General features: G+C 73.8%; 55 protein-coding genes (1 of these 55 running past the window's edge). 22 read left to right on the top strand and 33 right to left on the bottom strand.

From position 1 onward, the window contains the following. Together PSU4_RS01505 and mobA are read right to left on the bottom strand one after the other, a co-directional pair. Positions 1 to 69, bottom strand: partial view of a molybdopterin oxidoreductase family protein gene (locus tag PSU4_RS01505; RefSeq protein WP_147101959.1) — the 5' end (the start) only. 1,857 nt of this gene lie to the left of the window's left edge; the window shows 69 of its 1,926 coding nt (coding positions 1-69); its start codon is at positions 67 to 69; its stop codon lies beyond the left edge, outside the window. A gap of 61 nt (positions 70 to 130) precedes the next feature. Further along, complete coding sequence (gene mobA, locus PSU4_RS01500; RefSeq protein ID WP_147101956.1) at positions 131 to 991, bottom strand: molybdenum cofactor guanylyltransferase; 861 nt, start codon at positions 989 to 991, stop codon at positions 131 to 133. Positions 992 to 1,334: 343 nt separating this feature from the next. On the opposite strand from mobA, the gene fdhD reads away from it, so the two are divergent. Together fdhD and PSU4_RS01490 are read left to right on the top strand one after the other, a co-directional pair. Further along, positions 1,335 to 2,162, top strand: coding sequence for a formate dehydrogenase accessory sulfurtransferase FdhD (gene fdhD / locus PSU4_RS01495; RefSeq protein WP_147101953.1), 828 nt, complete (start codon positions 1,335 to 1,337; stop codon positions 2,160 to 2,162). Next, positions 2,159 to 2,521: a VOC family protein gene (locus PSU4_RS01490; RefSeq protein WP_147101951.1), complete on the top strand. Its 363-nt coding sequence runs from the start codon at positions 2,159 to 2,161 to the stop codon at positions 2,519 to 2,521. The genes fdhD and PSU4_RS01490 overlap by 4 nt, the downstream gene beginning before the upstream one ends. 107 nt (positions 2,522 to 2,628) lie before the next feature. On the opposite strand, the gene PSU4_RS01485 is transcribed toward PSU4_RS01490, so the two are convergent. From PSU4_RS01485 to PSU4_RS01455, 7 genes are all read right to left on the bottom strand, one after another. Further along, positions 2,629 to 2,991, bottom strand: coding sequence for a VOC family protein (locus tag PSU4_RS01485; protein ID WP_147101948.1), 363 nt, complete (start codon positions 2,989 to 2,991; stop codon positions 2,629 to 2,631). Between the two features lie 62 nt (positions 2,992 to 3,053). Further along, positions 3,054 to 3,845, bottom strand: a complete 792-nt coding sequence (gene prcA, locus PSU4_RS01480; RefSeq protein WP_147101944.1) for a proteasome subunit alpha — start codon at positions 3,843 to 3,845, stop codon at positions 3,054 to 3,056. A 58-nt stretch (positions 3,846 to 3,903) separates the two neighbouring features. Next, positions 3,904 to 4,767: a proteasome subunit beta gene (gene prcB, locus PSU4_RS01475; protein WP_147101943.1), complete on the bottom strand. Its 864-nt coding sequence runs from the start codon at positions 4,765 to 4,767 to the stop codon at positions 3,904 to 3,906. 197 nt (positions 4,768 to 4,964) lie between these two features. Then, positions 4,965 to 5,162 carry a ubiquitin-like protein Pup gene (locus PSU4_RS01470; RefSeq protein ID WP_098959323.1) on the bottom strand — a complete coding sequence of 66 codons (198 nt, stop codon included), beginning with the start codon at positions 5,160 to 5,162 and terminating at the stop codon, positions 4,965 to 4,967. Positions 5,163 to 5,351: 189 nt separating this feature from the next. After that, positions 5,352 to 6,851, bottom strand: a complete 1,500-nt coding sequence (dop, locus tag PSU4_RS01465; protein ID WP_147102181.1) for a depupylase/deamidase Dop — start codon at positions 6,849 to 6,851, stop codon at positions 5,352 to 5,354. A 147-nt stretch (positions 6,852 to 6,998) separates the two neighbouring features. Next, positions 6,999 to 8,408 (bottom strand): dihydrolipoyl dehydrogenase, encoded by a 1,410-nt coding sequence (gene lpdA / locus PSU4_RS01460; RefSeq protein ID WP_147101941.1) that lies wholly within the window; start codon positions 8,406 to 8,408, stop codon positions 6,999 to 7,001. Between the two features lie 61 nt (positions 8,409 to 8,469). Next, positions 8,470 to 8,979, bottom strand: a complete 510-nt coding sequence (locus PSU4_RS01455; protein WP_147101939.1) for a MarR family winged helix-turn-helix transcriptional regulator — start codon at positions 8,977 to 8,979, stop codon at positions 8,470 to 8,472. A gap of 89 nt (positions 8,980 to 9,068) precedes the next feature. On the opposite strand from PSU4_RS01455, the gene PSU4_RS01450 reads away from it, so the two are divergent. The 3 genes from PSU4_RS01450 (at position 9,069) to PSU4_RS01440 (ending at position 11,243) form a co-directional block, all read left to right on the top strand. Continuing rightward, positions 9,069 to 9,629: a YceI family protein gene (locus tag PSU4_RS01450; protein ID WP_147101937.1), complete on the top strand. Its 561-nt coding sequence runs from the start codon at positions 9,069 to 9,071 to the stop codon at positions 9,627 to 9,629. A gap of 72 nt (positions 9,630 to 9,701) precedes the next feature. Beyond that, on the top strand, positions 9,702 to 10,475 hold the full coding sequence (locus tag PSU4_RS01445; RefSeq protein ID WP_222596138.1) for a helix-turn-helix domain-containing protein: 774 nt from the start codon (positions 9,702 to 9,704) through the stop codon (positions 10,473 to 10,475). A gap of 36 nt (positions 10,476 to 10,511) precedes the next feature. Then, positions 10,512 to 11,243, top strand: coding sequence for a TRIC cation channel family protein (locus PSU4_RS01440; protein ID WP_246114892.1), 732 nt, complete (start codon positions 10,512 to 10,514; stop codon positions 11,241 to 11,243). An 18-nt stretch (positions 11,244 to 11,261) separates the two neighbouring features. On the opposite strand, the gene PSU4_RS01435 is transcribed toward PSU4_RS01440, so the two are convergent. Then, complete coding sequence (locus PSU4_RS01435) at positions 11,262 to 11,678, bottom strand: VOC family protein (protein WP_222596137.1); 417 nt, start codon at positions 11,676 to 11,678, stop codon at positions 11,262 to 11,264. A 70-nt stretch (positions 11,679 to 11,748) separates the two neighbouring features. Between PSU4_RS01435 and PSU4_RS01430 the strand changes: the two genes are divergently transcribed. The 3 genes from PSU4_RS01430 to PSU4_RS01425 all read left to right on the top strand — a co-directional run bounded on the left by PSU4_RS01430 (position 11,749) and on the right by PSU4_RS01425 (position 15,756). Beyond that, positions 11,749 to 14,589 carry a helix-turn-helix transcriptional regulator gene (locus tag PSU4_RS01430; RefSeq protein ID WP_186816688.1) on the top strand — a complete coding sequence of 947 codons (2,841 nt, stop codon included), beginning with the start codon at positions 11,749 to 11,751 and terminating at the stop codon, positions 14,587 to 14,589. 100 nt (positions 14,590 to 14,689) lie between these two features. Then, positions 14,690 to 15,181, top strand: a complete 492-nt coding sequence (locus PSU4_RS31090; RefSeq protein ID WP_186816687.1) for a hypothetical protein — start codon at positions 14,690 to 14,692, stop codon at positions 15,179 to 15,181. Continuing rightward, positions 15,178 to 15,756 carry a YceI family protein gene (locus PSU4_RS01425; RefSeq protein WP_186816686.1) on the top strand — a complete coding sequence of 193 codons (579 nt, stop codon included), beginning with the start codon at positions 15,178 to 15,180 and terminating at the stop codon, positions 15,754 to 15,756. Before PSU4_RS31090 ends, PSU4_RS01425 begins: the two co-directional genes overlap by 4 nt. A gap of 60 nt (positions 15,757 to 15,816) precedes the next feature. Here the strand turns inward: PSU4_RS01425 and arc are convergent, their stop codons facing one another. After that, complete coding sequence (gene arc / locus PSU4_RS01420; protein WP_147101928.1) at positions 15,817 to 17,631, bottom strand: proteasome ATPase; 1,815 nt, start codon at positions 17,629 to 17,631, stop codon at positions 15,817 to 15,819. 163 nt (positions 17,632 to 17,794) lie between these two features. Beyond that, positions 17,795 to 18,766, bottom strand: a complete 972-nt coding sequence (locus PSU4_RS01415; RefSeq protein ID WP_281290653.1) for a tRNA (adenine-N1)-methyltransferase — start codon at positions 18,764 to 18,766, stop codon at positions 17,795 to 17,797. A 484-nt stretch (positions 18,767 to 19,250) separates the two neighbouring features. On the opposite strand from PSU4_RS01415, the gene PSU4_RS01410 reads away from it, so the two are divergent. Then, entirely contained in the window at positions 19,251 to 20,156 is a 906-nt protein-coding gene (locus tag PSU4_RS01410; RefSeq protein ID WP_147102173.1) for a RecB family exonuclease, read from the top strand. A gap of 7 nt (positions 20,157 to 20,163) precedes the next feature. Beyond that, positions 20,164 to 20,964, top strand: a complete 801-nt coding sequence (locus PSU4_RS01405; RefSeq protein WP_147101926.1) for a thioesterase family protein — start codon at positions 20,164 to 20,166, stop codon at positions 20,962 to 20,964. A 70-nt stretch (positions 20,965 to 21,034) separates the two neighbouring features. On the opposite strand, the gene hisG is transcribed toward PSU4_RS01405, so the two are convergent. The 4 genes from hisG to metH all read right to left on the bottom strand — a co-directional run bounded on the left by hisG (position 21,035) and on the right by metH (position 26,690). Beyond that, complete coding sequence (gene hisG / locus PSU4_RS01400) at positions 21,035 to 21,919, bottom strand: ATP phosphoribosyltransferase (RefSeq protein WP_147101924.1); 885 nt, start codon at positions 21,917 to 21,919, stop codon at positions 21,035 to 21,037. Positions 21,920 to 21,956: 37 nt separating this feature from the next. Continuing rightward, positions 21,957 to 22,220: a phosphoribosyl-ATP diphosphatase gene (locus PSU4_RS01395; RefSeq protein WP_147101922.1), complete on the bottom strand. Its 264-nt coding sequence runs from the start codon at positions 22,218 to 22,220 to the stop codon at positions 21,957 to 21,959. A gap of 170 nt (positions 22,221 to 22,390) precedes the next feature. Further along, positions 22,391 to 23,092, bottom strand: a complete 702-nt coding sequence (locus PSU4_RS01390; RefSeq protein WP_281290652.1) for an HAD family hydrolase — start codon at positions 23,090 to 23,092, stop codon at positions 22,391 to 22,393. Positions 23,093 to 23,105: 13 nt separating this feature from the next. Further along, on the bottom strand, positions 23,106 to 26,690 hold the full coding sequence (metH, locus tag PSU4_RS01385) for a methionine synthase (RefSeq protein WP_373866024.1): 3,585 nt from the start codon (positions 26,688 to 26,690) through the stop codon (positions 23,106 to 23,108). A gap of 55 nt (positions 26,691 to 26,745) precedes the next feature. Between metH and PSU4_RS01380 the strand changes: the two genes are divergently transcribed. Continuing rightward, positions 26,746 to 27,642, top strand: coding sequence for a PAC2 family protein (locus tag PSU4_RS01380; RefSeq protein ID WP_147101920.1), 897 nt, complete (start codon positions 26,746 to 26,748; stop codon positions 27,640 to 27,642). Positions 27,643 to 27,704: 62 nt separating this feature from the next. Continuing rightward, entirely contained in the window at positions 27,705 to 28,853 is a 1,149-nt protein-coding gene (locus PSU4_RS01375; protein ID WP_147101917.1) for an MFS transporter, read from the top strand. A gap of 76 nt (positions 28,854 to 28,929) precedes the next feature. Here PSU4_RS01375 and mshC read toward each other — a convergent pair whose 3' ends face one another. The 5 genes from mshC to PSU4_RS01345 all read right to left on the bottom strand — a co-directional run bounded on the left by mshC (position 28,930) and on the right by PSU4_RS01345 (position 34,998). Beyond that, complete coding sequence (gene mshC, locus PSU4_RS01365) at positions 28,930 to 30,168, bottom strand: cysteine--1-D-myo-inosityl 2-amino-2-deoxy-alpha-D-glucopyranoside ligase (RefSeq protein ID WP_147101915.1); 1,239 nt, start codon at positions 30,166 to 30,168, stop codon at positions 28,930 to 28,932. 45 nt (positions 30,169 to 30,213) lie between these two features. Then, on the bottom strand, positions 30,214 to 30,396 hold the full coding sequence (locus PSU4_RS01360; RefSeq protein ID WP_147101914.1) for a hypothetical protein: 183 nt from the start codon (positions 30,394 to 30,396) through the stop codon (positions 30,214 to 30,216). A 4-nt stretch (positions 30,397 to 30,400) separates the two neighbouring features. Next, the gene (locus tag PSU4_RS01355; RefSeq protein ID WP_147101911.1) at positions 30,401 to 31,576 is read right to left on the bottom strand and encodes an MFS transporter; all 1,176 of its coding nucleotides are present in this window, start codon (positions 31,574 to 31,576) and stop codon (positions 30,401 to 30,403) included. 70 nt (positions 31,577 to 31,646) lie between these two features. Beyond that, positions 31,647 to 33,605, bottom strand: a complete 1,959-nt coding sequence (locus PSU4_RS01350; RefSeq protein WP_147101900.1) for a vWA domain-containing protein — start codon at positions 33,603 to 33,605, stop codon at positions 31,647 to 31,649. Continuing rightward, positions 33,598 to 34,998: an ATP-binding protein gene (locus PSU4_RS01345; RefSeq protein WP_147101898.1), complete on the bottom strand. Its 1,401-nt coding sequence runs from the start codon at positions 34,996 to 34,998 to the stop codon at positions 33,598 to 33,600. The genes PSU4_RS01350 and PSU4_RS01345 overlap by 8 nt, the downstream gene beginning before the upstream one ends. Before the next feature lie 126 nt (positions 34,999 to 35,124). On the opposite strand from PSU4_RS01345, the gene PSU4_RS01340 reads away from it, so the two are divergent. Beyond that, positions 35,125 to 35,649 (top strand): DinB family protein, encoded by a 525-nt coding sequence (locus PSU4_RS01340; RefSeq protein WP_147101895.1) that lies wholly within the window; start codon positions 35,125 to 35,127, stop codon positions 35,647 to 35,649. 66 nt (positions 35,650 to 35,715) lie between these two features. Here PSU4_RS01340 and PSU4_RS01335 read toward each other — a convergent pair whose 3' ends face one another. From PSU4_RS01335 to PSU4_RS31765, 3 genes are all read right to left on the bottom strand, one after another. After that, the gene (locus tag PSU4_RS01335) at positions 35,716 to 36,621 is read right to left on the bottom strand and encodes a M56 family metallopeptidase (RefSeq protein WP_147101891.1); all 906 of its coding nucleotides are present in this window, start codon (positions 36,619 to 36,621) and stop codon (positions 35,716 to 35,718) included. Positions 36,622 to 36,654: 33 nt separating this feature from the next. After that, positions 36,655 to 36,996, bottom strand: a complete 342-nt coding sequence (locus tag PSU4_RS01330; protein ID WP_147101889.1) for a BlaI/MecI/CopY family transcriptional regulator — start codon at positions 36,994 to 36,996, stop codon at positions 36,655 to 36,657. An 89-nt stretch (positions 36,997 to 37,085) separates the two neighbouring features. Further along, the gene (locus PSU4_RS31765; RefSeq protein ID WP_246114891.1) at positions 37,086 to 37,814 is read right to left on the bottom strand and encodes a L,D-transpeptidase; all 729 of its coding nucleotides are present in this window, start codon (positions 37,812 to 37,814) and stop codon (positions 37,086 to 37,088) included. Between the two features lie 294 nt (positions 37,815 to 38,108). On the opposite strand from PSU4_RS31765, the gene PSU4_RS01320 reads away from it, so the two are divergent. Then, positions 38,109 to 39,626, top strand: coding sequence for an MFS transporter (locus PSU4_RS01320; RefSeq protein WP_147101887.1), 1,518 nt, complete (start codon positions 38,109 to 38,111; stop codon positions 39,624 to 39,626). On the opposite strand, the gene PSU4_RS01315 is transcribed toward PSU4_RS01320, so the two are convergent. Continuing rightward, complete coding sequence (locus PSU4_RS01315; protein ID WP_147101885.1) at positions 39,615 to 40,448, bottom strand: TIGR03620 family F420-dependent LLM class oxidoreductase; 834 nt, start codon at positions 40,446 to 40,448, stop codon at positions 39,615 to 39,617. The genes PSU4_RS01320 and PSU4_RS01315 overlap by 12 nt on opposite strands. Before the next feature lie 74 nt (positions 40,449 to 40,522). Here PSU4_RS01315 and PSU4_RS01310 point away from each other — a divergent pair, with 74 nt between their 5' ends. Together PSU4_RS01310 and PSU4_RS01305 are read left to right on the top strand one after the other, a co-directional pair. After that, positions 40,523 to 42,085, top strand: a complete 1,563-nt coding sequence (locus PSU4_RS01310) for an FAD-dependent oxidoreductase (RefSeq protein ID WP_147101883.1) — start codon at positions 40,523 to 40,525, stop codon at positions 42,083 to 42,085. A gap of 100 nt (positions 42,086 to 42,185) precedes the next feature. After that, positions 42,186 to 43,787, top strand: a complete 1,602-nt coding sequence (locus PSU4_RS01305; protein WP_147101881.1) for a bifunctional 3'-5' exonuclease/DNA polymerase — start codon at positions 42,186 to 42,188, stop codon at positions 43,785 to 43,787. A 4-nt stretch (positions 43,788 to 43,791) separates the two neighbouring features. Here PSU4_RS01305 and PSU4_RS01300 read toward each other — a convergent pair whose 3' ends face one another. From PSU4_RS01300 to PSU4_RS01290, 3 genes are all read right to left on the bottom strand, one after another. Further along, positions 43,792 to 44,715, bottom strand: a complete 924-nt coding sequence (locus PSU4_RS01300) for an SGNH/GDSL hydrolase family protein (protein ID WP_246114890.1) — start codon at positions 44,713 to 44,715, stop codon at positions 43,792 to 43,794. A 102-nt stretch (positions 44,716 to 44,817) separates the two neighbouring features. Further along, positions 44,818 to 46,002, bottom strand: coding sequence for an adenosylmethionine decarboxylase (gene speD / locus PSU4_RS01295; protein WP_147101879.1), 1,185 nt, complete (start codon positions 46,000 to 46,002; stop codon positions 44,818 to 44,820). A gap of 121 nt (positions 46,003 to 46,123) precedes the next feature. Then, the gene (locus PSU4_RS01290) at positions 46,124 to 47,245 is read right to left on the bottom strand and encodes a type III PLP-dependent enzyme (RefSeq protein ID WP_147101877.1); all 1,122 of its coding nucleotides are present in this window, start codon (positions 47,243 to 47,245) and stop codon (positions 46,124 to 46,126) included. A gap of 30 nt (positions 47,246 to 47,275) precedes the next feature. Between PSU4_RS01290 and PSU4_RS01285 the strand changes: the two genes are divergently transcribed. Continuing rightward, complete coding sequence (locus tag PSU4_RS01285) at positions 47,276 to 47,743, top strand: pyridoxamine 5'-phosphate oxidase family protein (RefSeq protein WP_147101875.1); 468 nt, start codon at positions 47,276 to 47,278, stop codon at positions 47,741 to 47,743. A gap of 54 nt (positions 47,744 to 47,797) precedes the next feature. Here PSU4_RS01285 and PSU4_RS01280 read toward each other — a convergent pair whose 3' ends face one another. Both PSU4_RS01280 and PSU4_RS01275 read right to left on the bottom strand, forming a co-directional pair. After that, entirely contained in the window at positions 47,798 to 48,796 is a 999-nt protein-coding gene (locus PSU4_RS01280; protein WP_147101873.1) for an acyl-CoA dehydrogenase family protein, read from the bottom strand. After that, a complete protein-coding gene (locus PSU4_RS01275; RefSeq protein ID WP_246114889.1) occupies positions 48,793 to 49,971 on the bottom strand; it encodes an acyl-CoA dehydrogenase family protein in 1,179 nt (392 codons plus the stop codon). The genes PSU4_RS01280 and PSU4_RS01275 overlap by 4 nt, the downstream gene beginning before the upstream one ends. A 258-nt stretch (positions 49,972 to 50,229) precedes the next feature. Here PSU4_RS01275 and PSU4_RS01270 point away from each other — a divergent pair, with 258 nt between their 5' ends. From PSU4_RS01270 to PSU4_RS01255, 4 genes are read left to right on the top strand one after another with little or no spacing between them, the layout of a single operon-like run. After that, entirely contained in the window at positions 50,230 to 50,946 is a 717-nt protein-coding gene (locus PSU4_RS01270) for an energy-coupling factor ABC transporter permease (RefSeq protein ID WP_246114888.1), read from the top strand. Next, complete coding sequence (locus PSU4_RS01265; RefSeq protein WP_147101870.1) at positions 50,943 to 51,317, top strand: PDGLE domain-containing protein; 375 nt, start codon at positions 50,943 to 50,945, stop codon at positions 51,315 to 51,317. The genes PSU4_RS01270 and PSU4_RS01265 overlap by 4 nt, the downstream gene beginning before the upstream one ends. Beyond that, the gene (gene cbiQ, locus PSU4_RS01260; protein ID WP_147101869.1) at positions 51,317 to 52,081 is read left to right on the top strand and encodes a cobalt ECF transporter T component CbiQ; all 765 of its coding nucleotides are present in this window, start codon (positions 51,317 to 51,319) and stop codon (positions 52,079 to 52,081) included. The genes PSU4_RS01265 and cbiQ overlap by 1 nt, the downstream gene beginning before the upstream one ends. Continuing rightward, on the top strand, positions 52,078 to 52,857 hold the full coding sequence (locus PSU4_RS01255; protein WP_147101867.1) for an energy-coupling factor ABC transporter ATP-binding protein: 780 nt from the start codon (positions 52,078 to 52,080) through the stop codon (positions 52,855 to 52,857). The genes cbiQ and PSU4_RS01255 overlap by 4 nt, the downstream gene beginning before the upstream one ends. Positions 52,858 to 52,886: 29 nt before the next feature. On the opposite strand, the gene PSU4_RS01250 is transcribed toward PSU4_RS01255, so the two are convergent. From PSU4_RS01250 to PSU4_RS01240, 3 genes are all read right to left on the bottom strand, one after another. After that, positions 52,887 to 54,281: an SPFH domain-containing protein gene (locus tag PSU4_RS01250; protein ID WP_246114887.1), complete on the bottom strand. Its 1,395-nt coding sequence runs from the start codon at positions 54,279 to 54,281 to the stop codon at positions 52,887 to 52,889. Between the two features lie 61 nt (positions 54,282 to 54,342). Then, positions 54,343 to 54,780, bottom strand: a complete 438-nt coding sequence (locus tag PSU4_RS01245) for an NfeD family protein (protein ID WP_147101866.1) — start codon at positions 54,778 to 54,780, stop codon at positions 54,343 to 54,345. Positions 54,781 to 54,799: 19 nt separating this feature from the next. Beyond that, positions 54,800 to 55,615 carry a DUF3097 domain-containing protein gene (locus PSU4_RS01240; RefSeq protein WP_246114901.1) on the bottom strand — a complete coding sequence of 272 codons (816 nt, stop codon included), beginning with the start codon at positions 55,613 to 55,615 and terminating at the stop codon, positions 54,800 to 54,802. A gap of 182 nt (positions 55,616 to 55,797) precedes the next feature. On the opposite strand from PSU4_RS01240, the gene PSU4_RS01235 reads away from it, so the two are divergent. Beyond that, the gene (locus PSU4_RS01235) at positions 55,798 to 56,595 is read left to right on the top strand and encodes an Rv1486c family protein (protein WP_147101864.1); all 798 of its coding nucleotides are present in this window, start codon (positions 55,798 to 55,800) and stop codon (positions 56,593 to 56,595) included. Positions 56,596 to 56,633 lie beyond the last annotated feature (38 nt).

The raw sequence follows: 56,633 nt of genomic DNA, 5'->3' as shown, positions 1-56,633 counted from the left end.
GGGCCGCAGCACACCGTTCTCACGGACGAGCGGCTCGGTGATCCTCACGTGCCGCGGGCGGCGGGGCATGTCTCCTCCACGGGTCGGTCGACGTCGACACGCCAACGATATGCCCGCTGCGCGTCGTGCGTCAGGTCCGGCGGGACGCCGCGTGTCCCGCGACCACCCCGGTGGGGCCCGGGCTCACCCGCACGGCGAGGACGTCACCGGGCACGAGCGGCGTGGCGGGATCGTCGACCTCGACGGCCCCGGCCAGCACGATCCGTGCCGCCGGGCCGTGCCGGAAGGCCAGCTGCGCGGCGGCCTCACCGAGGGTGCGCGCGGCCACCGGCGGGCCCTCGGCGACGGTGACACGCGGCGCCGGCCGGGCCAGTACCGTCGCGAGCTCCTCGGGGGTGTTGATGTTGAGCAGCGAGTCGATCGCCGGGTCCACCCGGGCCAGCGCCGAGCCCGCCAGCAGCGCCTGCTCGTCGGGACGCACCACCCGGCACCGCGTGAACAGGTCCGGCGGGCGGCGCACCCCGTCGCCCACCAGGCTCGTGACCAGCGGGGCGAGCGACACCCGGTAGGCGGCCGCGAGCGGCTGCGGGAAGCCGTGGACCTGCGGGACGACGACGTCGTGCTCGTCGTCCAGCAACGCCAGCACCCGGCGCACGTAAGCGGGGTGCAGCAGCGGCAGGTCCGTCGCGGTGACGAACGCCGCCCCGGCCCGGCCCGCGACGGCGTCGAGCCCGACCGCGATGCCCTGCAACGGACCTCGCCCTTCGACGGGGTCGTCGACCACCTCGACCCGCGCCGGCAGCGGCGGCAGGCTCTGCCCGGGGGCGCGCACGACCACGACCGGCCCGTCGACGGCCCGCCCGACCAGCCCGGCGACCCGGGCCAGCAACGGCACCCCGAACCAGTCCAGGGCGGCCTTCGCCGTTCCCATCCGCGACGACCGGCCGCCGGCCAGCACGATCCCGGCGGCCTGCGCCGGCCCGTTCCTCATGGCCGGCGATGCTACGACCGCCCACCGACGACCGCCCGCCCAGATGCACCTGCGCGCGGTCCTCCGGCGTCCCGGCGACCCTGAGGTGCATCTGGTCGAAGGGGCCCGAGCTGCAGACCCGCGCGCAACCCCACGGTCGTTCTGGCGCCCCGGGAGGACCGTGAGGTTGCGCGCGAATGGTCGGGCGCAACCTCACGGTCGTCGGCGGGCGGTGTCGCAGCGCTGAGGTTGCGCGCGGGGTGTGGCGGCCGGGCGACAACCCCGGGTGGCGGCTCCTACTCTGGAGCTCGGGCGCGACCGACAGCGATCACACCGACAGCGATCACGCCGGACAGGAGTGGACATGGGCCGGGTCACGGTGCGACGACCGGTGCTGCGGCTCGGGCCCGACGGGCAGGAACTCCGGCGCCCCGACGCGCTCGCGGCCGAGGAGCCGCTGGAGATCCGCGTCGGCGGCACGCCCCTGTCGGTCACGATGCGCACCCCGGGCCACGACGTCGAGCTCGCCCACGGCTTCCTGCTCACCGAGGGCGTCATCGGCGCCCCCGAGGACCTGCTGTCGGCGCGCTACTGCGACTCCCTCGACGACGAGGGCCGCAACACCTACAACGTCCTCGACATCACGTTGGCCCCCGGTGTCGAGCCGCCCGACACGTCGCTGGAGCGCAACTTCTACACGACGTCGTCGTGCGGGGTGTGCGGCAAGGCGTCGCTGGACGCGGTGAAGCTCAAGTCCCGCTTCTCCCCCGCCGCCGACCCGGTCCAGGTGCACTACCGCACGATCGTCGGGCTGCCCGACGCGCTGCGCGAGGCGCAGAAGGTGTTCTCCGCCACCGGGGGGCTGCACGGGGCCGCCCTGTTCACCGCCGACGGCGAGCTGATCGTCGCCCGCGAGGACGTGGGCCGGCACAACGCCGTCGACAAGGTGCTGGGGCACTGCCTGCTCGGCGGACGCGTCCCCGCCGCGGGCACCGTACTGATGGTGTCGGGGCGGGCGTCGTTCGAGCTGGTGCAGAAGGCCGTCATGGCCGGGGTGCCGGTGCTGACAGCGGTGTCGGCACCGTCGTCGCTCGCGGTGGAGCTGGCCGCCGAGGCCGGGATGACGCTGGTCGGGTTCCTGCGCGGGGACACCATGAACGTGTACGCGCACCCGGAACGGGTCGACCGGTGAAGGTGACCGCGCTCGACCACGTCGTCCTGGTCTCCGCCGACCCGGAACGGCTCATCGCCTGGTACGGCCAGGTACTCGGGCTGGAGGTGCTGCGGCTGGAACAGTGGCGCCGCGGGGAGGTGCCGTTCGCGTCCCTGCGGGTCAGCGCCGACACGATCGTCGACGTCCAGCGCGGCGTGCGCGACGGGGAGAACATGGGCCACATGGCGCTCGTCGTCGAGGGCGCCGACCTGGCGGCGCTCGCCGCCGAGCACGGCGTCGCCGCGCCGCGGTCGCTGTTCGGTGCCCGCGGCCAGGGTCGGGGCATCTACCTGCGCGACCCCGACGGCAACGGTGTGGAGCTGCGCAGCTACCCGTGATCGGGTGCGGGCCTGGCGTTCGGCGGCGCCGTCCCCGACCTCGTGAGTGGCGATCGTCGCTATAGCGACTATCGCCACTCACAGGGTTCAATCGCCACACACAGGGTTCACGCGTACGGGGTCGTCAGGACCTCGAGGTTGTGGCCGCTCGGGGAGTCGAAGTACATGCCGCGACCGCCGTTGTGGGCGTTCTGCCCCGGGGTGCGGTGGCCAGGGTCGGCCCAGGTGTCACGGCCTGCGAGCCGGGCGGCGACGCCGTCGAACTCCGCCTCGCTGATCAGGAAGGCGTAGTGCTGCGAGGCCGGCGAGGCGGCGGTCATGAAGTCGAGGCTCACGCCGTTGGCGACCTCGACCACCGTGAACGGGCCGAACCGTGTGGGTTCGGGGAGCCCGAGGACATCCGCGACGAACCGCGCCTCGGCGTCCGCGTCGGTGGAGTTGACGATCGTGTGGTTCAGCTCGACGGCCATGACACCACCGTGCTCCCTCGACCCGGGTTCAGGTCAAGGGAGCACGGTGGGACGTCGATGGATCAGGCCTCGGGCTCGGCGCCGCTCGCGGCCGGGGCGTCGTCCCCGCCGACCTCGGGCTCGGCGTCGTCGGCACCGCGGTTCGCGGCGGGCAGCAGCTCACGCAGCGCGGCACCGGTGATGCGGCGGAACGACCGGCGCGGCCGGCCGCGTTCGAGGACGGCGACCTCCAGGGCGCTCACCCCGAGGATCCGTTCCTCGGTCGCGGCGCCGTTGCCGGGGGCGCCACCGGCCTGCAGCCCGCCGACGGCGACGGCGATCACGTCGGCGAGCTCCTGGCCGGGCTCGAACGTCTCACCGAGCTTCGCGCTGATGGGCTCGGTCTGCCCGCCCATCACGACGAACTTCGGCTCGTCGGTGATGGAGCCGTCGTAGGTGATGCGGTAGAGCTGGTCGGCCTCGGCGGTCTCCCCGACCTCGGCGACGCACACCTCGACCTCGAACGGCTTCTGCTGGTCGATGAAGATGGAGCCGAGGGTCTGGGCGTAGACGTTGGCCAGCCAGCGGCCGGTGACGTCGCGACGGTCGTAGGAGTAGCCGCGGACGTCGGCGGCGCGGATGCCGCCGGTGCGCAGGTTCTCGAACTCGTTGTAGCGGCCGACGGCGGCGAAGCCGATGCGGTCGTAGATCTCGGAGACCTTGTGCAGGGCCGTCGAGTGGTTCTCCGCGACGAACAGGACGCCGCCTGCGTAGGTGAGCACCACGACGCTGCGCCCGCGGGCGATCCCCTTGCGCGCCAGCTCCGAGCGGTCGCGCAGCAGCTGGTCGACTGAGGAGTAGAACGGCATCGTCACGGGGAGCGCTCCAGGGTCGTGAGGTCGTGCGGGGCGGCGGTCGGCGAAAGGCGCACGGTCAGCCGCCCGGCTTCTCCGTGCGCCCGGCGATCACCTGGTCGACGACGGCCGCGATCTCCTCCTCGGAACGCCGCACGGCGCCCTCGGCGGTGATGCTGACGACGATCGGGTAGATGCGGCGCACGGTGTCGGGCCCACCGGTGGCGGTGTCGTCGTCGGCGGCGTCGTAGAGCGCCTCGACGGCGGTGCGGATCGTGCGCGCCAGGTCGTTCGTGGGGTCGTGCAGCTTCTTCATCGACGACTTCGCGAACACCGAGCCGGAGCCGACCGAGTGGTAGCCGAGCCACTCGTCGTAACGGCCACCGGTGGGGTCGTAGGTGACGATGCGGCCGGCCTTCGAGGCGTCGGCCGCGTCGGTGTCGTAGCCGACGAACAGCGGGACGACGACGAAGCCCTGCATGGCGGCGCCGAGGTTCTGCCGGACCATCCCGGCGAGCTTGTTGGCCTTGCCGTCCAGGGAGAGGGGGACGCCCTCGATCTTCTCGTAGTGCTCGAGGTCGACGGTGAACAGCCGCACCATCTCCAGGGCGATGCCCGCGGAGCCGGCGATGCCGACCGCGGAGTAGGAGTCGGTCACGAAGACCTTCTCGATGTCGCGCTGGGCGATGACGTTGCCCGAGGTGGCGCGCCGGTCGCCCGCGATGATCACGCCGTCGGCGCAGACGAGCGCGACGATCGTGGTGCCGTGGGGCACGTCGAGGCCCGCGGCGGAGTGCGCAGCCGCCTGGGCCGCGGTGGCGCGGCCGGGCAGCAGGTGGGGGGCGGTGGCGGCGACGTAGTCGGTGAACGACGCGGTCGCCGGAGCGGTGAACGGGTCGAGCGGGCCGGGGTGTCGTGCGTCGAGCGGCGACCGGTGGTCCATGGTCGGGTGCGTACCTCTCCCTCGTTCGGCCGGCTCGCCCCGGGGGGGCGGGCCGGTCCCTGTCGTGACGTCTCGTGGGACACCCGGTGTCGGCGTCACACCGCCCGGCGGGGCCGGTCTCGTGGACCGGACCCACCGGGCGGCACGGTACTGCGGACGACCGGGCCGGCGCACGCCGGCCACGGTCGGTCGGGTGGCTACTCGCCGCCCTTCTGGACGTAGGCGCGGACGAACTCCTCCGCGTTCTCCTCGAGGACGTCGTCGATCTCGTCGAGGATCGTGTCCACGTCCTCGCCGAGCTTCTCCCGACGCTCCTGACCCGCGGCCTCGGCGCCGGAGCCGTCCTCGTCGTCCCCGCCGCCACCGCCCTGACGTTTGGTCTGCTCCTGCGACATGGCCGTCTCCTCCTCGCTCACCCCGAGTTCGGGGCTGGGTCCCGGCCGACACCCCCGCACAGGGGCGCCGGGCCGAGGTCCGGTCCCGTCAGGATACCGACCGGAAAGCCGACACGCCCGTGATCGACGTCGGTGTCGTCGGCGCGTCCGTACCGGATCCCGCCCCCGGGAGGGGCGGGGGTGCGCAGGTCAGCCCCGGGTGAGGGCCTCGACGAGCTCCTCGGCGGTCCGTGAACCGTCGATCAGCTCGCCGACGTGGCGGCGGGTCCCGCGCAGCGGCTCCAGCGTCGGGATCCGCACCAGCGACTCGCGGCCGAGGTCGAAGATGACCGAGTCCCACGACGCGGCGGCCACCTCGGCGGGGTAGCGCTCCAGGCAGCGGCCGCGGAAGTAGGCACGGGTGTCGTCGGGCGGGGACTGCACCGCGGTGGCGACCTCGTCCTCGCTGATCAGCCGCTTGATCGAGCCGCGGGTGGCGAGCCGGTTGTAGAGGCCCTTGCCCATCCGGACGTCGGAGTACTGCAGGTCGACCAGGGCGAGGCGGCCGGCGTTCCAGTTCAGCCCGTCGCGCTCGCGGTAGCCCTCCAGCAGCCGCAGCTTCGCCGTCCAGTCGAGCCGGTCGGCGGTGCTCATCGGGTCGCGCTCGAGGTCGTCGAGGATCTCGCCCCACAGGGTGAGGACCTCGGCGGTGGCCGGGTCGACGTCGGATCCCTGCGTGTTCTCGACGTGCGCGCGGGCCTTGTCGAAGTAGACGCGCTGCAGGTCGAGCCCGGTCATCGTCCGGCCGTCGAGCAGCTCGACCGTGGTCTTCAGGGTGGGGTCGTGGCTGATCCGGTGCACGGACTTGACCGGCTCGGCCAGGCGCAGGTCGTCGAACCGGATGCCCTTCTCGATCATGTCCAGGACGAGCGCGGTGGTGCCGACCTTGAGCAGCGTCGAGTACTCGCTCATGTTGGCGTCACCGATGATGACGTGCAGGCGGCGGTACTTGTCGGCGTCGGCGTGCGGCTCGTCGCGGGTGTTGATGATGCCGCGCTTGAGCGTGGTCTCCAGGCCGACCTCGACCTCGATGTAGTCGGCGCGCTGGGAGAGCTGGTAGCCGACCTCGTCGCTCGACGGGCCGATCCCGACCCGCCCCGACCCGGTCACGACCTGGCGCGACACGAAGAACGGGGTGAGGCCGCTGACGATCGACGGGAACGTCGTCTGCCGCGACATCAGGTAGTTCTCGTGGGTGCCGTAGCTGGCGCCCTTGCCGTCGATGTTGTTCTTGTACAGCTGGATCCGTGGCGCGCCCGGAACGGTGGCCGCACGCATCGCGGCCTCCTCCATGATCCGCTCCCCCGCCTTGTCCCAGGCCACGACGTCACGCGGCGTGGTGACCTCGGGCGTGGAGAACTCGGGGTGGGCGTGGTCGACGTAGAGCCGGGCGCCGTTGGTGAGGATGACGTTGGCGGCGCCCAGGTCGTCGAGCTCGGAGTCGTTCTGCGGGCTCAGCGTGGGCGCCGACAGGTCGAAACCGCGGGCGTCGCGCAGCGGGGACTCCACCTCGTAGTCCCACCGGGCCCGCCGCGAGCGCGGGATCTCCTGCGCGGCGGCGTAGGCGAGGACGATCTGGGTGGAGGTGATGACCGGGTTGGCCGTCGGGTCGCCCGGGACGGAGATCCCGTACTCGACCTCGGTGCCCATGATGCGGCGGGCGGTCACGAACCGGCCTCGGCGGCGACGTCGAAGTGCATGACCCGACCCTATCCCGCGGTGTCGCCGCGGGGGCGGCGTGAGACGGGTCCGGCGTGCGCGACTGCGTGGCCGGCCCGTCCGTGCGCCGCCGCGCGGTCAGAAGTTGATCATGTGGCCGGTCAGGCCGTGGATCGCCTCCTGCAGTGCCTCCGACAGCGTCGGGTGCGCGTGCACGTTGCGCGCCAGCTCGTGCGAGGTCAGGTCCCACTTCTGCGCCAGCGTCAGCTCGGGCAGCAGCTCGGTCACCTCCGGGCCCACCAGGTGCCCGCCCAGCAGCTCGCCGTAGGTCTCGTCGGCGATGAGCTTGACGAAGCCCGACGCGTCGCCGAGGCCCTGGGCCTTGCCGTTCGCGGTGAACGGGAACTTGGCGACGACGATCTTCCAGCCCTTCTCGTCGGCCAGCTCGCGGGCCTGCGCCTCGGTGTAGCCGAAGCTCGCGACCTGCGGCTGGCAGAACGTGGCGCGCGGCATCATCACGTACTCGAGCTCGACGGTCTCCGCGCCCGCGATGGTCTCGGCGGCGACGACGCCCTGGGCCTCGGCGACGTGGGCGAGCATCAGCTTGGCCGTGACGTCACCGATCGCGTACACGTTCGCCACGTTCGTACGCATGTGGTCGTCGATGGCGATGGCGCCGCGCTCGGTGAGCTCCACGCCGATCTTGTCCAGGCCGTAGCCCTCGGTGCGGGGCTTGAACCCGATGGCCTGCACGACCTTGTCGGCGACGAGCTCGCGCTCGCCCTCGGCGTCGGAGACCCGGACGGTGACCTGGTCGCCGCTGTCGTCGATCGACTCGACCTTCGTGGAGGTCAGGACGGTGACGCCGAGCTTGCGGTAGTGCTTGGCCAGCTCCTTGGACACCTCGGCGTCCTCGAGCGGGAGGAGCCGGTCGAGGTACTCGACGATCGTCACGTCGACGCCGTAGTTGGCCATCACGTAGGCGAACTCGACGCCGATCGCGCCGGCCCCGGCGATGATCACGCTGCGCGGCAGGTCGCGCGTGACGATGTGCTCCTCGTAGGTGACGACGCGCTCGGACAGCGAGGTGCCGGGCAGCAGCCGGGTTTCGGTGCCGACGGCGATGACGACGTCGTCGAAGGTGACGGTCTGCGTGCCGCCGTCGTTGCGCGCCACCTCGACGGTGTGGGCGTCGACGAACGTGCCGCGGCCGTCGATCTCGGCGATCTTGTTCTTCTTCATCAGGAAGTGGACGCCCTTGACCCGGCCGTCGGCGACGACGCGGGAGCGGTCGAACGCGGCGCCGTAGTCGAAGGTGGCCTCGCCGGAGATGCCGAACGTCTTCTTCTCGTGGGTGAAGATGTGGGCCAGCTCGGCGTTGCGCAGCAACGCCTTCGAGGGGATGCAGCCCACGTTGAGACAGACCCCTCCCCAGTACTTGTCCTCGACGACCGCGACGCTGCGCCCGAGCTGGGCGGCGCGGATCGCGGCCACGTAGCCGCCGGGACCGGCTCCGAGGACGAGGACGTCGACGTGCGTGTCTGCCATGCCTCCAGCCTAGGACGGTGTCGCGACGAGGGTGGGCTGCGGTGACCAGTGCCGCGTGCGCTCAGCCGTTCCGGTCCGCGTCGGCGGCGGGGGCACCGACGCCGAGGGGGTGCGCGCCGTCGGCGAGGGCGGCGACGATCGTCTCCGCGGCGTCGCGCAGCGCGGCCTGCTGTTCGCGGGTGAGCGGGTCGAACACGGCGGTGCGCACGGTCTCGACGTGCCCGGGTGCGGCGGCCTCCAGGGCGGCCATGCCCTCGTCGGTGAGGCGGGCGAAGGAGCCGCGGCGGTCGGTGAGGCAGGCGCTGCGCTCGACCCAGCCGGTCTCCTCCAGCCGGGCCACGGCGTGGGAGAGCCTGCTGCGTGAGGACAGGGCGTTGTCGGCGAGCGCGCTCATGCGCAGGGTGCGGTCGGGTGCCTCGGAAAGCCGGACGAGCAGCTCGTAGTAGGTCTGCGGGATGCCGGAGTCCTGCGACATCTGCCGCTCGACCCGGTCGAAGACGAGCCGGGTCGCGGCGAGGAACGCCCGCCAGGTCTTCTGCTCGTCCTCGTCGAGCCACCGCGTGTGGTCCACGCCACTCTCCTCATGGTTGAACCGTCAAGTGCACGGGTCTAGCGTAGCTCTCAACAGATGAGCGCTCAACAAAACGTACGGAGGACGACATGACTGCCGCCACCACACAGATCCCCGGCTACATCGCCGGTGTCTGGGACATCGACGCGTCGCACTCGGACATCTCCTTCAGTGTCCGCCACATGATGGTCAGCAAGGTGAAGGGCCGCTTCCGCACCTTCAGCGGTGTCATCACAACGGGTGAGACCGTCGAGGCCTCCAGCGTCGAGGTCACCATCGACGCCAACTCGATCGACACCAACCAGGAGCAGCGCGACGCGCACATCCGCTCCGCCGACTTCTTCGAGACCGAGGCCCACCCCCAGTGGACCTTCCGCTCCACCGCGGTCCGCGCGGGCGGCGACGGCCTCATCGTCGACGGTGAACTGACCATCAAGGGCGTCACCAGGCCCGTCGCCCTCGACGTCGAGGTCGGCGGCTTCGGCCCCGACGCCTACGGCGGCACCCGCGTCGGCTTCAGCGCCACCATCAGCATCAACCGCAACGACTTCGGCGTCGACATCGCCATGCCCCTCGACGGCGGCGGCGTCGTCGTCGGCGAGAAGGTGCAGATCGGCCTCGAGGTCGAGGCCGTCCTCCGGACCGCCTGATCGCTCCCCGGTAAGACCTCGTCCTCCCCGCAGCGCTCCGGCGGTGCCGGGAGCACGGCTACGGTCACCCCTGTGACCGGATACCGCGAGCTCCCGGCACCGCCGTCGCTGCGTGTCGAGGTCGAGTGCGGCTGGCGCGTGAGCGCCCCCGACGCCGCCCCCGCCGACGGCAGCGTCCTGCCCGACGGCTGCATGGACCTCATGTGGATCGACGGCCGCGTCGTCGTCGCCGGCCCGGACACCACGGCCCACCCCGTGCACCGCTCCCCCGGCAGCCTCGCCCACGGCCTGCGGCTGCACCCCGGCGCCGCACCCGCTCTGCTCGGTGTCCCCGCCACCGCGCTGCGCGACCAGCGGGTCCCCCTGGCCGAGATCGCGCCCGCCGCGGCCCGGCGCACGGCACAGTCGGTCGACGACGGCCGCGACCCGCTCGCCGCCCTCGCCGACCTCGCCCGCTCACTGCGCGCCGAGAACGGTGCCCCCGACCCGGCCGTGCGCCTCGCCGCCCGCCACATCGCGGCAGGCCGCAGCGTCGCCGACACCGCCGACGCGATGGGCTGGACCGTCCGCACCCTGCACCGCCGCGCCGGCGCCGCGTTCGGCTACGGCCCCACCACCCTGCGCCGGGTGCTGCGCTTCCGCGTCGCCGTCGCGCTGCTCGCCGCCGGGCGGGCCCCGGCCGACGTCGCCGCCCACGCCGGCTACGCCGACCAACCCCACCTCAGCCGCGAGGTCCGCGACCTCGCCGGCGTCACCGTGAGCGCGCTGCGGCCTCATCAGGAGCGCGCTCGCCGAGGCGGACACCGGTGGCCACGCGAGACCGGACCCGCAGGTGAGGGCTGCTAGGAACGCGGGGTGACAGTCGAGGCACCGTTTCTGGTCGTGCTGGACCTGGTCGGCACGTTCGTGTTCGGCCTCAACGGCGCGCTGACCGCGGTGCGGACGGCCCGGCTCGACGTGGTCGGGGTGCTCGCCCTCGCGGTCATCACCGCGGTCGGCGGGGGCGTCGTCAGGGACGTGCTGATCGGCGCGGTCCCACCGGCCGCCTTCGAGGACTGGCGTTACCTCGTGCTGGGGCTCGGTGGTGGCCTGGTCGCGTTCGCGCTGAGTCGTCGGCTGCAGCGGCTGGAGCTGCCGATCGTCGTGCTCGACGCCGTCGGCCTGAGCGTGTTCGCGGTGATCGGCGCCGCGAAGGCGTCGGCGTTCGGGCTCGACGTCGGCCCGGCGATCCTGTTGGGGGCGGTCACCGCGGTGGGTGGCGGCACGATCCGCGACGTCCTGGTCCGCCAGATCCCGTCGGTGCTGCACTCGGACCTGTACGCGATCCCGGCGCTGATCGCGGCCGCGTTGACCGCTGTCGCGGTCCGCGCCGACATCTACGGGCCCGCAGCGGCGCTGGGCGCGGCCGCGGTGTGCTTCACGGTGCGGATGCTCGGTGTCGTGTTCCACCTGAACGCCCCGGGCCCGCCCGGCGGTGAGCACCGCCCCCGCGGTGCCCCCGGCTCGCGCGGTGACCCCGGATCGCGCGGCGACCCCGGATCGCGCGGCGACCCCGGATCGCGCGGCGACCTGGGGTCCCGTGGTGACCCCGGCGGTCAGGGGAGCGACGAGTGATCACCGGGCGGGCCGGGGTCAGGGTGTGCGGGCCTCGGCGGGCAGGGGCGCGAACAGGTCGACGCCGTTGCCGTCCGGGTCCTGCACCGTCGCGTACCGCTGCCCCCAGAACGCGTCGAACGGCGCCAGCTCGCCGTGGTGGCCCGCCGCAGTCAGCTCGGCGTAGGCGGCGTCGACCGCGGCCGGGTCGTCCAGCAGGAACGCCAGACCGATCCGGCCACCCGGCGCGGGCGGGGTGAACCCGGGGACGAACGAGCCGATCGTCGCCTCGGTGTCGAACGCCAACCGCAGCCCACCGGGCAGCGACGCCTCCACGTGCGGCTCCCCGTCGGCGCCGGCAGGGACGTCGACACCCAGCATCCGGTAGAACGCGAGAGCCGCGGCCATGTCCGCGGTGATGATGCCGATGACGTCCAGACGTGCGGAAATGCTCATGGCCGGACACGGTAGGCGCTGCCCGGCCGGACCGTCGTGAACGGATCGGACACCTGCCATGCTTCCCGGCATGCCGCACGTGGACCTGCTCGTGGGCCGCACCGCCGAGATCACCGCACTCACCGCGGACCTCGACGCGGTGCGCGGCGGCACCGGCGCGACCGTGCTGCTCGCGGGCGAACCCGGCATCGGGAAGACGACCCTCGCCGCCGCCCTCGCCACGCTCGCCCGCGAGACCGACGTGCCCGTGCTCACCGGCCGCGCCGACCCCGAGGTCGGCACCCCGCCGCTGTGGCCGTGGTGGCAGGCCCTGCACGGGCGCCCCGAACACGGCGTCCTCGCCGCCCTGCCCGCCGCCGACGGCGACGCCGCCGCCCTGCTCGGACACCGCCTGCGGGCCTTCGAGGCCGTCGCCCGCGGCCTCGCCGACCGGCCCGGCGGGACGCTCGTCGTCCTGGAGGACCTGCACTGGGCCGACGAGGCCACCCTCGCGCTCCTCGCGCACCTCACCGGCCGGCCGGGCGTGCTGGCCGTCGGCACCTACCGCAGCACCGAACGTCCCCCCGCGCTGCGCAGCGGGCTCGTCGCGCTCGACCGGGCAGGCGCCCGGCGGATCGACCTCACCGCCTGGACCGGCACCGAGGTCGCGGCCGTCGCCGCCGACGTCCACCCCGGCTGGCACCCCGTCCTGCTGCGCACCTCCGGCGGGGTGCCGCTGCACGTCCGCGAGCTCGCCGCGACCCTGCGCGCCGCCGGGGTCGCCGCCGACCCGCCGCCAGGGCCCGGCTGGCCCCTCGGCGTGCCCGCGAGCCTCGCCGACATCACCGCCGACCGGCTCGACCGGCTCTCCCCCGCCGCCCGCGACGCCGTCGGCGCCACCGCGATCGCCGGCGGCGAAGCCGGGTGCGCCGAGCTCGCCGTGCTCTGCGACCTCGACACCGACACCGCCCTCGCCGCCCTCGACGAGGCCGCCGCCGCCGGGCTCCTCGTCGCCACCGGACCCGCCCCGGACCGGCACGCCTTCCCCCACGCCCTGCTGCGCGACGCCGTCCACGCCGGGCTGCCCGCCGCACGCCGCGTCGCCGGGCACCGCGCCGCCGCGGCCGCCGTCGCGTCCGGCGCAATGGGTGGCGAGGCCGTCACCCACCTGCTCGCCTGCGCGACCGACGCCCCGAGCCGCGCCGCCGCGGTCCACGCCTGCCTCGCCGCGGCCGCCGCGGCGCGCGCCACCCCCGACCGGGCCGTCGCCGTCCTCGACGCCGCGCTCGCCCTGCCCGGGGTGCCCGTCGCCGACCGGTGCGCACTGCAGCTGGCCGCCGCCGAGGCCGAGTTCGCCGCCGGGCTCGCCGAGGCGGCCCTGGCCCGCTGCACCGCCGTCGCCGACCTCGCCGACGGCCCCGACCCCGCCGACGGCCCCGACCCCGCCGACGGCACCGGCCTCGACGGCCCAGGACGTGCCGACGCCCTCGCCCGCGCGAGCCTCGTCGTCCGGGGGCTCGGCGGACCGGTCAACACCACCGTCCTCGACCTGGCCCGCCGGGCGCTGCGCCGGCTCGCCGCGCACGCCCCCGACGACGACGCGACCCGCGCCCGCGTCCTGGCCCAGCACACCCTCGCCGCCGCCGAGGCCATCGGCTTCGACGAGCTCGGCGACGACCCCGCCGAGGCGTTCCGCCTCGCCGAACGCTCCGGGGACCCGCTCGCCCTCTTCGACGCACTGCGCGCCCGCCAGCACGCCGCCAGCGGCCCCGACGGCGTCGCCGAACGTCTCGACATCGCCCGCCGCATGGCCGAACTGCCCCGCCCGCCGGACGCCGCGCTGTGGGGCACCCTGTGGCGGATCGATGCCGCCTTCCAGCTGGGGCGCATCACCGTCGCCGAGACCGAGCTCGCGCGCCTGGCCGTCGTCGCCGACCGCCTCGGCTGGCCGTTGGCCCACTGGCACCACCACCGCATGGCCGCCGCCATCGCCCTGCTGCGGGGCCGCTTGCAGGAGTGCGAGCACCAGGCCGACGTCGCGCTCGACCTGGCCCGGCGCACCGAGGACGTCAGCGCCATCGCCATCGACGGCGCACTGCGTGCCGAGCTGCGCCGGCTGCAGGGCCGTTCGCCGGAGATGCTGCCCGTCTTCGCCGCCTCACCCGCCGCGGAGGCGCTGCCGATCTTCTGGTCCGCGGTCGGGGTGACCCAGCTCGCCGTCGGCGACGAACCCGCCGCCCGGTCCCGGCTCGCCCAGATCGCCGCCGTCCTCACCGGCCTGCCCCGCGACGGCCGCTGGCTCCCGACCGTCTGCGACTCCGCCGAGCTCGCCGCCGGACTCGGCGACGCCGACGTCGGACAGTGGTGCCACGAGGCGCTCACCCCCTACGCCGGCTACTTCGTCGCCGGCGGGTCCGGATCGGTGCGCTGCGACGGCTCGGTGTCACGAGCCCTCGGGCACGCCGCCGACGCGGCCGGCCTGGCCGACGCCGCGCGGCGCCACTTCGCCGACGCCCTCGCCGCCGAGGACCGCGCCGGGGCGCTGCCCTACCGCACCCTGTCCGAGCTGCGTCTCGCCGAGCTGCTGCTCGCCGACCGCAGCGGTAGCCCCGACCTCGACACCGCCGCCGCCCACGCCACCCGTGCCGCCGCCACCGCCCGCCGCATCGGCATGCCCGACGCGCTGCGGCGCGCCGACGCCGCCCTCACCGCCATCACCCGGGCCCGCAGCGAACGAACCGGCCTCACCCCGCGCGAACGCGAGATCGCCGCGATGCTCGCCGAGGGCCGCACCAACCGCGACATCGCCACCCGGCTCGTCCTGTCCGAGCGGACCGTCGAGACCCACGTCGCCAACGTCCTCGGAAAGCTCGGCCTGGCCCGGCGCGCCCAGGTGGCCGGCTGGGTGGCCGAACACGGACCCCTTCGGTAGCCGGATACGTACCAACACGGATCCCCCGGCACCCCCGGCGGGCGACCGTGGGTGCACGACAACGGGGCCGCCGCCCCGACACGCACCCGGAGGTCCGCCCATGTACGCCACGATCCTCCCCACCGACGCGGCACCACCCGCCGCCGCGACCGAGGAGTTCACGCTGCGCCAGATCGCCGGCCCGCGCGACGTCGTCCTGCGCCTGCACGACGGCGACCCCACCGGCACCGACCGCTGGATCGTCGAGACCGACAGCCCGCTGGGCCCGCCCGGGGCGAAGACGGCCGTCGCCGCCGTCGTCACCTTCTCCGGTCCGATGCCGCCCGCCGTGCGGGAGGCCGCCGACCGCGCCGACCACGACCGCATCGGCCCCGCCATGGCCGCCCGCGCCACCAGCACCGGCCGCGTGCTGCGGCTGTGGCAGGAGGACCAGCAGCGCAAGGTCGTCGTCGTTTTCGCCGTCGACCAGCCCACGCTGCACGACGGGTTCCGCACCATCGAGGCGCTGGAGCTGCTGCCCGGCGAGGACCCGGCCCTGCTGCCCGGACCCGACCACGTCGAGATCTTCGAGGTCACGGCGGTGACGTCGTGACCTCCCGAAACGCTGCGGCGCCGCTCGCGGCACCCGGTGTTCCCGTGCCGCACGCCGCGCGGGGTGGGTCCGGGGTGCGCGGCGTCGCACCGGGCCACTACCGCATCGCCCCGACCCGCAGCACCGTCGCGTTCCGCGTCACCTCGCTCGGGTTCCTCGTCGTCGACGGCACGTTCGCCGTCACCGAGGGCGACGTCGACGTCGCCGCAGGCCGCGCCCGGGTCCGGGTCGACCTCGACGCGGCGTCGTTCACCACCGCCAAGCGCCGCCGCGACGTCGACGTGCGCGGCCCCCGGTTCCTCGACGCCGTCCGCTTCCCGGTCCTGAGCTGGGCGGGCGAGCTGGCCGACGGCACCGGCATCGCCGCGGGGACCCTGCGGGTGCGCGACACCGACGCACCCGTCGCCGCGGAGGTCGTCGCCGTCGAGATCGTCACCGTCGACGCCGGCCCGACCGTCGTCACCGTCACCGCCCGGCTCACCGTCGACCGCGTCGCCGCCGGCGTCCGGCGCGGCCCCGGCCTCATCGGCCGCCACGTCGACGTCGACGTGTCCCTCACCCTGCTGCGGACCTGACCCCGGACGCACGAGGAGCCCGCCGGAACGGATCCGGCGGGCCCCTCGTGCGCGCAGCGGCTACAGGTACTGACCGGTGTTCGACGCCGTGTCGATCGCCCGGCTCGTCTCCGTGTTCTTCCCCGTGACCAGCGTGCGGATGTAGACGATCCGCTCGCCCTTCTTGCCCGAGATCCGGGCCCAGTCGTCGGGGTTGGTCGTGTTCGGCAGGTCCTCGTTCTCGGCGAACTCGTCGACGATCGCGTCGAGCAGGTGCTGGACCCGCAGACCCGGCTGGCTCGTCTCCAGCACCGACTTGATCGCCGACTTCTTCGACCTGTCCACGATGTTCTGGATCATCGCGCCCGAGTTGAAGTCCTTGAAGTACAAGGTCTCCTTGTCACCGTTGGCGTAGGTGACCTCGAGGAAGCGGTTCTCCTCCGACTCGTCGTACATCCGCTCCACGACGCGCTGGATCATCGCGTCCACCGCGGCCTTGCGGCTGCCGGCGAACTCCGCCACGTCGTCGACGTGGATCGGCAGCGTGTCGGTCAGGTACTTGGAGAAGATGTCCTTGGCCGCCTCGGCGTCGGGACGCTCGACCTTGATCTTCACGTCGAGCCGGCCCGGCCGCAGGATCGCCGGGTCGATCATGTCCTCACGGTTCGAGGCACCGATGACGATGACGTTCTCCAGGCCCTCGACGCCGTCGATCTCCGCCAGCAGCTGCGGCACGATCGTCGTCTCGACGTCGGAGGACACACCCGAACCACGTGTCCGGAAGATCGAGTCCATCTCGTCGAAGAACACGATCACCGGGGTGCCCTCGGACGCCTTCTCCCGGGCCCGCTGGAAGATCAGCCGGATGTGCCGCTCGGTCTCGCCGACGAACTTGTTGAGCAGCTCCGGGCCCTTGATGTTCAGGAAGAACGACCGCGCCTCGTTCGGGTCGTCACCGCGCGCCGCAGCGATCTTCTTGGCCAGCGAGTTCGCGACCGCCTTCGCGATCAGCGTCTTGCCACAGCCGGGGGGACCGTAGAGCAGCACACCCTTGGGGGGACGCAGCTCGTACTCGCGGAACAGCTCCGCGTGCAGGAACGGCAGCTCCACCGCGTCGCGGATCATCTCGATCTGCCGGAACAGGCCACCGATGTCCTCGTAGGAGACGTCGGGCACCTCCTCCAGCACCAGGTCCTCGACCTCCGCCTTGGGCACCCGCTCGTAGGCGTACCCGGCCTTGGTGTCGACCAGCAGCGAGTCACCCGGCTTCAGCGGCACGAAGTCGGGATCGTCGGTCTCCAGCGTCAACGGCGCCGCCAGCCAGACGACACGCTCCTCGTCGGTGTTGCCCGAGATCAGCGCCCGGCCGGCCAGCCCGTCCTCGGTGGGGCCGGACAGCACCTCGCGCAGCGCGCACACCTCGCCGACCCGCTCGAAGTCGCCGGCCTCGACGACGGTGAGCGCCTCGTTGAGCCGCACGGTCTGCCCCGCCCGCAGCTCGCCCGTCTCCACCGCCGGGGACACCGCGACACGCATGCGGCGACCCGAGGTGAAGACGTCGACCGTCTCGTCGGGGAACCGGGTCAGGAAGACGCCGTAGCCGCTCGGCGGCTGCGCCAGCCGTTCGACCTCCTCGCGGAGCGCGACCAGCTGTGTGCGGGCCTCGCGCAGGGTCTCCTGCAGCTTCTCGTTGCGCGCGCTGAGCTGGGAGAGCTGGCTGGCCGACTCGGCCAACCGCTGCTCGAGCACGCGGGCCTGTCGCGGGGACTCGGTGAGCTTGCGGCGCAGCAGCGCGACCTCTTCCTCCAGGAAGCGGATCTGCGCGGCAGCCTCTGCGGGGGTCAAGCCCCCCGGATCACCCGCACCGTGCCTGCCGGGACCGTCGTAGGGGTTCACGGCATCCTCCCTCCGTGTTCCGTTTCCATACGGTACCTGGTGGTGCGGGAGATGCGTGTTGCGTCGAATCGGTGATCCCTCACTCAGCCGGACGGCAGCTTGACGTCACGCCGATGTCCTTGCGCAGTGACCGGCCCGTCGACGGGCGTTGCGCCGTCCGTCGTCAGCGACTGGTCGGTCTGCGCTGCGGACGCGGCGGCACGACCCCGTCGGCCAACCTCCGTGCGGTCACCAGAAACGCTGTGTGACCGATCATCCGGTGCTCCGGGCGGACCGCCAGCCCGACCACGTGCCACGGCCTGACCAGCGACTCCCACGACTGCGGTTCGGTCCAGCACTGCATCTCGCGCAGCGCCTCGGTGAGCCGCGACAGCTGCGTGGTCGTCGCGACGTAACCGACCAGGACCCCGCCCGGGACGAGCGCCGCCCGGACCGTCTCCAGCACCTCCCAGGGCGCCAGCATGTCCAGCACGACCCGGTCGAACTGCTCCGCGTCGGGGTCGTGGTCCTTCACATCACCCAGGCGAAGTGTCCAGTTGGTGGGACGGGAACCGAAGAAAGTCTCGACGTTCTTCTCGGCGTGTTGCAGATGATCCTCGCGGACCTCGTAGGAGACGACGCCCCCCGCCGGCCCCACCGCTTGCAGCAGCGAGCACGTCAGCGCGCCCGACCCGGCGCCCGCCTCCAGCACCCGCGCCCCCGGGAACACGTCGCCCCACATCAGGATCTGCGCCGCGTCCTTGGGGTAGATGACGGCCGCGCCGCGGGGCATCGACAGCACGTAGTCGGCCAGCAGCGGCCGCAGCGCCAGGTACGGGGTGCCGACCGGGGACACGACGACGCTGCCCTCGGGCTTGCCGATGAGGTCGTCGTGGGCCAGCCCGCCCCGGTGGGTGTGGTACTGCCCGCCCTGCTCGAGCAGCAGCGTGTACTTGCGACCCTTGGGGTCGGTGAGCTGCACCCGGTCGCCCGCACGGAACGGCCCGCCCCGCGCCCGGCTGCTGCCGCCCGGGGAGGGAGCCGGTTCCTGGGGTGCGGGGTCGGCGGCGCCGGCATCGTCGAGGACGGCGGCATCGTCGAGAACGGCGTCGTCGGGGACGGACGGGGCGGAATCGGTCAGGGCGGGGTCGGGCACGGGGCGCAACGGTATCCGGTGCCCGTTCGGCGACCCGCCCCGGCCGAACGATCAGGTCCGCGAGCTCCCCACCACCCGAGCGCAACCCCACTGCTCTCAACGGGCGGATTCACAGCAGTGAGGTTGCGGCCGGAGGACCGCGTGCCGGGTGCGGCACGGCGGCGCGCGCCGGGGCTCGCCGCCCGAGGACCGCGTGCCGGGTGCGGCACGGCGGGGCCCGCCGGGGCTCGCCGCCCGAGGACCGCGCGCAACCCCACTGCTCCCGAGCGGGCCGCGGACAGCAGTCAGGTTGCGCGCCGGGTGTGGCTGTGCGCCGCGGTGCGGCGGCCCCTTCAGGCGACGCGCGGTCGTGAGCGGCAATAGTCGCTATAGCGACTATTGCCGCTCACAGGGTGCCGGGAGTGTCGGGACGACCGCATACGGTGGCCCCGTGACCGAGCCGGGAGTGCGCACCGTCGACGCGGCGGAGCCGCGTCCAGCGCTGATCCCCGCTCCCGCCCCGCCGGTCGATCCCCCGCGGGAGGACGGCGGGCGGGTGCGGCGGCGGCCGGCGCTGTCGCCGTCGCGGGCGGGCGACTTCCGGACCTGCCCGCTGCTCTACCGGTACCGGGCCGTCGACAAGCTCCCGGAGCACCCGAGCCACGCCCAGCTGCGGGGCACGCTCGTGCACGCGGTGCTGGAGCGGCTCTTCGCCCTGCCGCCGCTCGACCGCACCCCCGCCGCGGCGGCGGCACTGGTCGGCCCGGCGTGGGTCGACCTCGTGATCGGGTGGCCCGGGATCGCCGACGCCCTGTTCGGCCCCCGCGACGTCGAGGAGGAGACGTTCGGGTTCGCCGACTGGCTCGCCTCGGCCCACGAGCTGGTGGCGGCCTACTTCACGGTGGAGGACCCGCGGGCGGTCACGGCCGACGCGGTGGAGCTGCTCGTCGAGTCCGACCTGGGCGAGGGCCTGATGCTGCGCGGGGTCGTCGACAGGGTCGACGTGCTGCCCGACGGCGGGCTGCGGGTGGTCGACTACAAGACGGGCCGGGCACCGCACGAGTTCGGCGAGGCGTCGGCGATGTTCCAGCTGAAGTTCTACGCGCTGGCGCTGCTGCACGAGCGTGGCGCGGTGCCGGGTGAGCTGCGGTTGTTGTACCTGCGCTCGGGCGAGTGGTTGAGCTACTCCCCCGACCGTGGGGAGCTGGAGCGGTTCACCCGCGTCCTGGCGGCGCTGTGGGACGCGATCCGGGAGGCGGGCCGGACGGGTGAGTTCCTGCCCCGGCGGGGGTCGGCGTGCCGCTTCTGTGCGCACAAGGCGATCTGCCCGGAGTGGGGTGGGACACCGCCGCCGTACCCGGGCTGGCCGGAGGCCGACCCGGGTACGGACCTCGCCGCCGACGGCGCATGATCGGGGTGTGAGCGAACCGGAGCCGTTCTACCTGCCCCGTGACCCGGACAAGGGTCTGTACCACGCGACGTACTCGACGACGGGCCCGTGGTTCGCCGACGCCCAGCACGCGGGGCCGCCGTCGGCGCTGCTGGTGCGGGCGTTGGAGCAGTGGCCGCAGCCCGACCCGGCGGTGGCGTTGTCGTTGGCGAGGGTGACGCTCGAGGTGCTGGGCCCGATCCCGGCGGGGGACGTCGAGGTGCGGGCGCAGGTGCTGCGCCCGGGGCGGCGGATCGAGCTGTTGCAGGCGGAGATGCTGGCCGGTGGCCGGATGGTGCTGCAGGCCCGGGGCTGGCGGTTCGCGCCGGCCGACACCGCGGAGGTCGTGGTGGGGACGGCGCCGGTGATCGCGGGTCCGGAGGACGCCGTGCCGCAGCAGGCCCGCCCGCAGGGCTGGCTGCCCGGGTTCATGGACATGATCGAGTGGCGTTGGCTCAGCGGTGCGCTGGGTGAGCCGGGCCCGGGGCGGGCGTGGGTGCGTCAGCGGGTGCCGCTGGTCGAGGGCGAGGAGCCGTCGCCGCTGCAGCGGCTGGTGGTGGCGGCGGACTCGGCGAACGGGATCGCGGCGCCGCTGGATCTGCGGTCCTGGCTGTTCGTGAACACCGAGCTGAGCCTGCACCTGCACCGCGCGCCGGTCGGCGAGTGGACGGGTGTGGACGCGGCGACGGTGATCGGCCCGTCGGGTGCGGGGACGGTGTCGGCGGTGCTGCACGACGCGGCCGGGCACACCGGCCGCGCCACGCAGGCCCTCACGGTCAGACGGCGGTGACGGTCAGACGGCGGTGACGGTCAGACGGCGGTGACGGTCAGGCCCCGCCCGCGGTCTCGGTGGGACGGGCTCAGTCCTCGCCGGCGGTGACCGCGCGGCAGGAGCGGATCTCCGAGGTCAGGATCGCGCGGGCGCCGACGGCGGCCAGCTTGTCCATGACGGCGTTGGACTCGCTCTTGGTGACCATCGAGCGGACCGCGACCCAGCCGTCGCGCTCCAGCGGCGCGATGGTCGGCGACTGCAGGCCCGGTGTGATGGCGGTGGCCTGGGACAGCACGTCCTTGGGGCAGTCGTAGTCGAGCATCAGGTACTTGCGGGCGTAGACGACGCCGCGCAGCCGCTCGGTGAAGATCCGCTTGGCGGCCTTGACGTCGTCGGCCTCGTGGCGGTCGAGCCGGGGCTCGCGCTCGATGAGGGTGGCCTCCGACTCGGCGATCGGGTCGCCGATGACCTTGAGGCCGTGCTGGCGCAGCGTGCGGCCCGAGGACACGACGTCGGCGATGGCGTCGGCCAGGCCGAGCTGTACCGAGATCTCGACGGCGCCGTCGAGCTTGATGATGTTGGCGCCGATGCGTTTGCCGCTCAGGTGGGAGCGGACGAGCCGGGGGTAGGACGTCGCGATCGTCTTGCCGTCGAGGTCCTCGAGGGCCCAGTTCTCGTCGGCGGGGACGGCGAAGCGGAACTTCGACGCGCCGAACCCGAGCGGGAGCACCGGCTGCACCTGGCTGCCGGACTCCTCCATGAGGTCGTGCCCCGTGATGCCCAGCTGCAGGTCCCCGGACCCCACGTAGGTGGCGATGTCCTTGGGCCGCAGGTAGAAGAACTCGATCTGGTTCTCCTCGTCGACCATGCTGAGATCGCGGGAGTCGGACCGCTGCCGGTAGCCGGCCTCCCGCATCATGGTGCTGGCGGGCTCGGCGAGAGTGCCCTTGTTCGGGAGCGCGACGCGGAGCATCGGGGTGCCTACTTTCGAACGGCGTGGGGTCGGGCGGTCAGAGGTACTTGTAGACGTGGTCGAGCGTGATCCCGCGCCCGATCATGATCACCTGTGCACGGTAGAGCAGCTGGGAGATCTCCTCGGCCAGTGCGTCGTCGGACTCGTGCTCGGCGGCCAGCCAGACCTCGCCGGCCTCCTCGAGCAGCTTCTTGCCCTGGGCGTGGACGCCGGCGTCGAGGGCGGCGACCGTGCCGGATCCCTCGGGGCGCGTCGCGGCCTTGTCACTGAGCTCGGCGTAGAGCCCGTCGAAAGTCTTCACGTGGCGTATCTCCTTCCGTGCTCAGTGTCGTCGTTCGTCGTGGTGGCCACGAAATCGGCGGGACCCTCGTGCTTCCACCGGGGGCCGTCGTGCGCCGGGTGGCGCGCCCGCCCCAGGTCAGGAGGGTATCGACCGGGCGGGTCGCGGCGAACGGTACGTGCAGCGGGGGCTCAGCGGAGGGGGCTGCTCGTGCGTTCCCGCACGTCGGTGTACAGCGCGGACAGGCCGGCGACGTCGAGGCCGGCGAGGGTGTCGCGGCGGGCCCGGCGTGGCCCGTCGAGGACGGGGACCTCGCACGGGACGACGAGCACGACCGCCCCGGCGGCGTCGGCGGCCGCGGCACCTGTCGGGGAGTCCTCGACGGCGAGGCACTCGTGCGCGGGGACGCCGAGCAGTTCGGCGGCGCGCAGGTAGACGTCGGGCGCGGGTTTGCCGTGCTCGACCTCGTCGCCGCACACGGTCGCGGTGAACCAGTGGGTGCCGATGGTGCGCAGCGCGAGGTCGGTGAGCCGCCGCCCGGTGTTGGTGACGAGGGCGGCGGGGATGGCGGCGTCGCGGATCGAGGCGAGCAGCTCCTGGGCGCCGGGTCGCCAGGGCAGCCCGCGCAGGAACAGTTCCTCGGTGCGGGCGTGCAGGTGCTCGGCGGTCTCGGCGACCCTCGCGGGGGTCGCCGGGACGCCTGCCTCCCGCAGCAGCACACCGATGCTGAACGCGAGGTTGCCGCCGACGGTCTCGCGGCGGGCCTCGTCGGTCAGCGGTCCCCCACCGAGCCAGGTGAGGGTGTCGACGAGTGAGCGGTCCCAGAGCTTCTCGGAGTCGACGAGCGTGCCGTCCATGTCGAACAGGACGGCGGCGGGCCGCCCGGACGACACGGCCGCGGGTGACTCAGCCTGCGTTGAAATACTTGGCCTCCGGGTGGTGCGCGACCATGGCGTCGGTGGACTGCTCGGGATGCAGCTGCAGCTCCTCCGACAGCCCGACGCCGATGCGGCCCGGCTCGAGCAGGTCGACGATCTTCGTGCGGTCCTCGAGGTTGGGGCAGGCGCCGTAGCCCAGGGAGTAGCGGGCGCCGCGGTAGCCGAGCTTGAAGAACTCCTCGACGTTCTCGGGGTCCTCCTCGGCCAGGGTGCGCCCGGTCGACCAGGTGAGCTCCTCGCGGACCCGCTTGTGCCAGTACTCGGCGAGCGCCTCGGTGAGCTGGACGCTGAGCCCGTGCACCTCGAGGTAGTCGCGGTAGGCGTTCTTGGCGAACAGCTCGTTGGCGTAGTCGGCGATGGGCTGGCCCATGGTGACCAGGTGCAGCGGCAGGACGTCGATCTCGCCGCCTGCGATGGCGACGTCGCGGGGCCGCCAGAAGTCGGCCAGGCACAGGTGGCGGTCGCGGCGCTGGCGCGGGAACGCGAACCGGTGGCGCTCGGGGGCCTCGGCGTGCGGCTCGGTGAGCACGACGAGCTCGTCGCGCACCGCGACGGCCGGGAAGTAGCCGTAGACGACGGCGGCGTTGGCGAGCACGCCTTCGGTGGCAAGCCGTTCCAGCCAGTACCGCAGCCGGGGACGGCCCTCGGTCTCGACGAGGTCCTCGTAGGACGGGCCGGAGCCACCCTTGGCGCCGCGCAGCCCCCACTGCCCCAGGAAGAGGGCGCGTTCGTCGATCATCCCGGCGTAGTCGGCGACGGCGATGCCCTTGACGACCCGGGTGCCCCAGAACGGCGGCGTCGGCAGCGGGTTGTCGAGGGCGACGTCGGAGCGCTCGGGCAGCGGGCCGGCGGCCTCGGCCTCGGCGGCCTTGCGCTTGGCCGCGATCCGCTTGGACCGCTCGTGGCGGGCCTTGCGCTCGGCGGCCTTGGCCTCCTCCTCGGGGTCGACGGCCGGGGCTTCGCCGCGGGCGCGGGCCATCGTGGCGTCCATCAGGCGCAGGCCCTCGAAGGCGTCGCGGGCGTAGGAGACGCGGCCGTCGTAGACGTCGGAGAGGTCGTTCTCGACGTAGGAGCGGGTGAGCGCGGCACCGCCGAGCAGGACGGGCAGCCTCGCCGCGAGCCCCCGGGAGTTCATCTCCTGGAGGTTCTCCTTCATGATCACCGTCGACTTGACCAGCAGCCCGGACATGCCGACGGCGTGGGCGTGGTGCTCCTCGGCGGCCGACAGGATCGTCGAGATCGGCTGCTTGATGCCCAGGTTGACCACGGTGTAGCCGTTGTTGCTCAGGATGATGTCGACGAGGTTCTTGCCGATGTCGTGGACGTCGCCCTTGACCGTGGCCAGCACGATCGTGCCCTTGCCCTCGGAGTCGGACTTCTCCATGTGCGGCTCGAGGTGGGCGACGGCGGCCTTCATGACCTCGGCGCTCTGCAGCACGAACGGCAGCTGCATCTGGCCCGAGCCGAACAGCTCGCCGACGGTCTTCATCCCGGCGAGCAGGGTGTCGTTGATGATCTCCAGGGCGGGGCGTTCGGTGAGGGCGAGGTCGAGGTCGGCCTCCAGGCCGGGGCGCTCGCCGTCGACGATGCGCCGCTCGAGGCGCTCGAACAGCGGCAGCGCCGCGAGCTCCTCGGCGCGCCCGGCCTTGGCCGAGGACGCGGTGACGCCCTCGAACAGCTCCATGAGCCGCGACAGCGGGTCGTAGCCCTCGCGGCGGCGGTCGTAGACGAGGTCGAGGGCCACGGAGCGCTGCTCGTCGGGGATCTTGGCCATCGGCAGGATCTTCGACGCGTGCACGATCGCGGTGTCGAGGCCCGCGTTGACGCATTCGTGCAGGAACACCGAGTTGAGCACCTGGCGGGCGGCGACGTTGAGACCGAACGACACGTTGGAGATGCCCAGCGTGGTCTGCACGGTCGGGTGGATGCGCTTGAGCTCGCGGATCGCCTCGATGGTCTCCAGGCCGTCGCGGCGGACCTCCTCCTGCCCCGTGGTGATGGGGAAGGTCAGGGCGTCGACGACGATGTCCTCGACGCGCATGCCGTGGTGGGTGGTGAGGTCGGTGATCAGCCGGTCGGCGATGCGGACCTTCGCCTCGCGGGTGCGGGCCTGGCCCTCCTCGTCGATCGTCAGGGCGACGACCGCGGCGCCGTGCTCGCGCACGAGCGCCATGGCGCGCTGGAAACGTGAGCCGGGCCCGTCGCCGTCCTCGTAGTTGACCGAGTTGACGATGCAGCGGCCGCCGAGGCGTTCCAGACCGGCCTGCACGACCTCGGGCTCGGTCGAGTCGATCATGATGGGCAGGGTGGACGCGGTGGCGAGGCGCGCGGCCAGCTCGGCCATGTCGGCGACGCCGTCGCGACCGACGTAGTCGACGTTGAGGTCGATCATGTGGGCGCCGTCGCGGGTCTGCTCGCGGGCGATCGCGACGCACTCCTCCCAGCGCTCGGCGATCATCGCCTCGCGGAAGGCCTTGGAGCCGTTGGCGTTGGTCCGCTCCCCCACCATCAGCACCGAGGTGTCCTGGCGGAACGGGACGGACGCGTAGAGCGAGCTGACACCGGGCTCGGGCCGCGGGTCGCGACGCGCGGGCTGCAGCGACGCGACGGCCTCGGACACGGCGCGCACGTGCTCGGGGGTGGTGCCGCAGCAGCCGCCGACCAGGCGCAGCCCGTAGTCGCGCACGAACGTCGACAGCGCCTCGGCCAGCTCCTCGGGTGAGAGCGGGTAGACCGCACCGTTGGGGCCGAGCTGGGGCAGGCCGGCGTTGGGCATCACCGACAGCGGGATGCGGGCGTGCTTGGACAGCGTCCGCAGGTGCTCGCTCATCTCGGCGGGGCCGGTGGCGCAGTTGAGGCCGATGAGGTCGACACCGAGCGGTTCGATCGCCGTCAGGGCGGCGCCGATCTCGCTGCCCAGCAGCATCGTGCCGGTGGTCTCGACGGTGACCTGGGTGATGATCGGGATGCGCCGGCCCTCGGCGACCATGGCGCGCTGCACGCCGAGCACGGCGGCCTTGACCTGCAGCAGGTCCTGGCAGGTCTCGATGATGAACGCGTCGGCGCCACCGGCGAGCAGACCGGTGCCGCACTCGGTGTAGGCGTCGCGCAGCCGCGCGAACGACTCGTGGCCCAGCGTCGGCAGCTTCGTGCCGGGCCCGACGGAGCCCAGGACGTAGCGGGGCCGGTCGGGGGTGGAGATCTCGTCGGCGGCCTCACGGGCCAGCCGGGCGCCCTTCTCGGCGAGCTCCCGGATGCGTTCGGGGATGTCGTACTCGGCGAGGTTGGGCAGGTTCGCGCCGAACGTGTTGGTCTCGACGGCGTCGGCACCGGCTTCGAGGTAGCCGGTGTGGATGCTGCGCACGACGTCCGGGCGGGTGTCGTTGAGGATCTCGTTGCAGCCGTCGAGGCCGGCGAAGTCGTCGAGGGTCAGGTCCGCGGCCTGCAACATCGTGCCCATCGCACCGTCCGCCACGACGACACGCTCGGCGAGCGTGTGGAGCAGAGACGTGTCGTGTCCGTCGGCGGGACGGTCCGGGTTCTGTGCAGGCACGCCGACAAGGTTAGCCGGGCCGTCGCCGCGGGCCGGTCCGCCGTAGGCTGGCGCGATGACCGATCGCGTGCCGGACGACGGGCCACGGCCCGATCTCCCCGAGCTCTCCGAGCCGGTGATGATCGCTGCGTTCGAGGGCTGGAACGACGCAGGTGAGGCGGCCAGCACGGCGCTGGAACACCTGGAGCTCAGCTGGGATGCCACGCCGTTGGACTCGATCGATCCCGAGGACTATTACGACTTCCAGGTCACACGGCCTCTGGTGCGGCTCGCCGACGGGGTGAGCAGGCGGGTGGAGTGGCAGACCACACGGCTGTCGGTGGCCGAGCTGCCGGGGACGGGTCGCCACGTGGTGCTCGTCAACGGCATCGAGCCGAACCTGCGGTGGCGGTCGTTCTGCGGCGAGCTGCTCGACTACGTCGACGTGCTGGGAGTGACGAAGGTCATCACGCTCGGGGCGATGCAGACCGAGACGCCACACACCCGGCCCACCCCCGTCACGGGATTCTCGTGGGACCGCGACTCGGCGGGTGAGCTGCGCGTCGAGCCGTCGACCTACCAGGGCCCGACGGGGATCGTCGGGGTGTTCCACCAGGCGTGCGTGGAGGCGGGTGTACCGGCGCTGTCGTTCTGGGCGTCGGTGCCGCACTACGTGTCGCAGGCCCGGGTGCCCAAGGCGGCGGTGGCGCTGCTGCACCGCGTCGAGGAGGTCCTCGACGTCGAGGTGCCCCTCGGTGGGCTGCCCGAGCAGGCCGAGGAGTGGGAGCGCACGGTCTCGGAGATGGCCGAGGCCGACGACGAGGTCCGCGAGTACGTCCGCCAGCTCGAGGAGCAGGCCACCGAGGAGGAGCGCGCCGCCGCGTCGGAGCTCAAGGAGGCCAGCGGCGACGAGCTCGCCGCCGACTTCGAGCGCTACCTGCGCCGTCGCGGATCGGGTGGTTCGGGCTCCTGACGGACACGCCGTGTGAGTCGAGGTCCCGCCGGGAGCAGCCGCCGGCGGGACGGTCACCGGGTTTGCGGTCCCGCGTCACCCGCGCCGCGATCTTCGCGGGGGCCTTCATGGGCCCCTTCGGCGGCGGCATCACGGTGTCGATGCTGCCGGAGCTCGGCGCGGGCTTCGGCATCTCGGCGGGCACGGCGTCGCTGTCGGTCACCGCCTATCTGGTGCCGTTCGCGGCGCTGATGCTCGTGTCGGGCACCCTCGGTGAGCGTTGGGGGCGCCGCCGCGCCGTCATCACCGCCTACCTGGTGTACGTGGTGTCGTCGCTGATCGCGTTCTTCGCGACGTGGCTGCCGCTGTTCCTGGCGATGCGGGTGCTGCAGGGTGCGGCGAACGCGTTCACGACGCCGCTGCTGCTGGCTGTGGTCGCCGGGTCGGTGAAGGCGGGCTCGCTGGGGCGCTCGCTGGGCTGGTTCGGGTCGCTGCAGGCGGCGGGGCAGACGTCGGCGCCGCTGCTGGGTGGTCTCGCCGCCGAGGTCGACTGGCGCTACGCGTTCCTGGGCGTCGCCGTCGCCGCCGGCATCCTCGCCGCCGTCGGGCTCCCGCCCTCGCCGCGGCCCGCGACGCGCGCGAGACCGCGGCTGCGCAGCGCGTGGCGGGTGCACGTGCTGCGGATCGGGCTCGTCGGCGGGCTCGGCTGGGGCTGTGTCGCGGGCCTGAACTTCCTCGTCGCGCTGCGGCTGGAGGACGCGTTCGGTCTCGGGGCCGCGCAGCGCGGGCTGCTGCTCACCGTGCTGGGCGTCGCCGGGATCCTCACCGCCCGGCTGATCGGGTCGGCCGTCGACCGGGTGGGGCCGCGTCGCTGCATCCTGACCGGTGTCGTCCTGGGCGCCCTGGTCGTCGCGGGTGTCGGGCTGGTCCCGGCGGTGTGGGCGATCGGTCTGCTGTGGGCCTTCGGCGGGGTGTCGAGCCAGCTCGTCTTGGTCGGGGTGAACGCGCTGGTGCTGCGCACGTCGGGGGCCAACATGGCCGGGTCGACGTCGGTGGTGCAGTCGTTCCGGTTCACCTTCGCCGCGCTCGCGCCCGTCGTGATCACGCCGCTCTACCACGCCGACGCGGCGCTGGCGTTCCTCGCGCCGGCGGCGTTGCTGCTGCTCGTGGGCCCACCGACGCTGCCCCGCCGCGAGGAGAGCACAGGTGCGGAGGACGGGGCGAAGGCGTGAGGACGCTGCTCAGGTCGCGGCGTGCGCCCGCAGGTCGGCGAGGTCGACCCACTCCAGGGTCCGGGCGTGGGTGGCCTCAGAGGCGGACACCCAGCAGGGCGTCGACAGCGTCTCGGACCCGGCCGGGCGCGGCGGTGTCGGTGCCGCGCCGCTCCAGCGCCGCGTCGGCCCACGCGTCGACCGCGGCCAGGGCGCGCGGGGTGTCGAGGTCGTCGGCCAGGTGGGTGCGCAGGTCGGTGATCGTCTGGCCGGCATCCGGGCCGGCCTTCAGCGCCACGGCCTCCCGCCAGCGGTCCAGCCGCCGGTGCGCCTGCGCGAGCAGGTCGTCGGTCCAGGGCCGGTCGTCGCGGTAGTGCCCCGAGAGCAGGGCCAGCCGGATCGCGCTGGGATCGACGTCGGCCGAGCGCAGCTTGGAGACGAACACCAGGTTCCCGCGCGACTTCGACATCTTCTCGCCGTCGAGGCCGATCATCCCCGAGTGCACGTAGTGCCTGGCGAAGGGATGGGCGCCGGTGAGCGCCTCGGCGTGGGCGGCGCCGAACTCGTGGTGGGGGAAGATCAGGTCGGAGCCGCCGCCGTTGAGGTCGATCTGCTCGCCGAGACGGTTGAGCGCGATCGCGGCGCACTCGACGTGCCAGCCCGGACGCCCCGCGCCCAGCTCCGACTCCCACGACGGCTCGCCCTCGCGCGCCATCCGCCACAGCAGCGCGTCGGTCGGGTTGCGCTTGCCGGGCCGGTCGGGGTCGCCACCGCGCTCCCGCGAGAGCTGCAGCATGGTCTGCTCGTCGTAGTTCGACTCGTAGCCGAAGTGGCCGGTGGCGGTGATGTCGAAGTAGACGTCGGGGAACTCGGCATCGTCGATGCGGTAGGCGCTGCCGCCCGCCAGCAGCTTCGCGACGAACTCCGAGATCTCCCCCATCGCCTCGACCGCGCCGATGTAGTGCCGCGGCGGCAGCACACGCAGCGCGGCCATGTCCTCGCGGAACAGGGCGGTCTCCCGCATCCCCAGCACGACCCAGTCGTCCTGGTCACGCGCGGCGCGCTCGAGCAGCGGCTCGTCGATGTCGGTGACGTTCTGCACGTAGTGGACGTCGTGCCCCAGGTCGCGCCAGTACCGGTTGACCAGGTCGAACGCCAGGTAGGTGGCGGCGTGACCGAGGTGGGTGGCGTCGTAGGGGGTGATGCCGCAGACGTACATCGTGGCCTCGGGGCCGGGCGCCGTCGGGCGGACACGGCCGGTGGAGGTGTCGTACAGGCGCAGCGGCGGCCCGCTGCCCTCGAGCCGGGGAACGTCGACCGGAGCCCAGGATTGCATGAGGACAACTTACGCGGTGACGCCGCGAGAACCGGCGTCCGGCGATCACGACCACCAGGCAGGCGGCAGCCGGGCCTCGATGTCGCGGGTGTGGGCCCGCACGCACGCCGGGCACAGCAGCCGGCCGGGGCCGTCGTCCCCCGGTTCGCGTTCGCGCGACCACGACAGCGCGGTCGCCGGGTCGTCGGTGTCGCGCCCGGTGCCGCACTCCCCGCAGACCTCGCTCACGTGTTCACCCTGCCGTCGGCGCCCGGTGACGCACCAGCAGCACCGGCAGCATCGCCATGACCACGACGAACCAGATCGCCACGTCCAGCGACGTCAGCTCGGCGAGCCCACCGATGACGGTCGGCCCGACGAGGAAGCCGAAGTAGCCGCCCGAGGACACCGCGGCGATCGCGGGGGCCGCGCGCGGCCCGGTCACCCCGGCCTCGGCGAGCAACGCGGGGAACGTGATCGAGATGCCGGCGCCCAGCAGCAGGAACCCGACGACGGCCGCGGGGACCGCGACGGGTGGCCCGGCCGACTCGGCGACGAGCAGCCCCGCCGCCAGCCCGGCGCCGCCGAACCCGGCGAACCACCGCACCGCCCGGCGCCGCCCGAGCCGGGTCAGGACGCGGTCGCCGACGAGGCGCCCCAACGTCATCGTCGCGGAGAACGCCGCGAACGCCGCCCCCGCCGCGGCCGGCCCGGCGCCGAGGGAGTCGCGCAACAGCACCGCCGACCAGTCCGCCGTCGACCCCTCCGCCAGCAGCACCGCGAACGCGGCGACCGCCAGCGGGATCAGCGGCCCGCGGGGCACCGCGAACACCGGTGGGCGGGGCGTGTCGTCGGGGACCGGCGGGTCGGGCAGGAACGCCGCCGACAGCGGCAGCACCACCACCAGCCAGGACGCGCCCAGCACGACGAACTGCCACAGCAGCGGCACGTGATGCGCCGCGGCGAGGCTCCCGACCACTGTGCCGCCCAACGCGCCCAGACTGAACACCGCGTGGAACGACGACAGCACCGACCGCCCGTAGGACTGCTCGACGGTGATCCCCTGCGCGTTCATCAGGACGTCGAGGGCGCCCATCGCGGCGCCGAACAGCAGCAGCGCCCCGAACAGCGCCGCCACCCCGCCGCCGGAGGCCGCCGCCCACGCGATCGGCAGCGACGACAGGAAGAACGCCACCAGCGCCCACCGCGTCGTGCGCCCGCTCCCCCACCGGGCCGCGATCCCACCCGCCAGCGGCAACGTCAGCAACGACCCGGCGCCGGGCGCCAGCAGCGCCAGACCGAGCATGCCGTCGGACAGGTCGAGCGCGGCCTTCACCTCCGGCACCCGCGGCGCCCACGACCCGAACACGGATCCGTTGGCGGCGAAGGTCAGCGCGACGGCGAGCCGGGCGCGGCGGGGAACGGACACGGGAACCACCACCGGCCCACCTGTACCCGACGGCGCACGGGTTCGCAGCGCCGCCGGGTACCGGTGCGGGTCAGCGGCGCCGCGTGCGCAGGTAGTCCGACACCACTTCGGCGCCCAGCCCGTCGAGCGAGGGGGCCACGACGCGGCCCCCGCAGCGGCGGGCGACGTCGTCCATGAAGGCGGCCAGCCGGGGGTCGTCACCGAGCACGAAGAACGTGAACGCCGCGTTCAGTGCGGTGAGCCGGTCGAGCTCGGCCACGGTGGCGCGCAACGTGTGCGGGCTCGGCGGGTAGTCGAAGTAGGCCTCACCGTCGGGTTCGAGGTGGGCGGTCGGCTCCCCGTCGGTCACCACCAGCACGACGGGCATCGCGTCCGGGTGGCGGCGCAGGTGCTGCCCGGCGAGCAGCATCGCGTGGTGCAGGTTGGTGCCCTGCGCGTACACCCCGTCGAGCCCGACGAGCTCCCCCAGCTCCACGGTGCGGGCGTGGCGCCCGAACGTGATCAGCGCGAGGTCGTCGCCGCGGAACCGGGTGGAGATCAGCTGGTGCAGCGCCAGCGCCGTGCGCTTCATCGGCACCCACCGGCCCTCGGCCACCATCGACCACGAGGTGTCGACGAGCAGCGCCACCGCGGCGCGGGTCCGCTGCTCGGTCTCGACGATCTCGACGTCGCTGACGTCGAGGGTGCGGGTGTCGCCCCCGGCCCGGCGCAGCTGGGCGTTGAGCAGGGTGCGGGGCACCGACCAGGCCTCGGTGTCGCCGAACGCCCACGGCCGGGTCGCGCCGGTCGCCTCGCCGGCGGCGCCGGAGCGGCGGGTCTCGCGTTCCCCGCGCCGCGACCCCATCTTGTCGACGACGTCGCGCAGCGCCGACTCCCCGAGGCGGCGCAACGCCTTGGGCGACAACAGCAGCGAACCGTCGGGGGCGCGTTCGAACAGGCCCTGGCGGGCCAGCTCACGCTCCAGGTCGGCCAGGGCGCGGGCGTCGACACGGGCCTCGTCGCCGAGCAGGTCGGCGACGGCGTCGAGGTCGATGTCCTCCAGCCGCGCGCCGGGGTAGCTCTGGGCGAGCTGCTCGGCGAGCGCGTCGAGCTGCCCCAGCTCCTCCAGGGCGCGGGTGGCCTCACCCATCCCCATGGGGTTGTCGCCGCGGAACCGGCCGGAGCCCTGCCAGTCCTCGCCGGGGCGCAGGCCCTGCAGGTTGGCGTCGAGCTGCGAGAGCGCCTGGGCGAGCCGCGGGTCACCGAACGCCTGCTGCGACAGCTCCATGAGCTCGGCCCGCTGCTCGGCCGACATCGAGTTCATCATCCGCTGCGCGGCGGCGGCGCGGGCGGCGAGCAGGTCGGCGAGCTCGTCGGTGTTCTGCGGGTTCTCCGGGAAGAACTCGCCGTGTTCGGCCATGAACTCGGAGAACTGCTGTGTGGTGTCCTGGCCGGCGGCGTGGTTCTGCAGGAGCGAGTTGAGGTCGTCGAGCATCTCGCGGATGGCCTCGACGTCCTGCGGCGTCGCGTTCTGCATCGCCTCCTTCATGCCCTGGAAGCGCTGGTCGAGCATCTCCCGGCCGAGCAGGTCGCGGATCTCCTCGTAGGCCTCACGGGCGTCGGAGGAGCGCCAGTCGTACTCCGACAGCTCCCGCACCGCGCCGCCGGTGTCGTTCGGGAGGGCGTCGAGCTGCATCTCGCGGAACCGGGCGTCATCGGAGTGCTCGTTGGCGAGTGCGTCGCGCTCGGCGTTCATCGCGCGTTCCAGCAGCTCACGGACCTGCTGCAGGGTGCCGTCGAGCCGGTTGTCGCGTTGGAGGTCGCGACGGCGCTGCCACACCTGCCGCGACAGCTCGTCGAGACCGCGACGGCCCTCCAATCCGCGGCGCAGCAGCTCCTGCAGCGCCTGCCGCGGGGAGCTGCCGTCCATGACGTCGCGGCCGATCTGGTCCATGGCCGAGCGGATGTCGAACGGTGGCGCCAGCGGGTCGGGCCCGCCGGCGTAGGGGCCGTAGGCGTACCTGCGCCGGCGCCGGCGCGGATCAGCCATAGCTGACCGTGTCTCCGTCGTCGGAGGAGTCCTTGGCGAGCTTGCGCGTGAGGAACAGGTACTCCAGCGCCAGCTCCGCGGCCGACGCCATCGGGCCCGGGTCCTCGGTACCGGACGCCCCGAGCCGGGTCGCGACCTCGGTGAGCGCCGGGACCTGCGGCAACGCCGCGACGACCTCGGCGGCGGGGACACGTTCGCCGGTGCGGACCGGGCGGGTGCCGACGGCGTCGGTCAGCTCGGAGAGGTCGACGCCGCGCAGGGCGAACCGGGCGGTGTCGGCCGTGGCCCGGCGCAGCAGGTGCTCGAGGATCTCCTCCTCGCGGCCTTCCTCACCGGAGGCGAACTCCAGCTTCCCGCGCAGCACCGCGGGCACCGAGTCGAGGTCGACGGGCCGGGCGACGGCACGGGCCTCCCCCGTGATCGCCGCCCGCCGCAGCGCCGCGGCCGCGACGGTCTCCGCGGCGGCCACCGCGAACCGGGCCGAGACGCCCGACGACTGGTCGATCGCGGTCGCCTCGCGCAGGTGCCGGGTGAACCGGGCGACGACCTCGATCAGGTGCCGCGGCACGTCGGCGACGAGCTCGGCCTCCTGCTCGACCAGCGCGATCTCGTCGCGCACCTCGAGCGGGTAGTGGGTGCGGACCTCCGCGCCGAAGCGGTCCTTGAGCGGGGTGATGATCCGCCCGCGGTTGGTGTAGTCCTCCGGGTTGGCGCTCGCGACGAGCAGCACGTCCAGCGGCAGCCGCAGCGTGTAGCCGCGGACCTGGATGTCGCGCTCCTCCATGACGTTGAGCAGCGCGACCTGGATGCGCTCGGCGAGGTCGGGCAGCTCGTTGATCGCGACGACGCCGCGGTGCGCGCGCGGGACCAGCCCGAAGTGGATGGTCTCCGGGTCGCCCAGCGAGCGGCCCTCGGCGACCTTGACCGGGTCGACGTCCCCGATGAGGTCGGCGACCGCGGTGTCGGGCGTCGCCAGCTTCTCGGTGTAGCGCTCGGAGCGGTGCCGCCACGCCACGGGCAGCGCGTCGCCCAGCTCGGCGGCGCGACGGATCGAGGCGGGGGTGATCGGCTCGTAGGGGTGTTCGCCCAGTTCGGAGCCCGCGATGACGGGGGTCCACTCGTCGAGCAGGCCGACGAGGGAGCGGAGCAGCCGGGTCTTGCCCTGGCCGCGCTCGCCCAGCAGGACGAGGTCGTGGCCGGCGAGCAGGGCGCGCTCGAGCTGGGGCAGCACGGTCGACTCGAAGCCGACGATGCCGGGCCAGGGGTCGCGGCCCTCGCGCAGGGCGGCGAGCAGGTTGTCGCGGAGTTCGGACTTGACGTCGCGCTGCGTGTGACCGGAGGCGCGCAGCGCGCCGAGGGTGTCGGGAAGATCGGAAGGGAGTGTGACGGGCACGTCCTCACGCTACGCCGCGGGCGTCGGGACGATCGCCGAAAATCGTGGCCGCTTGCGGTCAGGATCTGACCACAACGCTTCGTAACGTTCTCCTCGTCGGAAACGCCAGACCACCCGGAGGACGACATGATCGACACCCAGGACGCCCCCCAGACCCTCACCGGTGAGCGCGCCGACCTGCAGGAGGCCCTGGTCAAGCAGCGGTTCTTCCTGGTCAACACGCTGCGCGGGCTCAGCGACGAGCAGGTCGTGGCGACGCCCACCGTCTCCGAGCTGTGCCTGGCCGGGCTGGTCAAGCACGTCGCCGCCACCGAGGACAGCTGGCTCGACTTCATCGAGAACGGCGCCCCCACCCACGAGGGCGAACCCGACTACGAGGGCCACGCCAACTCGTTCCGGCTGCTGCCGGGCGAGACCGTCGCCGGGGTGCTCGCCGAGTACGACCGCGTCGCCGCCCGCACCACCGCGCTGCTGGGGAGCCTGCCCGACCTCGACGACTCGCACCCGCTGCCCGAGGCCCCGTGGTTCGAGCCGGGCGCGCGCTGGTCGGCGCGCCGCGTGCTGCTCCACATCGTCGCCGAGACCGCGCAGCACTGCGGGCACGCCGACATCATCCGCGAGGCGATCGACGGCGCGAAGTCGATGGGATGAGCCCCTGTGAGTGGCGATGGTCGCCATGGCGACCATCGCCACTCACGACCCCCGCGGTGCTGCTCCTCAGAAGTGCAGCAGCAATACCGTCGGGACGGCGACCAGCGCCACCGCCGCCAGCCGCACCGACACCCGGAACGCCGTCGACGGCGGCGGGGGTGGGGCGGCGATCCGGGCGATCCGGGCGTCGACCGCCGAGGTGAACGACGACAACGCCGCCGTCGGCGCCGACCCGCCGACGGTACGCAGCGCCCCTGCCAGCTCCCGCTGCGTCGACCGCGACGCGGCCACGTCGTCGGCGCGCATCTCGATCAACGCCGCGACCGCGAGCTGCGCACGCACCATCCCCCGCACGAACGGCGCCGTCGCCCCCCACGCCACGAACGGCAGGACGACCAGGTCGTGACGTTCGGTCAGGTGCGCGCGCTCGTGGGCGAGGACGGCCCGCACCCCCTCGGGCGCAAGACGTTCGAGGACCCCCGCCGACACCACCAGCCGCGAGCTGCGCCCCGGCAGGCAGTAGGCGACCGGGATCGGATGGTCGAGCACCCGGGTGCCCGGCACCGCGGGCCACGGCGTGGCGAGCACGTCGAGCAGGTCCCGGTGGCGGGCTCGGGCCCGCAACGTGCGCACCGTGACCGACGCGAGCACGAAGAACAGCCGCGCCCCCAGCAGCAGGGTCGCGACCAGGGCGACGGTGTTGCCCGCGCCGAGGTCGTCGAGCACCCGGCCCTCACCGACCGCGCGGGAGAAGCCGCCGACCGCGGGGATCAGCGTCGGCCCGAACGGGGCCAGCCCGTAGACGATGCCCGCGCCCAGCAGCGACAGCCCGCCCGCGAGCCCCACGGCCTGCCACATCAGCAGCGCACCCACCGGGTCGCGCGCGGGCCAGTGCGCCGCGGCCAGGGTGCGGCTGACCGGCTCCGCGAGGAGCAGGCCGAGGACGAGCAGGCCGAGGGCGGTCAGCTCCATCGATGACGCCGGACACGCACGACGGCGGGACCGTCAGCCCAGCAGGTCGCGCAGGGCGGCGCGTTCGTCGTCGGGGATCGAGCCCAGGAAACGCGCGAGCGCGGCCCCACGGTCGGGGGCGGCGTCGAGTGCGTCGCGCATCAGCTCGGCCACATGGTCCTCCCGGCTGGCCACCGGCTGGTAGTGGTGCGCCCGCCCGTCGCGGGTGCGGGTCACCAGCTGTTTGCGTTCCAGCCTACCGAGGACCGTCAGCACGGTCGTCGTCGCCAGGTCACGGTCGGCAAGGGCCTCCTGGACCTCTCGCGCGGTCTGCGGCCCGTCGGCGGCCCACAGGACCTCCATGACGGCACGCTCCAACTCACCCAGACTCGGCACGAGGTCGATTCTACCCCGCGTAGAAGTGAATTCGGTGCGTCCGGACGGGGTGTTCGCCGCTGGAGACCCTGCCCGTCCGAACGGTCCTCCTAATGAACCTGGACCTCGTCGCCGACCTGGAGGTAGGAGAACCACGCCTTCGCGTCGTCGTGGACGAGCTTCACGCAGCCCGCCGACGGGGTGTCCTGCCGGCCCTCGTGGAACGCGACCCCGCCGGGAGCGAAGAAGACCGAGTACGGCATCGGGGTGCCGAACTCGCGGCTGGTGTACTGCTCAGCCTTCCACTGCACCGCGAACGTCCCGGTCGGCGTCGGGTACTCGGAGCCGCCGTGCTGCATCGCGACCGGCCCGCGGACGACCTGGTCGCCGTCGAGCAGCCAGGCGGTGCGGGTGGCCAGGTCGACGCAGGCGCGGGCGGTCGCGGTGCACGGCGTGCCGGCGACACCGTCGGGGCGGGCGGCAGGAGCCGTCGTCGTGCGGGGGGTGGTGCTGTGCTGCGCGGTGGCACGGGTCGTCGGGGCCGTGGTGGTGGTGGTCGTCGAAGGCGGGGCTGTCGAAGGCGGGGTTGTCGAAGGCGGGGCTGTCGAACGCTGGGCGGTGCTCGACGGCGGCGCGTCGGTGGTCGCGGTGCGCGGCGCGGTGCCGAGGACCGGGAGGTCGGCACGGACCGGGTCGAGACCCGAGGCGGTAGGGGGCGGCTCGGCGGGCGGGGGGCCCGCGGGCGCCGCGAGGGCGACACCCGTGCCGGCGAGGCCGGTGATCGCGACGAGCGCGGCGGCCACCAGCGCCCGGCGCGTGCGGACGGGTCGCGACGTCACCCTGCGCCACCTGTGTGCGCCCATCGTCGGCTACCTCCCGTTCCGTCCACCTCGGCCAACGACCGTCACGTCACCCGGTGACGACCTGGTCACCGACTGTTCCACACGGGCCCGTTCACCCGGCGAGTCGGTATCCCCCTCACGAACACCGCAGGAAAGCGAGCACGGAGCGTGACCGCAGGTCGGCGAAGCCACCCGGTCTGCTGATCATGATCGACGCAACCTCCAGGCGTCCCGCCGCCACACACCCGCGCGCGCGGCGGCGACCGCCGGGGGTGTCTAGGCTCGGCGGCCATGGGCGATGCGGCCGGCGAGCTGCAACTGCGCACCCCCGCGGGACGCTGGGTGCTCCTCACGACGGTCCTCGGCTCGGGCATGGCGATGCTCGACGGGACGGTCGTCAACGTCGCGCTCGAACGCATCGGGCACGAGTTCGGTGCCGGGTTCACCGGCCTGCAGTGGACGGTCAACGCCTACACGCTCACCCTCGCGTCGCTGATCCTGCTGGGCGGTTCGCTGGGCGACCGGTTCGGCCGACGCCGCGTCTTCGTCATCGGCGTCGTCTGGTTCGCGGTCGCCTCGGCGGTGTGCGGGCTGGCCCCGAACATCGAGACGCTGATCGCTGCCCGCGCGCTGCAGGGCATCGGCGGGGCGCTGCTCACCCCCGGCAGCCTGGCGATCATCTCGGCGTCGTTCCACGGCCGCGACCGGGGCGCCGCCATCGGTGCCTGGTCGGGACTGGGCGGCATCGCCGGGGCGGTCGGCCCGTTCCTGGGCGGCTGGCTCGTCGGCATCGACTGGCGGCTGGTGTTCTGGATCAACCTGCCGCTGGCGGTGCTGATCGTCGTCGTCGCGGTCCGGCACGTCCCGGAGACCCGCGACCCGTCGGCGGCACCGCACCTCGACGTGACCGGGACGGTGCTGGCCACGCTCGGGCTCGGCGCGCTGACGTGGTCGCTGACCGGGCTCGGGTCGGGCACCTCCCCCGCGCTGGTCGTCGGCCTGGTCGTCGGCGTCCTCGCGCTGGCGGGGTTCGTCGTCGCCGAACGACGCTCGTCGCATCCCCTCGTGCCGCCGGGCCTGTTCGCCGACCGCGTGTTCACCGCGGCGAACGTCGCGACCCTGTTCATCTACGCGGCCCTCGGCACCGTGTTCGTGATGCTGGTGCTGTTCCTGCAGGTGGTGTCGGGGTTCAGCCCGCTGCAGGCCGGGACGGCGCTGCTGCCGGTCACGGTGATCATGCTGCTGTTCTCCTCGCGCGCGGGCGCGCTGGCGCAGCGGATCGGGGCGCGCATCCCGATGACGGTCGGCCCTCTGGTCTCCGCGGGTGGGCTCGTGCTGATGGGCCGTATCGGGGCGGACGCGTCGTGGCCGGCCGACGTGCTGCCGGCGGTCGTCGTGTTCGGTGTGGGGCTGTCGCTGACCGTCGCACCGTTGACGTCGACGGTCCTCGACGCGGCGTCGGACCGGCACGCGGGCGCGGCGTCCGGGGTGAACAACGCCGTCGCGCGCGCCGCCGGGCTGCTGGCCGTCGCCGTGGTCCCCGGCGTCGCGGGGATCACCGGGGACGCCTACACCGACCCGGTGGTGTTCGCCGCGGGCTACCGGGTCACGATGTGGATCGGCGCGGCGCTGCTGGTGGCGGCCGCGGTCGTGTCGTTCGTGTTCGTGCGGACCGGCCGCACCGCCACACCGGACCTGTCGGCAGGGGGCGGGGCGGCGCCCGGGGGCGACCGGTTCGCCCTCGAACGCTGCCCGCACTGCGGGATCAACGGCCCGCAGGTGGCCCCGGCGGACCGCTCAGAGCCCTAGCGCCCCTGCGAGTTCAGTGAGCCCGGGGACGGGGTCATCGGAGCCGGGCACGAGCAGCTGCGCGCAGACGTGGTCGGCGCCCGCGGCGAGGTGCTCGTTCAGCCGGGCCGCGACGGCGGCGGCGTCGCCGTGCGCGACGACGGCGTCGATCACCTCGTCAGCGGCGTCGTCGAGCTGGCGGGCGGTGAAGCCGAGCCGCATCAGGTTGCGCCGGTAGTTCACCAGGCCCAGGTAGGGGCTGACGACGGCCGGGCGGCCCAGGTCGCGGGCCCGCTGCGGGTCGGTGTCGAGGACGACCTTGTGCTCGGCCACCAGCAGCCGCCCGTCGCCCAGGATCTCCCGCGCCTCACGGGTGTGCTCGGGCGTCGTCAGGTACGGCAGCGCACCCGCGGTCCGCTCGGCGGAAACCCGCAGCACCTTGGGCCCCAACGCGGCCAGCGCCCTCCCCTCGACGGGGACGCCGGCGGCGTCGAGCGCGTCGAGGTAGCCGACGATCGTGTCGAACGGCTTCGCGTACTGCGTCGTGGCCTCCGGGTGGCCGACACCGACACCGAGCAGGAACCGGCCGGGGAACGCCTTCTCGATCCGGTGGTAGGAGCGCGCGACCTCGTCGGCCGGGCTGTTCCACATGTTCACGATGCTCGTGCCGACCGCGATCGCGTCGGTGGCGGACAGCAGTTCCTCGACGATGCCGAGCTCGGCGGGCGGGGAGCCACCGATCCAGATCGCGCCGTACCCGAGCTCCTCGATGCGCGCCGCGAGCGCGCCGTCGAGCTCGCGCCCCCGGCGCCACACGCCGTAGCGCCCGACCTGCACCGTCATCGACGTTCCTCCTCGACCGGCCGTCGCCGGTGTCTGCAGGAGCGGCGCGGACAGGCTCGCTCTACGCTCGACGCGTGGGCTCCCCCGGCGGTCGCGCCGCCCCTCTGCGAATGCGGCCGCGGCTTCTCGTGGCCGCCGACCCCAGCCTGCCACGGCAGGCCCCGCCCGGCACCGAGGCGATCGTGGTCGGGGCCGGTGTGGCCGGTGTGAGTGCGGCCACGGTGCTGGCCGAACGTGGTGTGGCGGTGACGCTCGTCGAGGCCGCCGCGACCTTGGGGGGACGGCTCGGGGCGTGGCCCGTCACGCTGCCCGACGGGTCGGAGCAGGTCGTCGAGCACGGCTTCCACGCGTTCTTCCGGCAGTACTACACGTGGCGGGACGTGTTGCGCCGCATCGACCCCGGCCTCGGGTTCCTGCGCCCGGTCGAGGGCTACCCGGTGATCTCGCGCCGCTTCCCGCCCGAGGATCTGGGCGGGCTGCCCGCGGCTCCCCCACTGAACCTGCTGGCGCTGTTCGCGCGCTCGGCGAGCCTGACGCTGCGCGACCTCGCCGGTGCCGACGTGGCGCTCGGTACCGAGCTGCTGACCTTCGACCGGCACCGGACCACGACACTGCTCGACACCATGAGCGCCGGGGACTTCCTCGCCGGGCTGCGGGTGTCGGACCGGGCGCGGGAGATGCTGTTCGAGGCGTTCGCGCGGTCGTTCTTCTGCGACCCGCAGGGGCTCTCGGCAGCCGAGCTGGTCGCGATGTTCCACTTCTACTTCCTCGCCAACCCCGAGGGCATCGGGTTCGACGCGCCCCGCACCGACCACCTGCACGCCATCTGGGCGCCGCTCGCGGAGTACCTGCGGGCCCGGGGCGCAACGATCCGCACCGGCTGCGCGCTGCGGTCGCTGCGCCCCGACGGCCCGGGCTGGGCGCTGGAGCTCGGCGACGGCGCGACGCTCACCAGCCGCCACGTCGTCCTCGCCCTCGACCCGGGCGCGCTGCGCGACGTCGCCGCCGCCTCCCCGGAGCTGGCTTCGGTGGCGCCGCGGCTGGCCGGCCAGGCCGCGGCGCTGACCACGGCGCCGCCGTTCGTCGTCACCAGGCTGTGGCTGGGTGCCGACGTCGACGCCTCCCGGGCGGTGTTCAGCGCCGTCAGCGGGGAGGCCACGCTCGACTCGGTGACGGTGTACTCGCGGCTGGAGGAGCCGTCGGCGCGGTGGGCCCGTGAGACCGGCGGCTGCGTGCTGGAGCTGCACTCCTACGCGTGCACCGAACCCGACGGCGCCGCCGACCGGATGGTCGCCGAGCTCGCGGCGCTGTGGCCCGAGACCGCCGGCGTCGCGCACGTGCACCGCGTCGACCGGAGCGACGCCACCGCGCCCGCGTTCCCGCCCGGCAGCGCCGGCACCCGCCCCGGGGTGCGCACCGACGCCCGCGGCGTACGCGTCGCCGGGGACTTCGTCGAGGCGCCGCTGGTGTGCGGGCTGATGGAACGCGCCGCCGTCACCGGGGTGCTGGCCGCGGCCGACGTCCTCGCCGAGGTCGGCGCGACCGGTGTCGACGTGTACGGCGTGCCGCAGCGGGGGCTGCTGGCCGGTCTGCCGTCGCGGGCTCGGCACCGGGCGATCGGGCAACGGCCCCTGTGAGTGGCGATAGTCGCTATAGCGACTATCGCCACTCACGAGGTCTGTCGGTGCCGGTCGTTAGGGTCGCCGCATCCTTCCGCGCATCTCTCCTCGTATCGCCGTGCACGCCGACCCCGACGGTCCGCTGCTGATCCAGCGGCTCGACGGGACCGACGCACCGCTCGGGCCCGTCGCGACGGTCGGCCCGGCGGAGCTGTCCGCACTCGACCGCGACGCGCCGCGCTGGGTGTGGCGCAACCCCCGGACCTACCGCGCGTTGCTCGCCGCCGGGGTCCGGGTCGCGCGCGCCCACGACGTCGAGCTGGTCGAGCGGCTGCTGGTGGCGGCCGCGGGCCGGTTCGGCGCCCCGCACGGCCTCGCCGCGGCGAGGGCGCGGCTGGCCGGGCTCCCCGAGCTGCCCGACCCGCCACCGGAGGCCGACGACGAGCCGCCCGGACTGTTCCGCAGCGCCGCCCCCGCGGGTCCGGAGACCCTCGCCGCGCTGGTCGCGGTCCATGCGGCACAACACCGGTCACTGGCAGCCGATCCCCGGCTGTCGCTGCTGGCCACGGCGGAGTCGGCGGGCGGGATCGTCGCCGAGGAGATGCGCGCCGACGGACTGCCCTGGGACGCCGCCGTGCACGACGCGCTGCTCACCGACGCGCTGGGCCCGCGGCCGGGCGGGTACGCCCGCCCGGCCCGCCTCGCGGCGCTCGCCGACGAGATCGACGCCGCCTTCGGCCGCGCCGTCAACCCAGACTCCCCCGCCGAGGTGCTGCGCGCCTTCGCCCGGGTCGGGATCGAGCTGCCGAGCACCCGTTCCTGGGTGATCGAGCGCGTCGACCATCCCGCGGTCGCGCCGCTGCTCGCCTACAAGGAGCTGGCCCGGCTGCACACCGCGCACGGCTGGGCGTGGCTGTCCACCTGGGTGCGCGACGGCCGGTTCCGGCCCGAGTACGTCGTCGGTGGGGTGGTGTCCGGGCGCTGGGCGACCCGCGGCGGTGGGGCGCTGCAGATCCCGAAGGCCGTGCGCGCCGCGGTGCGGGCCGACCCCGGCAACCGGCTCGTCGTCGCCGACGCCGCCCAGCTCGAACCGCGCATCCTCGCCGCGATGGCCGGCGACGACGCGCTGGCCCGCGCCGGCGGCCGCGAACGCGACTCCGACCTCTACGCCGGACTCGCGCACGAGCTGTTCGGCGCGGCCGCCACCGACGGGCGGGCCAAGGCGAAGCTCGCGGTGCTGTCGGCGATCTACGGTCAGACGTCCGGCGACGCCGGCAGACACCTGGCGCTGCTGCGCCGCCGGTTCCCCGCCGCGGTCGAGGTCGTCGAGGCCGCCGCGCGGGCCGGGGAGGACGGCCGCATCGTCCGCTCCTGGCTCGGCCGCACCTCGCCGCCGGCGCAGCCCGGCGACGAACAACCGTCCCGCGCCCGGGCCCGCGGCCGGTTCACCCGCAACTTCGTCGTGCAGGCCACCGCCGCGGAGTGGGCGTTGGTGCTGCTCGCGGAGCTGCGGGCGGCGCTGCACGCCGCGGGCGACCCGGCCCGGCTGGTGTTCTTCCAGCACGACGAGGTACTGCTGCACGGCCCGGCCGAGGGCGCTGCCGAGGCCGCGCGGCTGGTGCAGGACGCCGCCGACACCGCGACCCGGCGGCTCTTCGGCGACACCCCGGTCCGGATCCCCGTCCCGGGGCGCGTCGTGACGTCCTACGCGGAGAAGTGACGGATCAGGCGACGTTCGACGACGGCGCCAGCGCGCCCAGCACGGCGTCGGCCATGCCGCGCATGCCCGCGGCGTTGGGGTGCGCCGGTGCGGCGGGTGAGGTCGGGATCAGGCCCTCGATCCAGCGGACGCCGTGGTCGGCGCACATGTCGTGCCCGATGCTCGGGGTGTAGGTGTCGACGTAGTCCACGCCCGCGGCCGCGGCCTGGTCGGCGAGCATCGTGTTGAGCTTCTGCTCCACCCCGCGCAGGTAGTCGACATCGCCGGCGCTGAACGGGACGAACGGGAAGCAGCCGTCGCCGGTGTCGGGCAGCAGCGCCGGGTAGCCGACCAGCAGCACGTGCGCCTGCGGCGCTCGGGCCGTGACGGCCGCCAGCGCGGCGGCGATCCTCGGGGCGGTCGCGTCGATGCGGGTGGCCAGCTCGTCGCTGCCGGTCCCGGTGTAATGGTCGCGGCATGCCGCACCGGTCGGCTTCAGCGGCGACCGGGTCGCACACTCGGCGACGATCGAGACGAACCCGATGTCGTTGCCGCCGATGCCGAGCGTCACCAGCGACACGTCGGGGCCCAGCGCGTCGAGCTGCGCGGCGTTGGTGCCCAGGCCCGTCCGCTGCGGGCCGGCCAGGTTCGCGGTGGTGGCGCCGCTGCAGCTGACGTCCTGCGCCGTGGTCACGGCGAGACCCTTCGCGACGAGGGCGGGGTAGTTGTTCGTCGACCGCAGGCAGCCGACGGGCTTACCGGTCTGGATCGGGACGAGCGGGCCGGCGGTGTAGGAGTCGCCCATCGCGACGTAGCGGCCGACCGGCGCCGGTTGCTGCGCCTTGTCCTGGGCCTGCTCCTGGGCCGACGCGGGCGAGGCGACCAGCACCCCTGTCGCGAGCGCCACGACGACCGAGGCGGCCGCCCTCCACATCCGAGCAGCCGGCACGCGATCATCCTTCCGGGGGCACTGCGGCCCCCAGCGGGCCGGACCTCCCGAGGATGGCGCACCGCACCCCGGGGCGGAAGCACCCCGACGACTGATTGCGGTTCAGCGGTTCCGCAGCGTGGCAGGCGCGACCGTGCGGGCGCGCAGGAAGTCGGCGTCGATGCTCACCGGCGCGTACGGCAGCACCGCGAGATCGAGATCGGCCAGATCCTCCCCGCCGATCAGGAACGACCACTCGTGCTCGTCGCTACCGACGTAGCGGACCTGGGCGAACACGTCGTGGAACCGGTCCCACGCCGCGCGCAGCGTCGCGTCCCGCCACGCCGCGGCGCTGCCGGCCTGCGACACGACGACCCCGCCGTCGGTGAGCCGGGCGCGGCAGTCGGCCAGGAAACGGTGCGTGTACAGCCGGTTGAGCTGGTTCTCGGCGTCGTCGGGACGCTCGTCGGGGAGGTCGACGACGATCACGTCGTAGCGCGGGCCGTCACCGCGGACCCATCTCAGGCCGTCGGCGTAGTGCACCCGCACCGGCCCGTCGCCGCGTTCGGCCGCCGCCAGGGTCTCGGGGGTGTAGCCGTAGGGCAGGTGCGCCGCGCACGCCCGCACCGCGGCGTCGTCGACGTCGACGTGGTCGACGAGCGTCGCGCCGCACGCGACCGCGAGCTCGCTGACGACGCCCTCGCTCGAACCCACCACGAGCACCCGCTCCCGGCGGCGCGCCGACAACGCGGCCGGGACGAACAGCGCCTCGTGGTAGATCAGCTGCGTCGACTCGGCGCTCTGCCGCTCGTCGTCGCAGAACAGGGTGACGCCGTGCGCGGTGTCGGCGATCAGGATGTCCTGGAACTCCGTCGACTCGCGGTGGTGGATTCGCCCGAGCGCCCAGGTCCTGGTGAGGCCGGGGGAGATCGGCTCGACGACGCGGCCCGGTTCCCCGCCGCGTGGTTCGGTCCGGACCTCGCGCAGTGTCGCGCCGAGCGCGCCCGCGAGCAGCGCCACCGCCCGGTGGGGGTCGGCCGCGTCGCCGCAGGTGAACACGTCGACGAGGGCCCGGCCGTGCTCGGGCCAGGTGTGCACCGACGCGTGCGACTCCGCCAGCAGCGCGACGACGGTGACCCCGTGCGGCTCGAACGCCTCCGCGACCAGCTGCCGAACGGTGGCCCCGGCGCCGGTGAGCGCGTCGGCGAGGGCGGCCCGGAGCCCCGCGACGTCGTCGAGGACGGCGGCGTCGACGTCCTCGAGGTCGGCGAGGACGTGGCGGCCGACGGGCGCGGGCGGCTGGGTCACGACGTCGAAATCTAGGCGCCGCCCCGTCCTCCGCCTGCCCCGGGTGCGTCTCGGGGTCGCTGCGCAGCAGTGCGGTGACCGCGCGCAACCTCACTGCTGTCCGCGGCCGGCGGGCCAACCGTCAGGTTGCGCGGGAGCTCGGCTGCGGCGCCACGTGGACCGGCAGCGGCGCGAACCCGTTGAACCCCACCGACGCGTACGAGGCCGTGTAGGCGCCGGCGTGCAGAAGGTCGACGTGATCGCCCGCCCGCAACGACAGCGGCAGCGCGTACGGGGTGCGCCGGTAGAGGACGTCGTCACCGTCGCAGGTCGGGCCCGCGATGACGACCGGCCCGGTGGGCCCGTCGCGGCCCGCGACCCGCACCGGGTAGTCGATCGCCTCGTTCTCGGTCTCGGCGAGACCCTGGTAGCGGCCGGCGTCGAGGTACACCCAGCGCCGGTGGTCGACGCCCGGGCGTCGCGACACCCGCAGCACGCTCGTGCGCAGCACCCCGGCCTCGGCGACGAGAGCGCGGCCGGGTTCGACGACGAGCCGCACGTCATGTCCGGCGACCGCGGCGGCGAACTCGGCCCACGCGGGAACGGCCGACCGGTAGGCCACGGGCAGCCCCCCACCGATGTCGAGCACCGGACGCTGCACGCCGGCCTCCGTCGCGACGGCCACCGCGGTGGCCGCACCGGCGGAGTAGGTCGCGGGACGGGTCTGCTGCGACCCGGCGTGGAACGTCACCCCCGTCGCGACGAGGCCCCGGGAGCCGCAGCCGCGCAACAGCTCCGTCGCCACCGCGGGGGTGGCGCCGAACTTGCCGAAGAACGGTGTCGCCGACCCGGTGTCGTCGACCAGCACCCGGACCAGGACCTCCGCGCCCGGCGCGTGGACGGCGAGCTCGTCGAGGTCCTCGACGCTGTCGGTGACGAACCGTCGCACCCCGGCGGCGTGGCAGGCAGCCGTCGCGGCGGCACCGCGGACAGGGTTGCCCGCGCAGATCCGGGCGGGATCGGCGCCCGCCTCGACGCACGACGCGACCTCCGCGGGGCTCGCAGCGTCGAACCCTGCGCCGGCGTCGACGAGGACCCGCAGCACGGCGGGGTGCGGGCACGCCTTGACCGCGTACAGGATCTCCGCGCCCGGGAACGCCTGTGTCAGCTCGGCGTACCGGCGCGCCACGACGGCCGGGTCGAGCACGAGGAACGGCGTCGGACGGTTCCGGTCGGAGAGGAAAGCCTCGAGCGCTGACTGCACGCCACACAGCTTCGTCTAGCGTCGGTGATCGTGAAGCCGCAACGCCGTGCCCGCGCCATCGCCATGACCCCCGACGAGATCGACGCGTTCCTCGCGCAGGAGCGCACCTGCCGTGTCGCCACCAACGGCACGAACGGCCCCCACGCCACCCCGCTCTGGTACGCCTGGCACGGCGGGGCGCTGTGGCTGACGTCGTTGTCGCGCAGCCAGCGCTGGGCCGACCTGACGGCCGACCCGCGGATCGCGGCCGTGATCGACGCGGGCCACGACTACAACGAGCTGCGCGGCGTGGAGCTCCGCGGCCGGGTGGAGGTCGTCGGCGAGGTCCCGCGGACCGGCGAGCCCTGCCCGGAGCTCGACGGCCCCGAGCAGCTCATGGCCGACCGCTACCACGGCGGGAAGGTCCACCACGACGGCCGCCACGCCTGGCTGCGGCTGCGCCCGGAGAAGATCACGAGCTGGGACTTCCGGAAGCTCCCGACCGACCGGCAGCGCTGACACCGGTCGTGAGTGGCGGTATTGGCCATGGCCAATACCGCCACTCACGACCGGTCAGGCGGTCACCAGGGGCCAGAGGCCGTCGGCGCCCGCGGCGAGGGTGAGGTCGCCGATGCGCTGTGCCCAGTCGCCGTCGGTGCCGTCCTCGTCGCGCCACGCCCAGAGGCGCGTCGTCGTGAGGCGCAGGTCGTGCTCGCGGGTGAACCCGATGGCGCCGTGGACCTGATGAGCGACGCGGGCGACTTCGGTGGCCGCCTGGCCGGTGCGGACCTTCGCCGCGGCGACGGCCAGCTCGGCCGTCGGCGCGGTGATGCCATCGCGGACGACCACCCGCGCTGCCGACTCCGCCGCCGCCCCACCCGCGGCGACCTCGGCCGCGGCGAGGGCGAGCTGCTGCTGGATCGCCTGGAACCGGCCGATGGGGCGGCCGAACTGCTCCCGCTCCCCCGCGTAGCCGACGGCCCTGGTCAAGGCGCCGCGGGCCGCGCCGGCCAGCAGCAGCGACCGCGACAGCGCCGCCCGGAGGGCGAACTCGGCGGCCGCGCCGTCGGGCGCCGCCGCGACGGTGGCCGCGGCCGAAGACCAGGTCAGCGTGTCGCGTGGCTCCTCGGCGACGTTGGTGCCCTCGACGACCGTCGCCGTCGCCGGGTCGAGCACCACGACCGAACCGCCGCCGAGCGCGACGACCGCGGCGGCGGAACGACCCCACGGGACGCGGGCGAGCGTCCCGGACACCGTGTCCCTGTCGACGCTCAACGGCGCGTCGAGCGCGAACGTCAGCGGCCCCGCCGGGACCTCGAGGCCGGCTGTTGCGGCGAGCCTGCACGCGAGGTCGGTCTCCGCCAGCGGTGCCCACGCGGCGGCCGCACCGGCCTCGACGAGGACCGCGGCCAGGTCGAGCAGCGACCCGCCGCTGCCGCCCGCGTCCTCGGCCACGGCGAGGCGGGCGAGCCCGGTCTGCTCGAGGGTGTCCCAGAGGTTGTCGTCGGTGGCGTCGGCGAACACCGACGCGGCCAGCTCGACGAGGTCCGGATCGACAACAGGAACGGTCATCGGAGCCCCAGTCCGCGCGCGACGATGCCGCGCAGCACCTCGTTGGTCCCCCCGCGCAGCGTGAAGCCGGGGGCGTGCAGCACGGCGTCGGCGAGCAGGCGGGCGTAGCCGCCCTCGGCTCCCGGGTCGGGCGGCACCGACACCAGCAACCGGGCGGCGTCGATGATCTCGTTCTCGAAGCGGGTGCCCAGGTCCTTCACGACGGCCGCCGCCAGCTCCGGCGCCTGTCCCGACGCCAACGACCCGGCCACCGCCAGCGACATCCGCCGCAACGCCCACAGCCGCGCGACCAGCGAGCCCAGCTCCCGGCGCCCCGCCGGCCCGAGGTCGGCACCCGAGAGCTCCCCGACGAGCGCGGCCAGCAGCGGGAACGTCGACAGGAACCGCTCGGGGCCCGACCGTTCGAACGCCAGCTCCCCGGTGACCTGCCCCCAGCCGGAGCCGACCTCGCCGAGGACCATGTCGTCGGGCACGAACGCGTCGTCGAACACGACCTCGTTGAAGTGGTGCGCGCCCGTGAGCAGCGGGATGGGGCGGATCGTGACACCGTCCGCGCGCAGGTCGACGATCAGCTGCGACAGCCCGGAGTGCCGCTTGCCCTCCTCCGGCGGCGAGGTGCGGACCAGGGCGAAGAACGCGTGCGCGTGGTGCCCGCCCGACGTCCACACCTTCGTGCCCGACAGCGACCAGCCGCCGTCGACCTTCGTCGCCCGGCTGCGCACCGACGCGAGGTCGGAGCCCGAGTCGGGCTCGGACATGCCGATGCCGAAGTACACCTCGCCCGCGGCGATGCCCGGCAGGTACTTCCGCCGCTGCGCCTCGGTGCCGTGGCGCAGCAGGGACGGCCCGATCTGGCGGTCGGCGACCCAGTGCGCCGCAACGGGTGCGCCCGCCGCGAGCAGCTCCTCGGTGACGACGTAGCGGTCGAGCGGGGAGGCACCGTGCCCGCCGTACTCCGTCGGGATCGTCATGCCCAGCCAGCCGCGGGCGGCGAGGCGGCGGGTGAAGTCCTCGTCCCAACCCGACAACCACACGTCGGATCGGGGTGTCCAGGCGCCGGCGGCGCGTTCGTCGGAGAGGAACTCCCGGACCTCGGCGCGCAGCGCCTCGGCCCTCGCGGGGAGCTCGGCGGCGGGCGGCGTCAGTGCCGGCAGCCGCGACAGGGTCTGCGTCACCGCCCCATCGTGGACGACCCCGCCCGGATCGGCATGTGACGTGCGCCGCCCCTCCGGTTGGTGGGCCACCCGACCGTCGTGACCGGAACCGCCCGCCCCCGGCTGCCGACCGCCATCACCGCAGGTCACGCCGCCCCGCCGCCACTTCCACGCAACCGCAGATCGAGTGTTCTCGCACATGACTGGCAGGAAGGCCACCGGGTGTGTTGTGCTGACGGCCGCGAAGGACCCGTGCCGCGGGACCGGTGAGGAGCGCAGGTGACCACCACAGACGTCGCGATGCACATGAGCGACGGCATCGTGAACGCGCCGACGTCGCTGATCTTCGGCGTGATCTCCATCGTGATCGTCGGCTACGCGGCCGTGCGCGCCCGCGCCGACCTCGACGACCGCACCGCCCCCATGGCCGGCCTCGTCACGGCGTTCGTCTTCGCCGTCCAGATGATCAACTTCCCGATCCTGCCCGGCGCCAGCGGCCACCTGCTCGGCGGCGCGCTCGTCGCGATCCTCGTCGGCCCGTGGGTCGGCACCCTGTGCATCACGATCGTCCTCGTCGTGCAGGCCCTGCTGTTCGCCGACGGCGGCCTCACCGCGCTGGGCACCAACGTGTTCAACATGGCGATCATCGGGGTGTTCGTCGGGTGGGGCGTCGCCCGCGCCCTGCGCGGCCTCGCCCGGCGCAGCCGCGGCAGGCTGCTCGCCACCGCGTTCGTCGCCGCGTTCGTCAACACCGTCGTCGCCTCCCTCGGATTCGTCCTCCAATACGCGATCGGCGGCGCGGCCGGCGCCACCACCGGCACCGTGTTCGCGCTGATGGTCGGCTTCCACGCCCTCATCGGCATCGGCGAGGGCGTCATCACCGCCGCCACCGTCGGCGCCGTCGCCGCCGTCCGCCCCGACCTCGTCCACCTGCTGCGCACCGCACCCCGCGACGCGCCTGCCACCGCCGTCCGCGGCGAGGGGAGCTCCGCATGACCGCGCCCGACACCCGCCGCCGCTCCCGGTTCCTGCTCGGGTTCCTGCTCGTCGCCCTCCTCGTCGCCGGCGGGGTCTCCTACCTCGCCAGCTCCTCCCCCGACGGCCTCGACTCGGTCACCCTGCACGGCTGCGAGGTCACCGAGACATCCGACGGGGAGCAACTCGACGGCACCTGCATCGCGCAGAACGCCACCGACCACGCGACGGCGTCCGGTCCGCTGGCCGACTACTCCGTCGGCGGGGCCGAGCACTCCGTCGGCATCGCGGGCATCCTCGGCGTGATCGTCACGGTGCTCGTCGCGGGCGGGCTGTTCTGGCTGCTGCGCGGCCGGACCAAGCCGGAACCCGCGCCATCCGACGACGACTGATGGGCGCCGGGCACTCGCACCCGCTGTACCTGCCGGGCGTGTCGGTGGTCCACCGGCTCCCGGCCGAGGTCAAGATCGTCGCAGCGTTCCTCACCGTGCTCTGCGTCGTCGCGACACCCCGCGAGGCGTTCTGGGCCTTCGGCGGCTACCTGCTGCTGCTCGCCGCGGTCTGGGTCGCCGCCCGCATCCCGCCGGGCTGGATGGCGCGGCGCGCCCTCATCGAGGCACCGTTCGTCGTCCTGGCGATCCTGCTGCCGTTCACCGGGCCCGACCCGCGCTTCGACTGGGCCGGCATGTCGCTGTCGCACACCGGTGTCCTCGGGGCGTGGAACATCCTCGCCAAAGGCACCCTCGGCGTGCTCACCTCGCTCACCCTCGCCGCCACCACCCCGATGCGGGACCTGCTGCTCGGCCTGCAGCGGCTGCGCGCCCCCGCGCTCGTCCTCACCATCGCGACGCTGATGCTGCGCTACGCCGACGTCATCGCGGGCGAGGCGCGGCGGATGCGGTTGGCGCGCATCGCCCGCGGCCACGACCCCCGGTTCCTGTGGCAGGCCGGGGCGACCGCGCGGGGCATCGGCAGCCTGTTCGTCCGCTCCTACGAACGCGGCGAACGCGTCCACCTCGCGATGCTCTCCCGCGGCTGGACCGGGACCATGCCGACGACCGGCGCCCCGGCCGCCGCACGCGCCCAGTGGATCGCGGCGCTGGCCGTGCCCGCGGTCGCCGCCGCCCTCGCCGTGGCAGGAATGATGACGACGTGAGTGCCGACACCGAGCCCACTTCGTCGCTCACAGGAGCCGGCGACGAAACGCCGTCGCTGGACGTCCGTGGCCTCGACTTCGCCTACCCCGACGGCACCCCGGCCCTGCACGGGGTCGACCTGCGCATCGAGCCCGGCGAGCGCGTCGCCCTGCTGGGCCCCAACGGCGCCGGGAAGACGACGCTGGTCCTGCAGCTCAACGGGATCCTCGCCCCCACCGAGGGTTCGGTGGCCGTCGGCGGGCTGCCCGTGGCCAAACCGCACCTGCAGGAAGTGCGGCGCCGCGTCGGGATCGTCTTCCAGGACCCCGACGACCAGCTGTTCATGCCGACGGTCCGCGAGGACGTCGCGTTCGGGCCCGCCAACTTCGGGGTCCGTGGCGACGAGCTCACCGCCCGCGTCACCGGTGCGCTCGACGCCGTCGGGATGGCCGAGCACGCCGACCGCTCACCCCTGCACCTGTCCGGTGGGCAGCGCCGCCGGGTCGCCCTCGCGACCGTCCTGTCGTGCGACCCCGAGATCCTGGTGCTCGACGAGCCGTCGTCCAACCTCGACCCCGTCGCCCGCCGCGAACTCGCCGAGGTGCTCCTCGGGCTCGACCGCACGCTGCTGATGGTCACCCACGACCTGCCCTACGCCCTGCAGCTGTGCCCGCGCAGCGTCGTCGTCGACGGGGGCCGGGTCGTGGCCGACGGGCCGACCCGGGAACTGCTGGCCGACACCGAGATGCTGCGCGCGCACCGCCTCGAGCTACCGTTCGGATTCACCCTCGCCTGACCCCACGAACTCGGCGGAGTGGTGTCGGGTCAGCGGGCAGGCGGGGGTGCTGGGTAGCCGGGCAGGCCGCTGCCGCCCTCGTCGTCACGACCCGGCTGCTCACCGCCCTGGGCCGGGGTGCCGCGCGGCGGCGTCGGCACCGAGCTCTGGCCCTGGTCGTCCCAGTCGCCCTGCTCGATCTCCCGCGGTGCCTCAGGACTCGGTGCCTCGCGCCGCGGCGCCGGCGACGGCGGCGTCTGCCGCTGGTGCTGCCCCTGCTGGTGGCCGACGCCGCCCGGAGCACCCGGGATGGCGGGAAGCTCCGCACCCAGCGGCGGGACCTCCTGGCGCGCCTGCGCCTCGGCGTTGGCCACGACCGCGGCGATCTCCGGGTTGGTGCGGGTGTCGAACCAGCCCTCGAGGCCCGGGTCGTCGTCCTCGGGCCGGACCGACTGTCCCGCACCGTCGTCGGGGCTGGGCTCGTAGCGGAACACCCCGTCGTCGCCGGGGGCGCCCAGCATCCGGGTGAAGCCCTCCAGCGCCTTGCCGAAGTCGGACGGCACCAGCCACACCTTGTTGGCATCACCCTGCGCCATCTGCGGCAACGTCTGCAGGTACTGGTAGGCCAACAGCTCCGGCGTCGGCTTGCCCGCCTTGATCGCCGCGAACACCTTCTCGATGGCCTTCGCCTGGCCCTGTGCCTGCAGGTAACGGGCCGCGCGGTCACCCTGCGCGCGCAGGATGCGCGACTGCCGGTCGGCCTCCGCGTTGAGGATCGCCGCCTGCTTCGCGCCCTCCGCGGTGAGGATCTGCGACTGCTTCTGACCCTCCGCGCTACGGATCGCCGACTCCCGCTCACCCTCCGCGGTGAGGATCATGGCCCGCTTCTCGCGGTCGGCCTTCATCTGGCGCTCCATCGACTCCTGGATCGACGGCGGCGGGTCGATGGCCTTGATCTCCACCCGGGCCACCCGGATGCCCCACCGACCGGTCGCCTCGTCGAGCTCGCCACGCAGCTGGGTGTTGATCTGGTCGCGGGAGGTCAGCGTCTCCTCCAACGTCATGCCGCCCACCACGTTGCGCAGCGTCGTCGTCGTGATCTGCTCCACGCCGACGATGTAGTCGGAGATCTCGTAGACCGCCGACCGCGGGTCGGTGACCTGGAAGTACACGACCGTGTCGATGTTGACGGTCAGGTTGTCCTGCGTGATCACCGGCTGCGGCGGGAACGACACCACCTGCTCGCGCAGGTCGATCCGCTCCCGGATGCGGTCGACGAACGGCACCAGGAACGTCAGCCCCGGCGGCTGCGTCGCCTTGTAGCGGCCCAGCCGCTCGATCACCGCGGCCGTGGCCTGCGGGATGATCTGGACAGCCCTGATCAGCGTCACCGCCACCAGCACCACGATCACCAGTACGACGATGAGCGTCACCGTGCCGTCCACCCCGATCCCTCCTCGCTGAAGATCGCCCGACCCTGAAGGGCCGCACCGTATCGCCCGCCGATCAGTCCTCGGCGAGCACCATGGCCGTCGCGCCGGAGATCTCGATGATCCGCACGCGGGTGCCGCTCTCGATGGTCTGCTCGTGGTCGTAGGCCTGCGCCGACCACACGTCGCCGCCGATCTTCACACGGCCACCGGTGTGGTCGCCCCGGACCTCCGCGACGACCGTGCCGTGCCTGCCCACCAACGCCTCGGTGTTCGTCGTGTGGTGCTCGATCGCCCTGTCGAGGCGGCGCCGCAGCGCCGGGCGCACCGCGAAGATCAGCAGCACCGACACGGCCGCGAACACCAGCGTCGCCGGCAGCACCGACAGCCCCAGCAGCGAACCACCGGCGGCGGCCAGGGCACCCGCGCCGAGCATCAACAGGAAGAACTCGCCGCTGAGCACCTCCGCGGCGATCAGCGCCACCCCGGCGATCAGCCAGATCAGTGCGCCCATGCCACGATCCTGCCAGACCTCAGTCGGTGACCGTCACGAAATCGATCAGGTGCTCCACGGCCCCGATCAGGTCGGACTCCAGGTCCCGGAAGCTGCGCACCGCACCCAGGACGCGCCGCGCCCCGTCGGCCGGCTCACCCCAGCGCAACGCGTCGCACACCCCGGTCTTCCAGTCGGTCCCGCGCGGGACCACCGGCCACTGCCGGATCCCGACGACCGACGGCTTCACCGCCTGCCACACGTCGACGAACGGGTGCCCGGTGACCAGCACGTCCGGTCCGGCGACGGCGTGCGCGGCGCGGGTCTCCTTCGACCCGGCGACGAGGTGGTCGACGAGGATGCCCAGGCGGCGGTGCGGGGCCGGTCCGAAGTCCGCGACGGCGGCGGCGAGGTCGTCCATGCCGTGCATCGGCTCCACCACGATCCCCTCCACCCTCAGGTCGTGGCCCCACACCGTCTCGACGAGCGCCGCGTCGTGGATGCCCTCCACCCAGATGCGGCTGGCCCGGGCGGTGCGCGCCTTCAGGTTCGCGACATGGACCGACCCGGACGCCGACCGCCCCGGCCCCCTCGGCGCCGCCCTCGGCACGACCAGCGTCGCCGGGGCGCCCTCGAACAGGAACGCCGCGGGCCGCAGCGGGAACACCCGGCGCGCGCCGTGGCGGTCCTCCAACGTCACCTCGCGGACGTCGACCTTCACCACCGCCCCGCAGAACCCGCTCGCCGGGTCCTCGACGACGAGCCCCGCCTCGGCCGCCACCTCCGGCACCGTCCGTCGCGTCCGACGGCGCACGCCGTCGTCGCCGAAACTGCCGCGGTAGTCGTGGGAGCGCACTGACACCGCAGCGTTCTACCCCGCGCCGACAACCCGATCCGGGCGACACGCCGTGTGCGACACCACCCGTGCGGAGCCGACCGGCCGTGACCGGCGGAAACCGATCCGTCACACCTCGTGTTCAACCCTCACCCACACGGAGGTCATGCCGTCGCCCGCCGGTGTTGCGTAGCCTGACTCGCGTGTCTCGTCCCTCCGCGACCCTGACGGTGTGGGCCTCGGCCTGGCTGGCCGGTGCCGCGGCACCCGACGACGTCCTCGACGCCCTCGCGCCCTGGGCCGACGCCCACGACGTCGTCGCCGTCGACGACGCCGCCGCCGACGCGACGGACCTCCCCCTCCCGACACGGCCCCCGTCGTCGCTGACGTTCCTACTCGCCGCGCTGCGCCGGGCCGCACCCCGCGGCCAGGCCCGGCTCGTGCTGCCCGTCGCCGGCGACATCCGCGGCCTGCCCGGCCCCGGCGCCTTCTCCGACGCCGCGCTCGCCGCCGGGGAGGGCATCCTGTTCCCCGACGCCGGCCTCGGCGCCGTGCCCGGCATCGTCGCCGACGGGGTGCTGCGCTGGACCGTCCACGTCGTGCGCGACCAGCTCCCGCCGCCCGACTACGTGCCGCTCAACCACGCCGAGTTCGACCTGCGCGACCAGGTCCGGCAGTCGGCCTCCGTCCTGACCTCGCTGGGCGTGGCCCGGCACCGCCCGGGTGTGCGCGAGGAGATCGCGGCGGCGCTGCGCTCGCGGCCGCGGTCGATGTGGCCCGACGGCATGCCCCCCACCTCGCTGCGGGTGCTGCAGCACGCCGACGAGGTCGACGCCATCCTCGCCGCCGCGTCGGTCGACGAGCCGGGTGGCGCGTTGTCGGCCTCGGCCGCCTCCGCACGCCGTGATGCGTTGCGCCCCATCGAGACCGCGGTCCGCGTCGCCCGCCGCGCCGCCGTCGCCGAAGCGGTCCGGGTGCTGGCCACCAGCCCCGCGGTCTGACCCCTCCCGCCCCGCCCCGCTCCTTCCCCTCCCCTCCC

This window comes from Pseudonocardia sulfidoxydans NBRC 16205, from assembly GCF_007989085.1.
GTDB lineage: Bacteria > Actinomycetota > Actinomycetes > Mycobacteriales > Pseudonocardiaceae > Pseudonocardia > Pseudonocardia sulfidoxydans.
The sequence above is the reverse complement of the archived record's forward strand: the minus strand, read 5'-3'. Positions and strand labels throughout refer to the sequence as shown.

Coding starts and splice junctions, on each gene's coding strand:
- dop (WP_147102181.1), bottom strand. CDS start 6,851: ATGGGCACCGAGGTCGAGTACGGGATCTCCGTCCCGGGCGACCCGACG.
- PSU4_RS01315 (WP_147101885.1), bottom strand. CDS start 40,448: ATGACGGTGCAGGTCGGGCGCTACGGCGTGTGGCGCCGGGGGCGCGAG.
- PSU4_RS01320 (WP_147101887.1), top strand. CDS start 38,109: ATGGGCGATGCGGCCGGCGAGCTGCAACTGCGCACCCCCGCGGGACGC.
- lpdA (WP_147101941.1), bottom strand. CDS start 8,408: ATGGCAGACACGCACGTCGACGTCCTCGTCCTCGGAGCCGGTCCCGGC.
- mshC (WP_147101915.1), bottom strand. CDS start 30,168: ATGCAATCCTGGGCTCCGGTCGACGTTCCCCGGCTCGAGGGCAGCGGG.
- PSU4_RS01280 (WP_147101873.1), bottom strand. CDS start 48,796: ATGACCGTTCCTGTTGTCGATCCGGACCTCGTCGAGCTGGCCGCGTCG.
- PSU4_RS01350 (WP_147101900.1), bottom strand. CDS start 33,605: ATGGCTGATCCGCGCCGGCGCCGGCGCAGGTACGCCTACGGCCCCTAC.
- PSU4_RS01335 (WP_147101891.1), bottom strand. CDS start 36,621: ATGGAGCTGACCGCCCTCGGCCTGCTCGTCCTCGGCCTGCTCCTCGCG.
- PSU4_RS01435 (WP_222596137.1), bottom strand. CDS start 11,678: ATGAGCATTTCCGCACGTCTGGACGTCATCGGCATCATCACCGCGGAC.
- PSU4_RS01430 (WP_186816688.1), top strand. CDS start 11,749: ATGCCGCACGTGGACCTGCTCGTGGGCCGCACCGCCGAGATCACCGCA.
- PSU4_RS01450 (WP_147101937.1), top strand. CDS start 9,069: ATGACTGCCGCCACCACACAGATCCCCGGCTACATCGCCGGTGTCTGG.
- fdhD (WP_147101953.1), top strand. CDS start 1,335: ATGGGCCGGGTCACGGTGCGACGACCGGTGCTGCGGCTCGGGCCCGAC.
- PSU4_RS01380 (WP_147101920.1), top strand. CDS start 26,746: ATGACCGATCGCGTGCCGGACGACGGGCCACGGCCCGATCTCCCCGAG.
- PSU4_RS01265 (WP_147101870.1), top strand. CDS start 50,943: ATGACCGCGCCCGACACCCGCCGCCGCTCCCGGTTCCTGCTCGGGTTC.
- cbiQ (WP_147101869.1), top strand. CDS start 51,317: ATGGGCGCCGGGCACTCGCACCCGCTGTACCTGCCGGGCGTGTCGGTG.
- PSU4_RS01245 (WP_147101866.1), bottom strand. CDS start 54,780: ATGGGCGCACTGATCTGGCTGATCGCCGGGGTGGCGCTGATCGCCGCG.
- PSU4_RS31090 (WP_186816687.1), top strand. CDS start 14,690: ATGTACGCCACGATCCTCCCCACCGACGCGGCACCACCCGCCGCCGCG.
- mobA (WP_147101956.1), bottom strand. CDS start 991: ATGAGGAACGGGCCGGCGCAGGCCGCCGGGATCGTGCTGGCCGGCGGC.
- prcB (WP_147101943.1), bottom strand. CDS start 4,767: ATGGACCACCGGTCGCCGCTCGACGCACGACACCCCGGCCCGCTCGAC.
- PSU4_RS01485 (WP_147101948.1), bottom strand. CDS start 2,991: ATGGCCGTCGAGCTGAACCACACGATCGTCAACTCCACCGACGCGGAC.
- hisG (WP_147101924.1), bottom strand. CDS start 21,919: ATGCTCCGCGTCGCGCTCCCGAACAAGGGCACTCTCGCCGAGCCCGCC.
- PSU4_RS01470 (WP_098959323.1), bottom strand. CDS start 5,162: ATGTCGCAGGAGCAGACCAAACGTCAGGGCGGTGGCGGCGGGGACGAC.
- PSU4_RS01340 (WP_147101895.1), top strand. CDS start 35,125: ATGATCGACACCCAGGACGCCCCCCAGACCCTCACCGGTGAGCGCGCC.